We start from the raw sequence: 54,350 nt of genomic DNA, 5'->3' as shown, positions 1-54,350 counted from the left end.
ACCGGTCGCGCGTGGCCCGACGTCGAGTCGTGGCTGCCACGGGTGGTCGGGGCGGTGCCCGACCGGGTGGGGCTCGGCGGGAGCTGAGAGCGCAGCGATCGCACGGGGCCGGACGCGGCGCGCTCGCCGCATCGACGCACGCTCGCCGCATGGACGCACGCTCTCCGCATCGACGCACGCTCGCCGCATCGACGCACGCTCGCCGCATCGACGCACGCTGGCCGCATTGACGCACGCTGGCCGCATTGACGCACGCTCTCCGCATCGACGCACGCTCGCCGCATCGACGCACGCTCGCCGCATCGACGCACGCTGGCCGCATCGACGCACGCTGGCCGCATTGACGCACGCTCTCCGCATCGACGCACGCTCGCCGCATCGACGCACGCTCGCGCGTCAGCACCACCTGCCGTTGGGGTGCCACCGGCCCGGCAACGCCGCCGACGACACCGGGCACTCGCATGAACCAGGGGATCGCCTCCGCATCGGCGAGCGGTCAGGCGGCGTGCGCCGTGGGTGGTCGTTCGTGTTGGTCGGCGAGTCGGGTGGGGGATTTGGTGCTGGGGCGCCAGGTTCCGCCGGGGTCGAGCCATCGGGGTGGTCGGACGTGCGGCACGCCACGGATCATCCGGATGAGCCAGCCCGAGGTGTCGATCGTGCGGTGGTGGAACCAGCAGAGGAGCACGCCGTTGTCAGGATGAGTCGGTCCGCCGTCGGTGTGGGCGGTGACGTGGTGGATCTCGGTCCACGCGGCGGGGATGGTGCAGCCGGGGATGATGCAACCGCCGTCTCGGAGCGTGATCGCCCGGCGTTGGTGGGCGGTGAAGCAGCGTTCGAGTGACCCCAGTTCGATGATCCGGCCGTCGTCGTCGAACGTGATCGTCTGGGTGCCGCCGGTGCAGATCATGTGCCGGGCCGCGCGCAGCGAGATCGGAGTGTCGATGCCGTCGGCGTGCGCGACTCCACGATCGGCGGCGAGGTCGGACGCGCGGACGCTGACCAGCACCGTCGGTGCGGCGCCGCCGATGGTGGGGTGTTCGCCGGAGCGGGCTGCGGTGTCGATGATCGCGGCGAGCACGTCGTGGCGTTGCTGGTCGGGGGTGCGGTCCTCCCCGGATTCCGCCGCCAGCGCTCGGTCTTCGTCAGTCTGGAACCCGCCGCCGACGCGAGGTGAAAGGTGCGCGTCGAAGAGCCGGGTGAGCTTCGCGGCGACTTCTGGCATGAGTTCACCGGTGACCGGGATCAGCCCGTCCCGTGCGGAGCGGCCGATCCGGAACCCGCGCCGGCGCATCGCGCGCTCGTCGTTGGGTTCGACGCCGTCGGGGTCGAGGAAGGTCGCCCACGCCTGCGCCTGGATCCGCAGTTCGTCGGCGGTGCACCGCACCGGCGCCAAATCACCGGATCCCGTCGCCTCATCGACGAGTGCCTGTTCGGCCGCGGCGAGCCGGGCCGGGTCGGCGTAGGGGCGGGTCCGGTCGAGTTCGCGGATGATCGCGGCCGCGGCATCCGCCCCGACGTCACCCGAGGCCAGCGCGGCAGCGGTTGCCGGAAAGCGAGCCTCACCCGGTTCGCCCGCGAACTCGTCGCGCACCCGCGTCGCAGCCCCGAGGGTGATGCGTCGTCGTGCTTCGAACCCGGACACCTGGGTGACCCGCTCGAGCAGTTCGACGGCGGACCGGCATCCCTTCCGCGTCGAGAGGCGTTGGTCGCCGAGCTCGATCCGGGAACGCTCCGCGATCTCGCCCGCTACCGCGACCCGGTGCGCGTCGACGACCCGGCCCAGCGCCTCGAGCGCACCCGCGTTCGCGAGGAGCTCGTCGTCGGCCCAACCGGTCGGCGCGTCGAACGAGAGTGCGTCGAGCAGCCGCGATCGCACCTCGTGGAGGGTGTCGCGGATTCCGGTCATGAAACCATCATGCACGCACCCACCGACATTCAGATCCGTTGAAAAGCCCAGATCAGCTGTGAATAACCAATGCTGGCATCGACCTGTGGAGGGCAAGTGGGAAGGTCGGCGGGAACCCAGTGGAGGAATCGAAGCGACGCGCGTTGGGTGCAGGGAGACGCGGTGCGCACGGAAGAGACGTCGGGCGCGAGAAGACGCGGTGGGCGGAGGGGAGAAGGTGGACGCAGGCGAGAAGGGGAGCGCGGCAGGGGAGAGGGTGGACGCAGGCGAGAAGGGGAGCGCGGCAAGGGGGGAAGGTGGACGCAGGCGAGAAGGGGAGCGCGGCAGGGGAGAGGGTGGACGCAGGCGAGAAGGGCGCAGGGGAGAAGCGGAGCGCGGGAGGGGAGCGGATGGGGTCGCGAACGGGTGGGCGCCGACACGCGGATGCCGCGAGCCCGGCCGGCCCGCGGCATCCGTCGCCTCAGCAGGGCGAGAACACGCCCCCTACGAGTGCACCCGCAGGTCCACCCACACGAGCCGGTGGTCGCTCGACGGGAACGGGAATGCACCCGTGAGCCGGTACAGCGGGTCCGTCGTCAGCGGCCAGAACACCTGCGCGTCGAGCACACGCAGGTCGCGCGACGGCAGCACGTAGTCGGCGCGCAGGTTTCCGGGCGCGGGGTTGTCATTGAAGTCGGCCGTGTCGAAGGCCGGATCGCCCTCGTGCGTGAGGTTCGCGCCGCCCTGGAGCGTCGCCGCCTCGACGGCGCCCTCCGAGGTCGGCAGCGGATCCGTGATACGCGGGTGGGCGAGCAGCTGGTCGATCGCGGCATCCACCGAGTCGCCGTCGAGCGGATCGGCGTTCTGGTCGCCGAGGATCACGAACGACGAGCCGGGCTTCAGGCCGCCGGTGCCGCCGGCGTCGTCGTAGATGTAGCGGGACGCGGTGCCCGGCGTGACGTAGTCGGCCCAGAAGCGGATCTCGTCGTGGTTGCGGAGGCCGTTGCGGTCCTCCGCGCCGTCGAAGGTCGGCGGGGTCGGGTGCGACGCGAGCACGTGCACGGTGCGCCCGTTCACGTCGACCGGGATGTCCCAGTGCGACTTGCTCGAGAGGCGGAACACGTTGAGCTCTGCGGACGAGTACCAGTCGGCCGGGGCCGCGGTGTTCGGGTCGTCGGGCAGCAGCGCTCCGGGCATGTCCTTCCAGAGGAACTTCTGGAACGTGCGCACCGCATCGGTGTCGATCGGGTACTTCGAGAGCACGGCCATGCCGAACTGGCCCGGGAACGCGCCGAAGCCGAACGCGTCGTCGCCGTAGCCCGCGGCGAGCGGCGTGGTGACCGTCTGGCCGTTGTTGTTGAGGTCGAAGCCGCTCGCGATGCCCGTGTTCGACTCCGCCACGAACGCGTACGGGTACTCGACCGGGTCGGCGCCGCCCTGCGACAGCTCGAGGTAGTTGTCGCGGAACAGGTTCACGGCCTGATTGTCGGGCACGTAATCGAACTCGTTCAGCAGCACGATGTCGGGGTTCGCGCGCTGGATGACCTCCGCGACCGTCTTCGCCTGCGCGTTCGTGGTGGTCGAGAGGTCGGCGACGAGCTGCCCGGGTGCGTTGCGGTTCAGCGAGAGGTTGTAGGTCGCCACGCGCAGCTCGGTGGGTCCGCGCCCGTCGGGCGGGGCCGCAGCGGCCGGACCGGCCAGCGCCGTGACGGCGACGGCTCCGATCAGGGTGGCGGTGGCGGTCAGTGCGGCGGTGGTGCGGCGTCTCGTGGACATGCCCTCTCCTTCGGCATCTTCGGCGGTTCGCGACTGATCCCCTCACGCTAGGCCGATGCGGTGACGTCCGGTAGAACGAGCGGTGACCGGATGTCCCGGACTCGGAGCCCGATCGGTGCCATCCGTCAGCCCGGGGTGCTTGCAGCCCCCGCCAGCACCGCGTCGACCTCCGCGATCCACGCGTCCTTCTCGCCGGGCTCGGCGAAGCTCGCCGCGAACGAGTTGCGCGCCAGGGTCGCGAGCGCGGCGGCATCCAGTGGAAGGGCCGAGGCGATGGCACGGTAGTTGTCGTCGATGTAGCCGCCGAAGTAGGCCGGGTCGTCGCTGTTGACGGTCACGACGAGTCCCGCGGTCAGCATCGCGGGCAGCGGATGCCGCGACAGGTCGCGCGGCGCCGTGCCGAGCGCGACGTTCGACAGCGGGCAGACGGTGAGCGGCATCCGCAGCTCGGCGAGCCGTCGCACGAGCTCCGGATCCTCCATCGACCGGTTGCCGTGGTCGACCCGCTCGACATGCAACACGTCGACCGCTTCGCGCACGTAGGCCGGCGGACCCTCCTCGCCGGCGTGCGCGACCAGGTGCAGCCCCTCGGACGCGGCTCGTGCATAGACGTCGGCGAACAGCGCGGGCGGGTATCCGACCTCGGTCGACACCATGCCCATGCCGACGACGTGCTCGCGGAACGGGAGGATCACGTCGAGCATGTCCATCGCGGCATCCGCCCCGCGCTCGCGCAGGAAGCAGGGGATGAGCGTGACCGACATGCCGAGCTCGCGCCGTGCCTCGTCGAGCGCCGACGCGAGGCCGCCGATCACGGCCTCGAACGGCAGGCCGTTGCCGAGGTGGGTCTGCGGGTCGAAGAACATCTCGGCCCGGCGCACGCTCGCCCGGTGCGCACGCCGGAGGTAGGCGCTCGCGAGGTCGTGGAAGTCCTGCTCGGTGCGCAGCACCCGCAGGTTCGCGTACAGGCGATCGAGGAACGCCTGCAGGTCGGCGAACGCGTACGACTCGCGCAGCACGTCGGGGTCGTGCGTGGGCAGGGCGACGCCGTTGCGGAGCGCGAGCTCGACGAGCAGCTCGACCTCCATCGTGCCCTCGAGGTGCACGTGCAGCTCGGCGGTCGGCCAGTCGGTCGTCCCGGTCGTGGTCGTGGTGGTCTCGGTCACGGATGCTCCTTCCGCTCCTCCTACGCCCCCGGAGCCCCCTCGGCGTGCCGCTTCAGTGCCGCGAGCATCCGCTCGCTCTCGCGCGTGTACCGCCCGACGACGACCGATCGCAGGAATCCGATGCGCCGCGGGATCCCGAGCTCGACCGTGCGGGTCACGCGCGCACCCTTCGCGGTCGCCGACACGGACATCGTCACGGTGCTGTCGATCGTGCCCGTCAGGCGCGGTCGCAGCGTCATCGGCTGCCGGAATGCGATGACGTCGGGCCGCGCGACGGCGATGACCATGCCGTGGCGCACGCCCCGGCGACTGTGCTCCACGTAGGTGGTGCCGACGGCGACGGGCGGCGGCGAGATCTCGCTCGTGCCCTCGTAATCGCCCGACGACGCGAGCCAACGTCCGTAGCCGTGCAGGTCCGCGACGAGTTCGAACACCGCCACGGGGGAGGCGGCGATGTCGACGTGCCGTTCGATGGTCGTCGTCATGTCTCCAGCCTCCCACCGTCGGCGGCCCGCGTGTAGCGTTCCGCGTAGGTGCGCAGCAGCGGCGCGAGCTCGGGCGGCGACTCGACGGTGAAGTCCATGTTCAGCATGCCGATGTACGCCGCGATGGTGTCGAGCGAGTCGGCACCGGTGACGAGCACCGACTCGTCGTCGGACACCGCCTCCACGACGCCCACGGTCGGATTGATGCGCGCGATCACGGCTTCGGCGGATGCCGCGACGCGGAAGCGAGCGTGCACGTTCCATCCGCTCATCGCGATCGAGCGCATCACGAACGCGGTGTAGTCGCCGCCCGGCAACGGGCTGGGGGAGAAGCGGCGGCGGGTCGGCATCCGCGGCTCGATCCAATCGGCGCGGTAGACGCCCCATTCGCCCGACCGTGGGTCGCGAGCGACCAGGTACCAGCGCCGCTGCCAGCTCAGCAACCGATACGGCTCGACCAGCCGGGGCGTGCCGCGGTCGTCGAAGCGCAGCCATTCCACGTCGCGGATGGCGGCGGCGACCGCGGCGAGGACGGCGTGGTCGACCTCGGGGTCGGGGGCATCCGTGCCGATGTTCTCGGGCGCGCGGTCGACCACCGCGCCGATCGCGGCCACCGTGGGACGCAGGTGCGACGGCAGCACCTGCTCGAGCTTCGCGAGGGCGCGGGCGCTCGACTCCTCGATGCCCGCGATCCCGGTGGCCTCGCGCAGCCCGATCGCCACGGCGACCGCCTCCTCGTCGTCGAGCAGGAGCGGCGGGAGCTTGCCGCCCGCTCCCAACCGGTAGCCGCCGGCCGCGCCGCGCCTCGCGTCGACGGGGTATCCGAGCTCGCGCAGGCGGTCGATGTCGGTGCGGACGGTGCGCGTCGAGACCCCGAGCCGCTCGGCCAGCTCGGTGCCCGTCCAGTCGGGTCGGGCCTGCAGCAGCGACAGCATCGCGAGCAGTCGCGCGGCCGTGTCGGACATGCGGTCAATTCTGCCCGCCGGCTCGCTGCATCCGTTCGAGAACCATGGACGCCGCGCGAATCCCGCTGTATATTCAACGACAGTGAATTATAGAAATCGCGCCAGGACCGGCACGGTTTCCGTGGCACTCGATCGAAGGAGATCAGCCATGTCCGAGCAGAGCCTCTACGAACGCCTCGGCGGCGTGTTCGCGATCGCCGCCGTGGTCGACCACTTCAGCGATGCGGTCGTCCGCAATCCGATCGTCGGCCAGCAGTCGAACAACCCCGCCCTCAGGGAATGGCACACGCAGAACCTGGGCCGGCTCCCCGGCCTGAAGTTCATGCGCACCCTCTGGGTGTGCAACGTCGCGGGCGGTCCGTTCGAGTACACCGCGACCGTTCCGGGGAGCACGGTGCTCGGCCTCGAGGAGGCGCATCGCCGGCTCCACATCTCGCCCGACGAGTTCGACGAGGTGGCCGCAGAGCTGGGCCGCACGCTCGATGCCGTCGGCGTGCCCGAGCAGGAGAAGGGCGAGGTCCTCGCGGCATTCGCGGCGCACAAGGACGAGGTCACCCAGGGATACCGGGGCTGAGCGCGGCAGTCGCGCCCCGCGGCGCGGTGGTGGGAGCAATTCGCGCGATTAGGAACCGAACGTTCCTCATTCGCTCGTAGCGTCGGAGACATGACGAACACCACGAACACCGCAACCACCGACATCCGCCCGTTCGCGATCGAGATCGACCAGGCCGACCTCGACGACCTCATGGACCGCCTCGCGCGCACGCGCCTGCCGCAGCCGGCGCCCGGCGACGACTGGACCTACGGCACCCCGAACTCCTACCTCCGCGACGCGGTCGAGCAGTGGCGCACGACGTACGACTGGCGCGCCGAGGAGGCGCGCATCAACGCCGTGCCGCACTTCATGACCGAGATCGACGGGCAGCCCATCCACTTCATCCACGTGCGCTCGCCGCACGAGGGCGCGACGCCGCTGATCCTGGCGCACACCTACCCGGGGTCGTCGGTCGACTACCTCGACATGATCGGACCGCTCGTCGACCCGGTCGCGCACGGCGGGCGAGCCGAGGACGCCTTCGACGTCGTGGTCCCGGATGCCCCGGGCTACGGCTTCTCGAACCCCGTCTCCGAGGCGGGCTGGACGATGGCCCGAGTCGCCCGCGCCTACGACGAGCTCATGCACCGCCTCGGCTACACCGAGTACGGCATCCACGGCTCCGACAACGGCGCGCTCGTCGCGCGTGAGCTCGGCCTGCTGAACCCCGACGGCTTCCTCGGCCTGCACGTGCTGCAGCTGTTCTCGTTCCCGTCGGGCGACCCGACGGAGTTCGAGCGGCTCGAGCCGCAGGACTACGCGGCGCTCGAGTTCCTGCAGTGGTTCCAGACCGTCGGCGGCTACAACACCATGAACGCGAGCCGGCCGCAGACCGTCGCGGTCGGGCTCAGCGACTCGCCCGTGGCGCTGCTCGCGTACAGCGAGCTGTTCAACTCGTTCGGCAACGGCACCGCACTCGTGCCCCTCGACCGGATCCTCACCGAGGTGACCGTGAACTGGTTCGCGAACGCCGCCGCGGGCATGAGCCGCAGCTACCTCGAGAACGCCCGCGTCGAGGCCGAGCCGCAGGTGAACGCCGCGCCGACCGGCGTGGCGATCTTCAAGGACGACTTCCAGACGATCCGGGTCTTCGCCGAGCGCGACAACTCGAACATCATGCACTGGAGCCGCTTCGACAAGGGCGGACACTACGCCGCGATCGAGGTGCCCGACGTCGTCGTCGGCGACATCCGGGCGTACTTCGCGACGCTGCGGGGCTGAGCGGAGCGACCGACGAGATCGAGATCAGCGGATGCCGCGGGCGGGGGCTCGCGGCATCCGTCACGCCCGCGACGGCGACGCGGGCTCGCGGCATCCGCTCGCGTCGCTCAGTCGTTGGGCGGCAGCGCGCGTGCCCGGATGCGGAGCACGATGAACTCGGCGCGCCTGATCGGCGCGAACCCGACGTGCACGGTGAACCCTCCGGCGTCGAGGTCGCCCTGCGTGACGGTGTCGCGGTCGCACCGGACGAAGTACGCGCGCGAGGGCGTGTCGCCGTGGAACGCCCCCGAACGGAACAGGCCGTGCAGGAAGGCGCCGACCGACTTCCGGACCGCCGCCCACAGCTCTTCGCCGTTCGGCTCGAACCGCGTCCACTGCAGGCCGCGCTCGATGCTCTCCTCGAGGAACAGCGCCATGCGACGCACCGGCACGTACTTCCACTCGCTCGCCGCGACGTCGGCGCCCGCGAGCGTGCGAGCACCCCAGACGACCGGCCCCCGCCCCGGGAACGTGCGCAGGGTGCTGATGCCGAGCTCGTTCAGCGCCTCGGCATCGCGCGAGCCGAGGTCGAATTCGAGGCCGTCCGCGCCGCGGAGGTCGGCGTCGGTCCCGGCGGGCGCCGACCAGACGCCCTGCTCGAGGTCGGTGCGGGCGATCACGCCGGCGACGGCCGCGGCGGGCGCGAACTCCCCGGGAGCGCCGTGCATCGGATCCGAGCGCCGAAGGCGCGGCAGGTAGAGCGCGGCGTTCGGGCTGGCCGTGCCGATCGCGGCCTCGGCGCCTGCGGCCATGGCCGTCCGCACCGTCGCGGCATCCGTCCACGACGTCGGCGGATCGACGAGCAGCATCGCGCGCCGGCGTTCGCAGAACGCCGCGGCCTCGGCGACGATCGCGCGGGCGTCGTCCAGATCCGCCGACTCGGCGGGCAGCACGAGCAGGTTGACGAGGTCGACCCGGTCGAGCGCCTCGAGCCCCGAGGTCACGCCCCCGAGACCGGCGTCCTCGACGCGGATGCCGATCGCCGAACGGCCGCCGTTCTCGAAGAAGCTCCGCAGCGCCGGCCGGAGCGATCCGGCCTGAATGGCGCCCCAGATCGCGTCCTCGTCGGTGCCCCAACCGTCGACGTCGATGCCGAGGGGGTCGTCGATCGGGCCCTCGGGAGCGAGCCCGACGAACGCCGCAACGGCCGTGCCGACGCCCTCGATCGGTCGCTCCTCCATCGGCCCCACCTCCTCGTGAGCGATGCGCTCCGGGATGCCTCGGTGCGAGCCTCCTCCCGGCCCGCACCGCTGTCAAGGCGCGCGGGTGCTGCGCCCGCGCCGCCGTCGACACGCGACGGCGCGGAGCCGGAGCTCCGCGCCGTCAGCGCGTCGACGATCGGATCAGGCCGCCGGAGTCGCCGCGGCGGGCTGGGCCACGGCGTGCTCGAGCGCCCACGAGAGCGCGTAGTCGGCCACTTCCTCCCAGCCGTCCTGGCTGACGATGCGGTGCGTGCGGCCGGCGAACTCCCGGTAGTCCACGGTGGCTGGGCTGCCGGTGGAGCGGTACTTCTTCACGATCGCCTTGCCGATGGCCGGCGGCACGACGTGGTCGATCTCACCGGTGATGACGAGCAGCGGCGCACGGTCGGCGCGGGCGTAGTCGACGTGGCTCACGCCGCCCCGCTCGTTGAGCGTCGACGCGACGCCCTCGAAGAAGACCCGGTTGTAGGAGTTCACGGCCTGCTCCGCCCAGATGCGGTCGGACTCGGCGCGAGAGAGGTCGTTGCCGAAGGTGAAGTGGAAGTGCGACTTCGACAGCGGCTTGGCGCCGTTGCGGTCGAACGGGTTCGACAGGATCGGCGTGCCGGTCCACAGCGTCGAGAGTGGAAGGGTCGTGATGCCGGCGGCCTGCCCGGGCTCGACGCCGACGTAGGCGACGCCGAGGCCGCGGTCGGCGAGCATCTGGGTGATCACGCCGCCGAAGCTGTGGCCCATGATGATCGGCGTGCGGGGCAGGGCGCGGATGATGCGCTCGTAGTGGTCGGCGATCTGCTTCAGGCCGACGCCCTTGAGGGCGGCCGGGTTCGAGCGGATGTCCTCGACGCTGCGGTCGTCGATGCCGGGCCAGCCCGGGACGATGACCTCGTGGCCCTGGGCGCGGAAGCGCTCGGCCCAGGTGTCCCAGCTCTTCGGGGTCATCCAGAGGCCGTGGACGAGGACGATGGTGGCCTTGGTGGTGTCGGTGGCGGTCATGGTTCCTGCTCCTTCGAGGTGACGCGAATCCCTGTGGGATGGCGGCGGTGGGCTCTGCGTTGGTCGAACCTGAAGTAGAACGACCGTTCTGTCTTGTTGGCAGCGAACATACCCGGCCGCGCCGACGGATGTCAAGCAAAAAGAGAAAGATCGTTCTATCATTTTTCATATGACCACTCGAACGACCCCAGCCGGCACCTCCGCCGCCCGCGAACGACTCCTGCGCACGGCGTCGGAGCTCTTCTACCGCGAGGGCATCCACTCGGTCGGCGTCGACCGGATCATCGCCGAGGCCGGCGTGACCCGCGCCACGTTCTACCGGCACTTCCCGAGCAAGGAGGACCTCGTCGAGGCGTACCTCGGCGTCGAGGATGCGAACATCCGCGGCGCGTTCGAGGCCGCCGAGGCATCCGGGGCCGAGCCGAAGGCGCTCGTCGGCCTCGTCATCGAGGCCCTCGCCGACGACGTCGCCCTGCACCACACGCGCGGATGCCCCTTCATCAACGCCGCGGCCGAGTATCCCGATGCCGACAGCGGCGTGCGCGTGGCCGTGGCCGAGCACCGCGCCTGGTTCCGGTCGACGCTCGAGCAGCTCCTCACCGCGGCCGAGGCGCCCGATCCCGAGGGCGCAGCAGCCGAGCTCGTGCTCGCGCGCGACGCCGCGATGGTCGGCGGCTACCTCGACGGGTGGGACCGCGTGCGGCCCGCGTTCGTGGCATCCGCCAACCGCATCGCGGGCGTCGGGGCCTGAGCGCCGACGTCGCGCCGCGATCCGACGTCGCGGCAATCCGCCGGGCGCGCGGCCCCGAACTCCCTGCAGGCGGCGCTGACGCCGCCCACGAGGATGGGAGGAACCCATGCATGTCCGCACTCTCGCCATCGCCGGGGCGCTGGCCCTGACGGCCACGTTCGCCACCGCCGCCCCCGCGGTCGCCGCGCCCGCGGACGGCACGAACTGCTGGGGCGTGGTCTCGTCGCAGGCCGCCCGCTCGGACGGCGGGCTCGGGGCGCACAGCAGTGCGCAGGACGAGCCGCGTCTCGGCCTCGGCAACGTCGCGCGACTGTTCGGCGTCGACGGCCTCGGCGGCCTCGGGTCGCTGCTCGCGTCGATCGACGGGAACGACGCGACCCACTGCTGACCGGCGTCGAGGCGACAGGGCGCGCTCCGCCGGGGCGCGCCCTGTTCCCATTCGAGCGGCTCGCTCGGCGTTCAGGGGGTCGCGGATGCCGCGGCCGCGCCAGGCGCCGCCGGACGTCGCGTGCGCCAGAGCACCACGACGAGCAGGTACAGCACGCCGAGGGCGCCGGTGATCGCCGCGAGCAGCATCCAGTCGACCGGACTCGTGCCGCCCGCGAACGACAGGCCCACGACGACGGTCGAGCCGATGCATCCGAGCGACCGCGCGGTCTGGAACAGGCCGGCCGCCTGGCCCTCCTGGTCGGGCGGCGCCGCGACGTAGAGCGACTGCGTGATCGAGATGAGCACCAGCACGTACGGGATGCCGATGATCGCGGTGACGGCGAGGATGACGAGCGGCGCGGTCGAGATCCCGAGCACGAGCAGCGACAGCGTCGAGATCGCGAGCGCGACGGCGCCGATGACGGATGCCGCGCGCAGGCCTCGCCGATCGATGAGCTTCTCGGCCCACGGCGTCACCAGCGCGTTGAACGCGGCGAGCGGCAGGAGCAGCAGCCCGATCACGTCGGTGCGGTAGCTGGCGTGATCCTCGAGGTACTGCGGGATGCCGAACAGCGCGCTGTAGAACACGAGGTTCGCGAGGATGAACACGACGTAGACGCGGATGAGCGCCCCGTTTTCGGCGAGCAGGCGCAGGTCGATGAACGGCGTCGACGCCCGAAGCTCGCGCCAGGCGAACAGCGCGCCGGCTGCGAGCACCACCGGCACCAGCAGCCAGTTCGGGTCGGCCGTGAGGTCGAGCAGGAACACCAGCAGCGCCACGATCGTGACGACGAACAGGAGGATGCCCGGCACGTCGGCGTCGCGCAGCACCGTCCGCAGCGGCGTGCGCGGGCGCGGCGCGTCGCGCGGCACGAGCAGGTGCGTCCAGACCAGGGCGATCGCCGCGAGCGGGATGTTGATCCAGAAGATCGCCTGCCAGCCGCCGAAGACGATCAGCACGCCGCCGACGACGGGACCCACGGCGGCCGCGCTGGTGTCGATGAGCTGGATGCGGCCGATCATCTTCGGGGCGGAGCCGCCCGAGCGTGCGGCGATGGCGCGCAGCATGGCGGCCGCGGCCGGGAACGTCGTGGCGGTGCCGATCCCGAGCAGGATCCGCACCGCCAACAGCCACCCGAACGTCGCGGCGAACGGGCCGAGGGCGCCCGCGAGGATCGTGATCGCCATTCCGGCCGCGAACACGCGACGAGCTCCGTACTCGTCGGCGAGCCGTCCCATGAGCGGCTGCAGCACCGCCGAGGTGAGGTAGAAGACCGAGATCACCCACGTCACGGTCGCGACGTCGACGGCGAACTCCTGCCGCAGCGTGCTGAGCGACACGGCGATCATGCCCGAGTTCAGGGCGCTGAGCGCGGTGCCGGTGCAGAGCGCGGCGATGACCCAGCCCGAGCGCGGCGGCCTCCGCGCGCGTCGTGTCGCGGCCGTGGCCGTGCTCACCGCAGGCCCGCCAGTTCGGCGAGCCGGGCGATGCCCGAGCCCAGGTGCGCCCGCATGCGGCCGAGCGCGTCGTCGAGCGGGACTGAGCGCTCGCCCGGCGGAGTGCGCACGGGGTTCAGGGCGACGCCGTCGGCCCAGGCCGTGATATCGGGCTCCGCGCCGAACGAGCTCGAGGCCCGGGCGCCCATCACGGTCATCCGGGCCCAGTCGCCGAGCGAGTTGCCGTAGGGCGTCGGCGGGCACAGCCGGTTCTTCTCCGCATCGTCGTCGCGGGTCGCCTCGACGTAGCCGACGAGGGCCGCGCCGAAGCACGGGAACCCCGCCCGGATCGGCTGGAGCGTGATCGCCTCCGGCGCCCACACCGGCACGAGCGGCGCCTGCCGCAGGCCGTCGCCGGCGCAGTGCACGAGGAGGGCGTCGTCGGGGACCGCGATCGACGCCTCCGCGAACGTGATGCGTCCTCGCTCCGCGGCCGTGATGTGCCCGTGGCGCACGACGTCGTCGATCGTACGCAGCAGGTCGAGCTCCCACGTCGCGAGCGTCGGCGCCTTCGCCATGGTGGGCGTCACCGAGGGGTCGATCCGCAGCATCACGCCCGCATCCTCCAATCGGAAGAACAGGTCGTCGAGGGATGCCGCGTCCGTCGCGGCCCGCATCAGGTCGGCGACCATGCCGACGAAGATCGCCGGGTCGGGCTGGATCACCGCGCGGTTCAGCATCCACGGGTCGCGCGGGCGGATCCAGCAGATCGCGCCGGGATCGACGCCGCGCGCCAGCAGCCAGACGCAGGCGTCGGTCGCGGTCTTGCCCGACCCCACGACGACATACCGGCTCGGCGCCTCGTCGAGGTGCGCCAGCTCGTTGACGGGCACGACCCGCACGCCGTCGGCGACCGCGAACGGCGGCGGCTCCTCGGCCGGGATCATCGGTGCGAGGTGGTGCGCGTCGACGATGCGGCAGCGCGCCGGCACCTCGTAGCGCTCGCCCGAGACGCGCGACACGAACGTCCGGTCGCCGAGGTACTCGCACCCCGCGAAGAACTCGACCCGATCCGACTCGAGCAGGCGGTCGGCCAGCACGCGCTCGTAGTAGGCGCAGATCTCGGCCCTCGTCGCACGCTCCTGCAGTCCGGCCTCGGGCCCGCGCTGCTGCAGGCGGCCGCCGCCGAGGAGGGTCGACGCGACGCCGTAGAAGGCCGACGCCTGGTGCAGTCGCACGAACGGGTAGGCCTCGAGCCAGTGCCCGCCGACGCCGTGCCGTCGGTCGACGATCGCGACGCGAGCGCCGGGCGCATGGTCGATCAGGGCGTCGGTGAACGCCATCCCGGTGGCGCCGGCCCCCACCACGAGGTAGTCCGCGTGGACCGCGTGGGTCACGGGACCACTGAAGCACTCCGCGCACCGGGTGTCCACAAGCTCCCGGTGCGTCGCGGTGTTGCGGCCGGCTTCGCCGCTCCCGGCCGCCGACGCTAGGGTCGAGGCATCCGTTGTCGACGACCGCGGCGCCGACGTGCCGTCGAGCCGCGACCGACCGTGCCGGCCGTCGCCGGAGAAGGAACCGCCCCGGAGATGACCGTGACCTCGTCGAAGCCGAGCCGCGCGAGTGCCGCCGCCACGTGGTGGAGGGCCCAGCGCAAGCGGGTGATCTGGTGGACGGTGATCGCGCTCGTCGCGCTCGTGGTCGTGGTGCTCGTCGCGCGCTGGCTGCGCACGTTCCCCGCGATCGAGCAGTTCATCGAGACGTACCCGGGCATCGTCCCGCCGCCAGAGGGGACACCCGTCGGCATTCCGGCGTGGCTCGGCTGGCAGCACTTCCTCAACTCGTTCTTCCTGCTGCTGCTCGTGCGCACCGGGTTCCAGCTGCGCTCCAAACAGCGACCGCCTGGCTTCTGGACACGCGACAACAGCCGCTGGCCGCGCACGAAGCGGAACCCCCGCCGCATGGGCATCTTCCTGTGGTTCCACCTCTGGCTCGACGCGTTCTGGGTGCTGAACGGCGTGGTCTACGTCGTGCTCCTGTTCGCGACCGGGCAGTGGCTGCGCATCGTGCCGACCGATTGGGCCGTCGTGCCGAACTCGCTCTCGGCGGCGCTGCAGTACGCCTCGCTCGAGTGGCCGACCGAGAACTCGTGGGTCGTCTACAACGCGCTGCAGCAGCTCGCGTACTTCGCGATCGTGTTCATCGCGTCGCCGCTCGCGATCCTCACGGGCCTGCGGCTCTCGTCGATCTGGCCGCTCGAGGGGCCGCTCGTGCGCGCCTTCCCCGAGAAGCTCGCGAAGGCCGTGCACTACCCCGTGATGCTGTTCTTCCTCGCGTTCACGTTCGTCCACGTCGTGCTCGTGTTCACGACGGGCGCGCTCGCGAAGCTCAACCAGATGTACGCCGCGCGCGACACCGACGACTGGGTCGGATTCGTGGTGTTCGCGGCATCCGTCGTCGTCATGGTCGTCGCCTGGGTGCTCGCGAAGCCGCCGCTGCTGAAGCGCATCGCCGCGTCGTCGGGTCGCGTGCAGGGCTGACGGCGCGGCGCTGGGGCCGTCGACGGATGCCGCGGGGCTGACGCGCGGGCTCCGGCGCGGTAGCGTGCCGGAGTGGCCACGCCGCTGATCGACGACGACGAGCTCGACGGCCTCGAGCGCGAGTTCGTGGCGCGCGTGCGCGGCCGGGTGCTCGAGATCGGCGCCGGCGACGGCGAGAACTTCGGGGCGTTCGACCCGAGCGTCGATTGGCAGGGCCTGGAGCCCGACGCCAAGCGTCGCGAGGAGCTCGCCACCCGCGCGAAGGAGTGGCGGCACGAGGCGGTGCCGCTCGATGCGAAGGCCGAGTCGATCCCGCTGCCCGACCACTCCGTCGACGCGGTCGTCGGCACCTACGTGCTGTGCTCGGTGACCGACCAGGCAGCCGCGCTCGCCGAGGTGCGCCGCGTGCTCGTCCCAGGAGGACGCGTCGTGTTCGTCGACCACGTGCAGGCACCGCGGCGCACGCTCAAGCGGTTCGTGCAGGCGGTGGCCACGCCGATCGCGAAGCGTGTGTGCCACGGATGCCACTGGAACCGCGACACCGAGCGCGCCCTCGTCGAGGCGGGCTTCACGGGCGTCGACGTGCGCCGGCTCCGGGTGCGGTCGATGCCGTTCGGCCCCGTGCCGATGCTGCTCTTCGACGGGCGCGCGCCCGAGGCGTGAGGCGCGGCATCCGTCGCCCGCCCTCGTCGGCCCCTGTCCGCATCGAACGCAGGAACTTCTGTGCGACACGCCGTGCGGTCGCGGCATCCGCTCGGCGCGTCGGCCGGAAGTTCCTGCAGTTCGGCACACACGACGGGCGGATGCCGCGGCGTCGAGCCGGGGTCGAGCCGGCGTCGAGCCGGGGTCAGCGGGGGACCGGGGCAGCCGGCGGCAGGGGCTGTGCGGGCGGCGTCGCCGCCGCGGCGGTGGCTGCGTCGAGGGCGGAGCGGGCGAGGAACGTCGACCCCGCGACCGCTGCGGGCATCGCGACGATCGCGCCGAGCGGCACCATGAAGCACAGCTGCGTCGCGATGCCGAATCCGAAGAGCTGGGCCCGGTGCCCGCGCAGGATCGCGCGGCGCTGGGGCCCGTCCATGCCGCGAGCCTCGAACGGCCGCGACGTGAGCTCCATGGCGAGCAGACGTCCCGAGAGCACGACGCCCAGCACGGGCGCGAGCACCGCTCCCACCACCGGGATGAACCCGACCAGGCCCACGCCGATCGCCGTGACGAGCGCGAGGCCGATGAGCCCGAGCCCGTCCCGCACGGTGCGCCAGAAGCCGGTGCCCTGCTCGGGCACCGGACCGCCGACCGAGCCCTCGACGGCGCGCCAGATCCGCTCGTAGAACGGGTCGCCCACGATGAGCGTGAGCGCCGTGAACGTCAGCGCCGCGAACACCACCGCCCCACCGAACAGCACGGCGCCGACGAGCACCTGCACGACCATGGGCCACGGGTCGACCCAGCCGTCGGCGAACGGCGTCATCCAGTCGGTGATGCCGGCGAGGTTCACGGCCAGCGTGGAGAGCCCGACGACGATGAGCACGAACACGATCGCGGCGGGGATCACCCCGAGCATCATCACGCCCGGGCGGCGGCCCCAGAAGCCGAACCCGCGCAGGAGCATCCCGACACCCGAGAAGAACCGGCCCACCACGTGCACCACTCTAGGATGGGCCCGCCGCAGGGTCGCCGGGCTCGACGGCGGCGGCGACGGCGTGGTATCCGAGCGGTCAGGTGTGGCGTCGAAGCAAGTCGGTACGGTCCGCCGCAGCCTCCGACCGCAGCCGGACTACGCGAGCGAGTCGAGCACTCCGACCAGGTCGCGGTGCAGGTCGTCGAGGTGCTCGAGCCCGACCGAGAGCCGCACGAGCCCCTCGGGGATCGTCGGCTGCTCGAGCGGCCAACGCCGGCGACGCTCGAGCGTCGACTCGACGCCGCCGAGGCTCGTCGCGTGCACCCACAGGCTCGTGCGCTCGGCGAGGGCCTCGGCGGGCTCGGCGCCGCCGCGCACGACGATCGACACGATCGCGCCGAAGCCGGGGTAGCGCACCTCCTCGAGCGCCGGATGCCCCGTGAGCCGGCGCACGAGCTCCTGCGCGTTCGCCTGTGCGCGCTCGAGTCGCACGGGCAGGGTGCGCAGGCCGCGCAGCGCGAGGAACGTCTCGAGCGGCGCCGGGATCCCGCCGGTGAGCGAGCGTCGGTGCACGACGGCGTCGGCGTGCGCGTCGGATGCTGCGACGACCGCGCCCATGAGGACGTCGCTGTGGCCCGAGATGTACTTCGTCGCCGAGTGCACCACGAGGTCGGCGCCGAGGGCGAGGGGCTGCTGCAGCAGCGGGGTCGCGAACGTGTTGTCGACCACGACGAGCGCGCCGTGCTCGTGCGCCGCCGCGGCGATGGCGGAGATCTCGGCCACCTCGAGCGCGGGGTTCGTCGGCGACTCGAACCAGACCATCGCCGCGTCGCGGCACGCGGCGGCGACCGCCGCGGTGTCGGTGATGTCGACGTAGGCGGCACGCAGGCGACCCTTCGCCTGGAGCTCGTCGAGCAGGGCGACCGTGCCCGTGTACGAGTGACGCGGCGCGACGACGACGCCGCCCGGCTCCACGAGGTCGAGCACCGCCGCGATCGCGGCCATTCCCGAGGCGAACGCCACGCACCGGCCGCCCTCGAGCGCGCCGAGCGCGTCCTCGAACGCCGTCCAGGTGGGGTTGCCGTACCGGCCGTACACGTGATCGCCGCCCGCCACGTACGTCGACGTGAGGTGCACGGGCACGCTCATCGGGGCGTCGGGCTCGTGCGGCGGACGCCCGGCGATGATCGCGACGGTGTCGGGGTGGAGGGCCGGTGCGCCGGCCTCGGTCGTCTCGTGCACTGCGGTGCCTCCCGGTGGTCCTGAGGGGAGCGGATGCCGCGGCGGCGGCAGGCGCACGGGCCAGCGTATCCCGGGGATGGCGGTCGTGACGCGGCATCCGTTACCATATGTGAAAGCACCATTCATATATGAAAGTCAGGTCATGCCGATGTCGGAGCTCCTCGAACGCGGTGCCGCGCGCACCCGCTGGATCAGGTCGCGGATGCCGCTCCTCGCCGCGGTGCGCGACGAGTTCGCCGAGCGCCGGCCGTTCGACGGCCGCCGCGTCGGGATGTCACTGCACGTCGAGCCGAAGACGGCCGTGCTGCTCGAGGTGCTCGCCGCCGGTGGCGCCGAGATCGTCGCGACCGGCAACCACGGCTCCACGCAGGACGACGTCGTCGCGTTCCTGCGCGGCCAGGGCATGACCGTGTTCGGCGCGCGCGACGACACGCTCGCCCAGCACGAGGCGAACGTGGCCTCCGTCGTCGAGGCGCGCCCCCACATCCTGCTCGACAACGGCGCCGACCTCGCCGCGGGCGTCGTGGCGGCCGGCCTCGCCGACGGCGTGGTGGGCGGCACCGAGGAGACGACGAGCGGCGGCATCCGGCTGCGGTCGGAGCTCGCTGGCCGCATCCCGTTCCCGACCATCGTCATCAACGACAGCGCACTGAAGGCGATCGGCGAGAACCGGCACGGCGTCGGGCAGTCGGTCGTCGAGAGCCTCATGCGCATCACGAACCTGATGATCCCGGGGCGTCGGTTCGTCGTCGCGGGCTACGGGTGGTGCGGCCGCGGCATCGCGCAGTACCTCCGCGCGTTCGGCGGCCGGGTCGCCGTCGCCGAGATCGACGAGCTCAAGGCGTTCGAGGCCGCGCTCGACGGCTACCGCGTCGCCGACCTCGGCGAGCTCGCCGAGTGGGGCGAGTTCTTCATCACCGCGACGGGGCATCCGGGCATCATCACCGACGAGATCGTCGACCGCATGCCCGACGGCGCGGTGCTCGCGAACGCGGGTCACTTCCCGTGGGAGATCGACGTGGCGTCGCTGTACGCCCGCGCGAGCGAGGTCACCGAGCTCGACGCCGCGATCGAGCGCATCGACCTGCCCGACGGTCGGCACGTGATCCTGCTCGCCGGCGGACGCATGGTGAACCTCGCCGGCCGCGAGCCCAAGGGCAACTCGCTCGAGGCCATGGACCTCGGCTTCCTGTTGCAGTCGCTCTCGCTCGAGCGGGTCGCGACGGCCGCGTCCACGCTCGTGCCCGGGGCGCAGCCCGTGCCCGACGACCTGGAGCGCGAGATCGCCCGCCGGTTCGTGCGCGCGCTCGGCGCCGACCGCTGACGGCCGCGACGGGGCATCCGATGGCCGAGCGCAGCGCCTCACGCACCGAACGCACCGTGCGGGCCGACCGCGGCACCGACTACGCCGCCCCGGCCCTCGACAAGGCGCTCGACATCCTCGAGCTCCTCGCGGGCGAAGCGGGCGGACTCACGCAGACCGAGATCGCCGAGCGCGTCGGCCGCAACGTGAGCCAGATCTACCGCGTGCTCGCCACCCTCGAGCGGCGCGGCTACCTCACGCGCGACGACCGGTCGGGCCGGTACGTGCTCTCGATGGCGCTGTTCGACCTCGCGCACCGGCACCCTCCGCTGCGCGGGCTCGTACAGCTCGCCTCGGGGCCGATGCGCGCGCTCGCCGACGCGGTGCGCCAGTCCTGCAACCTCGGCATCGACGACGCCGGCGCCGTGCGCATCGTCGCGCAGGCGGAGTCGCCTGCCGACTTCGGCTACCAGGTGCGGGTCGGGGCGCGCTTCCCGATCGAGTCGACCGCGACCGGTGCGGTGCTCGCCGCGGGCACGGATGCCGCGGCGGCCACTCCGCTCGGACCGGGCGAGGCCGCGCAGCTCGCCGACGGCTGGCTCGCCCGGCCCGACCGGCTGCAGGCGGGCGTGACGGATGTCGCGGTCGCGATCACCGACCGGCGCGGGCACACGGTCGCCGCCCTCACGGTGCCGTACGTCGCGACGTCGTACAGCTCGGTCGGCCTCGACGAGGTGGTGGCCGCCGCTCGCGCGACGGCGGCGGAGATCTCAGCACGACTCGGCGGGATTCCAGCCGCGGCGGACTAGCCTCGAAGGGTGAGCCGCACCGTCTGGACCGTCCTCGGCGTGATCGTCGCCGTCATCGTCGCGTGGTTCCTCGTGGACCTGCTGTTCAGCCTGCTCTGGTTCATCGGCAAGCTCGCGATCGTGGCGGTCGTCGCGGTGATCGTGTTCTTCGTGCTGCGGGCGCTCGTGCGTCCGTCCGACGACCGGCGCGAGATCGAGCGCTGAGCGCGGCCCAGCTCGGCGCGGCATCCGCTCAGTTCGCCACTTCGGCGCCGGAATCGGGGAGATCCAACGATCCCGGAAACGCGGGAACTCGGGAACTCGGGAACTCGGGAACTCGGGAACTCGGGAACTTGGGAACCGACTTGTCTGGCGGCAACGGATCCGGAACGTCGAAGTCCCCGGATCCTTCGGAACTTCGGAACTTCGGAACTTCGGAACCGAGATTCGAGTACGAGAGTGGCACTTCGGCACTTCGGCACTTCGGAACTTCGGAACTTCGGAACCGAGCTCCGAGTACGAGAGTGGCACTTCGGCACTTCGGCACTTCGGCACTTCGGCACTTCGGAACCGAGATTCGAGTACGAGAGTGGCACTTCGGCCCTTCGGCACTTCGGCACTTCGGCACCGCCGACGCGAAGCGCTAACCCGCTCGGCGCGTGCGACCCCAGGGCTTGAACACCGAGAGGGTCATCGCCACGATGAGCGCCGTCGACGAGACGATGGGCGGAAAGACCAGCGTCGCGGGCATCGTCGGCGCGCTGCCATCGGCGAGTGCCGAACGCCCCGCCTCGCCCACTGCCGTGACGCCGGGCCAGAGCACGAGCACGACGAGGGTCACGAGCACGACGTTCACGACGAGCTTCACGAGCACCCACCAATAGCGCACGAGCCCGTACTTCGTGCCGAGGCCGAGCAGCACGCCGGTCGCGAGCGTGAGCCCGCCGACCACCACGAGCGGCCACGTCGCGACGGCGGCCATGGTCGCTGCGGCCGCGCCGGCGCCGGTCGGGTCGCCGAGCAGGGCGGTCCCGACGAGGATCCCGAGCACGAGGTCGAGGCCGAGCCACACCCCGGCGGATGCGATGTGCACGAGCAGCAGGAGCTTCCGCAGCCGTGTGGACAGCGGCATCCGGATGACGCGGGCACCCGTCGCCGGACGTGGTGCGGCCGAGGTCAGCCGAGCGGCTCGGGACGCCGCCGAGGCGTTTCGGGTCGGCGTCGAGCGCGCCGGGGCGGTTCGTGCCGGCGCCGGGCCGGGCGAGGTCGTGCGCGTGGCGGTGGACATGCCTCCACGATGCCTGCGGCGCGGCGGCGGGGCATCCGCTCGACGGAGTCACCTGCGGTACGCCCGTCGTCGTACGCCCGGCGAGTCGACGGATGCGACGCGGGGGATCGGCGCGGTTCAATGGACCATGCGATTCGTCGTGCTCACGGGTGCCGGCATCTCCGCGGAGAGCGGCGTGCCGACGTTCCGCGATGCCGGCGGCCTCTGGGAGGGGCACCGCGTCGAGGACGTCGCGACGCCCGAGGCGTTCGAGCGCGACCCCGACACGGTGCAGCGGTTCTACGACCTGCGCCGCCACGCGGTCGCGCAGGCGGAGCCGAATCCGGCGCACGATGCGCTCGCCCGGCTCGAGCGCGCCCTCGGCGACGACCTGCTCGTCGTCACGCAGAACATCGACGACCTCCACGAGCGGGCGGGCTCGAAGCGCGTGGTGCACATGCACGGCGACCTGCTCACCGCGCTGTGCGCGAACTGCGGCGCGCGAACGCCCGTCACGGCCGAGCTCGTCGAACGGCCGCCGTGCCCGGTCTGCGGCCGGCGGATGCTGCGACCCGACGTCGTCTGGTTCGGCGAGATGCCGTACGAGCTCGATGCGATCGACGAGGCGCTGCTCGCCTGCGACGTGTTCGCCGCGATCGGCACGTCGGGCGCCGTCTACCCGGCGGCCGGGTTCGTGATGACGGCCGCGGAGCAGGGCGCGCGCACGGTCGAGCTCAACCTCGCGGCGAGCGAGATCACGCCGCTGTTCGACGAGGTGCGCCACGGCCCCGCGAGCTTCGAGGTGCCGGCCTGGGTCGACGAGGTGGTGGCGGCGCGGGGCTGAGCGACGGACGTCCGTCCGAGACTCGGCGCAGGTCGTGGGCGAGGGCGGGCGGCGCGTCAGCCCGTGGCATCCGATCGGGGCTCGCGCTCGGGCTCGGGGGCCGGGCGGCTCGCCTCGAGTGCGCGGATGAGCGTCCTCGAATCCCACGGCCCCATGTGCCGCTTGCCGCCGATGAAGAACGTCGGCGTCGAGTGCAGGTCCATCATCTCGGCGTCGAGCTGGTCGTCCTCGACGCGCCGGATCACCGCGGGGGAGCGCAGGTCGGCCGCGAATCTCTCCATGTCGAGGTCGAGCTGCCGCGCGTACTCGAAGAGGTCGTCGGTCGTGAGGTCGTCCTGGTTCGCGAAGAGCGTGCGCGCCATCTCGAGGAACTTGCCCTGCAGCGCCGCCGCCTCGTAGGCCTGCGCCGCCTCCTTCGCGTGCGAGTGCACGGTCTCGAGCGGCAGGTGCCGCCATACCCAGCGCACGTCGTCGCCGAAGTGGTCGATGACCGCGTCGATCGACCCGGTCGCGCGGCTGCAGAACGGGCACTCGAAGTCACCGTACTCGGTGATCTGGAAGGGGGCGTCGGGTCGGCCTCGATAGTGGTCGCGCTCGGGGTCGAACGGTCGCACGAGCACCTTGCCGATGGGCACCGGCGGGCGGAGCCGGTCGCCGACGACGAAGATCGCCCAGCCCAGCGCGAACGAGATGACGGATGCCGCGAGCACGCCCACGCGCGCGAGGTCCTGCGTCTCCTCGTCCTCGATCGCGAGTCCGACGATGAAGAGCGCGATCGTGAACCCGATGCCCGACAGCGCCGCGCCGCCCGCGATGCGGGGCATCGTGAGCCCCGGCGCCAGGCGGCCGATCCGCAGCATCCGCACGAGCGCCGTCGCGCCCGTGATGCCCACGAACTTGCCGACGACGAGACCGGCGACGATGCCCCACGTGATCGGCGACGACACCGCCGCGCCGAGGGTCTCGGGGTCGAGCCGCACGCCGGCGTTCGCGAGCGCGAAGATCGGCAGCACGATGAAGTCGATGTAGGGCGCCCACGCCGACTGGAGGCGCTCGTTGATCGAGATCGAATCGCGCAGGCTGCGGGTGGCGGCGCGCGCATACGCGGTGTTCGGCGACTCGCGGAAGGCGCGCGTGAGCTCGGCCGCACGCTCGACCTCGGTGCGGCGCGGCGGGAACACCGGGATCAGCAGGGCGACCGCCACGCCCGCGAGCGTGGGGTGCACGCCCGCGGCGGCGACCGCGAGCCACAGCGCGAAGCCGAGCACCGTGTAGGCCGGACCGCGGCCCGCAGGCAGGAACCGCACGAGGGCGAGGAGCACGAGCAGCACCGCGACGATCGCGAGCGGCACGACCTGCAGGCCGTTGTTGTAGAAGACCGCGATGACGACGAGTGCGCCGATGTCGTCGACGACGGCGAGGGTCAGCAGGAACGTGCGCAGGCGCGCGGGGAACTTCGGGCCGATGATGGCCAGCGCGCCGAGCAGGAACGCGGTGTCGGTCGAGATCACGACGCCCCACGCATCGGCCTGGCCGGTGTTCGCGTTGAGCAGGAGGAAGATGAGGGCCGGCAGGATGAGCCCGGCGATCGCCGCGATCACCGGCACGGCCGCGCGCGAGCGGTCGGTGAGCTCGCCGATCGTGAACTCGCGCTTCACCTCGAGGCCGACGATGAAGAAGAAGAACGCCATGAGCCCGTCGTTGACGAGCTGGTGCAGCGTGAGGTGCGCCGAGAACGTGCCGATCGTGATCTCGACCTCGGTCTCCCAGAACGCCTCGTAGCTCGAGCCCCACGGCGAGTTCGCCCACGCGATCGCGATCACGGTGCCGAGCAGCAGCAGCATCGCGGCGCTGCGGTCGGTGGTGCCGCCCTTCTTCAGGGCGCGACGCACCGACGCGACGGTGGTCGCACTGACGCCGGGGGTCGTCATGCGGTGGGGGCCCTGACTACCGTGGCGCGCGGATGAGCGACCAGAGGGCCGCGAGGAGCAGGACGCCGCCCACGGCGCCGATGAGGCCGAGGATCGACCAGAGCACGGTTTCCACATCCATGGCGCACCTCCGGGAGTGTCCCGCCCATTCTGGCAAGAGGAGTCCCGCCGGGACCAGTGCCTGGGCCCAGATGACCCGGCGAGTCGACGGCGTCAAGCCGTTGACGGGGTCGGCGGCCGCGCCCGACGCTGGGGGCATCGATGGAGGAGGGTGCACCATGACGAACCCGCGCGAGCACGACCCCGAACGCCCCGAGCGCGACCCCGCCCGCGACGCCGGAGCAGACGACGCGCAGCCCGGTCCCGACGCCGATCAGCTCGACGCCGACAACGCCGTCGAGGCGGACTCCGTCGAGACGCTGGACCCCGACAACCCGCCCGCCTGAGCCCCGCTGCTCCTTGGATAGGTGAGGCATACCTAACCAAGAAATCCACCCTGATCTGCGAAAAAGACCGCCGGGGGTACTGCGCGCGACGGTCCTCCAGGGCTAGCATCGCCCGTAACGCACGGTCGCGAACCCCCTCAGGAGGTCACCATGAGCATGACGCTCGACGATCTGCCCGCCGTTGCCGAGTGTTCGGTGAGCGGCTGCTCCTACAACGACCACTCGCACTGCCATGCCGCCGCGGTCACCATCGGGGGAGCGGTCGGCGACGCCGAGTGCGCCACCTTCATCCCCCTCGGCACCAAGGGCGGCCTCGACAAGGTGGTCACCCACGTCGGCGCGTGCCAGCGCGCCGAGTGCATCCACAACGACTCGCTCGAGTGCAACGCGGCATCCGTGCGCATCGGGCCCGGCGCCGACGACGCCGACTGCCTGACCTACCAGCCCGCCTGACCCGCAGTGCGTTCCGCGGGGCAGGGCTCCGCGAACGGCCATGATCGGATGCAACGCGCCCGCCAGTGGCTGACGGGCGCGTTGCTCATGCTCGCGTGTTCGCAAGTACGGCGTCGGGGGCTCCCGGCCACCCGGGCCCCGTCTGCCCGGACTACGCCGCGCGGGCGAGCTCGGCGCGCGACTCGCGCACGCCCTTGAGCGCCGCGGCCCACGGCACGAGCTGGTCGAGCTGGGTCGCGAGCATGCCCTGGTGATAGGCGGCGGGCGTGAAGTTCACGTACTGCTCGAAGTCGGTCATGAGCGAGAACGACACCTGCTGGCGCACGTCGGCGACCTGCAGCTCGCCGAGGATGAGGCGCAGGTGCTCGGCGGCGCGCGTGCCGCCCGCGGCGCCATAGCTGACGAGCCCGGCGGCCTTGTCGTTCCACTCGCCGTAGACGAAGTCGAGCGCGTTCTTGAGGGCGCCCGAGGTCGAGTGGTTGTACTCGGGGGTCACGAAGATGTAGCCGTCGAAGGAGTCCACCTTCTCGGCCCAGGCCTTCGTGTGCGCCTGCGCGTACTGGCCCATGCTCGGCGGCACGGCCTCGTCGAGGTGCGGCAGCGCGAAGTCGGCGAGGTCGACGAGCTCAAACTCGGCGTCGCTTCGGGTCGCGGCGTGCTCGAGCACCCACTTGGCGACCTGGTCGCCGACGCGACCCGGTCGCGTGCTGCCGATGATGATGCCGATCCTGACTGCGGTCATGGGTGGTCCTTCCGAGAAGTAGTTGACGTGTCATCACAATGGTTGACGCGTCATCATAACCCAGAAAGATGACATGTCAACCAAATCTCGGGTAGGCTGGCGTCATGTCCGTGGTGTCCGAGATCGACGAGGCCGACTGGGCGCTCTGGCGCGGCTTCCTCACGATGCACCGCGACCTCATGCGCGAGCTCGACGGCCGCCTGCAGCGCGATGCCGGCATCTCGCAGGCCGACTACTCGGTGCTGCTCACGCTGTTCGACGCGACCGACCGGCGACTCCGCCCGGGCGCGCTCGGCGAGGCGCTCGGCTGGGAGAAGAGCCGGCTCTCGCACCAGCTCACGCGCATGGCCGCGCGCGGCCTGGTCGAGCGCGCCGAGTGCACGACCGACGGGCGCGGCTCGTGGGTCGTGCTCACCCGCGACGGGCGGCGCACCCTGCTGCACGCGCTGCGCGACCACGCCGCCTCGATCCGGAGCCTGTTCCTCGACGCGCTCGGGCCCGACGAGAAGCGCGCGATGGCGCGGGCGTCCGAGCGGGTGCTCGAGCGGCTCGACGAGGCGGCGGGGCGCGAGGCGACCGAGCGCGCGGCGAGCTGAGCGACGGATGCCGCAGCGCGAGCACGGCGAGCTGAGCGACGGATGCCGCAGCGCGGGCGCGCGGCATCCGATTCTGCTCTGAGCGGATCGGCCTGACGCCGACCGGCACTCGCGATTAGCCTCGGCACATGGGCAAGGTCGTCGAGTTCTCGCGGGCGACCGGTCCGCGCGCATCGAAGCCGCTCTGGCGGCACGTGCTCGGCGAGGTGCTCCGCGAGGAGCGCCTCGACCAGGAGCGCATCCTCACCGAGGTGGCCGCCGCCGCGGGCGTGTCGCCGCAGTACCTCTCCGAGATCGAGCGGGGCCGCAAGGAGCCGTCGTCCGAGATCCTCGGCTCGGTCGCCGACGCGCTCGGGCTCGAGCTGTTCGACGTCGTGCACCGCGTCGGCGACCGGCTCGGCGCGCGCCTCGACGACGAGCGTCGCGAGGCCGAGCGCCGCGAGCGCCTGCTCGTCGAGGCGTCGTTCGCGTTCCGCGTCGACGTCGAGCCGGTGCATCCGCTCGATCTCACCGGCTCGGATGCACCGGGCACGATCGGGCTCGGCGCTGCGACGCTCGCCGAGCCTGCCGATGTGTTCCTGCTCGCCGCCTAGTCGAGCGGCTCACATCGGACGTCAGCCGATGAGGTCGGTGGCGATCTCGCAGAAGTCGGTGTCGATGGCCGGGTGCGGACCGAAGACCCCGGTGATCTCCTCTTCGAGCACGATTCCGCCGGGCTGGCCGTCACCGAGTGTGTCGAACAGGACGCGCAACGTCACCCGACCCCGTTCTCGCAGCACCACGTTGCCGTCGCTGTCCTCGACGACGAATGTCCGACCCGTGTCCTGCGCCGTGAACTCCCAGATGTCTCCGTCGACGTGGACGGCGGTCGTCTCCTTGAACAGGCCCTTGCCCCACACCACGAAGAACGCGCCCGTCTCCACGTTCGTCAGGATCTGACGGTAGCTGTAGTTGTCGTGTCCGAAAAACGCCTGCCCGTCCGAGCCGGGGACCTCCTTGATCAGCGAGTTGCCGTGCCCTGAGGCGTCGACCTGATCTCGAAGCCGCAGTCGTCGAACGTCCCGGTGTCGGAGAACTCATAGTGCTCGTGCTCCACCGGTGGTGCGGCGTGGGCGGCGGTCGGGACCGCGACCGCGACCGCGCCGAATCCGATGATCATCGCGAGCGTCGTCGTCGAACGAAGCATGGTGGACCTCCCTCGAGCCCCCACTCGCGCACGCTACCCCGACGCCGTGCCCGCTCCCAGCCCCACAACGAGTGTCGAGGATGGCTCGACTTCAAGCGAGGATGCTGCCACCGCGCCTAGAACAGCGTGAAGCCGCCGTCGACCTTGACGATCGAGCCGGTCATGAAGCTCGAGGCGTCGCTGGCGAGGAAGATCGCCACGGGCCCGAGCTCGTGGGGGAGTCCATAGCGCTTCATCGGCGCCGGATCGACGACGTGGGGCGTGAACTCGGGCTGGTCGACGGGCGACATCTCCGTCAGGAAGTAGCCGGGCGCGATCGCGTTGACGCGGATGCCGTATGGCGCCCACTCGGCCGCGAGCCCCTCGGTGAGGTGGTGCACGGCGGCCTTCGAGGTGAGGTACGAGACCTGCCACCTCGTCTGGTTGACGATCTGCGCGGACATCGACCCGATGTTCACGATCGCGCCGCCGCCGCGCTCGGCCATGCGCCTGGCCACGGCGCGGCTGCAGTACCAGACGCCGTCGACGTTGACCGCCATGACGTCGCGCCACACCTCGTCGGGCGCGTCGAACGCCGCGCCGCCGATGCCGATCCCCGCGTTGTTCACCAGCACGTCGATCGGGCCGAACTCGTCCTCCACCTCGGCGACGGCGCGCTCGACGTCGTCGACGTCGGAGACCTCGAGGCGCACGCCGTACGCCCGGATCCCGGCGTCGGCGAGCTCTCGGGCGGCGCGCTGCGCGGCCTCCGCGGTCGTCGCGCTGACCGCGACGGCGGCACCGGCTTCGCCGAGCGCCTGCGCCATGGCCCGGCCGAGCCCCCGGCTGCCCCCGGTGACGAGCGCGGTCCTGCCGCGCAGGGAGAACGTGTCGAGTGCGTTCATTGGGACTCCTCTGGTCGGGACCGGGCCTTCGGCTTCAGTCGACGAGCGGGACGCGCGCATCCGTCGCGAGCGACGTGCGCGCGGCGAGCGCGACGCGGAGGGCCGCGATCGCGTCCTCCGTCGGGCATCGGCGAGGGTCGGCGCTCGACTCGACGCACTCCAGGAAGTACCGGGCCTGCGAGAGGAACGGGTCGTCGGGCGGGTCGGCGGAGTCGACCGAGGCGATCGCGTCGGTTCCGGTCGTTCCCACGATCTCGAGTGCGGTGCGGAACTCGGAATCGGCGGGCAGGTCGGCGACGCTCAAGACCTGGGCGACACCGCCGCCGGCGTACTCCACGGTCGTCGCGACCGGTGCGCCGAAGCCGCCGGCGCTCTCGCCGACACGGACGCTGCGCACCGCGACCGGGGTGCCGAGCAGCAGGTTCGCCTGGTCGAAGTCGTGGATGGCGAAGTCGACCAGGACCCCGCCCGAACTCCGTTCATCGTCGAACCACGACCCGCTGGGCGGGCCCGACGAGAGTCGGGCGGCGCGGACCGCGCGCGCCCTGCCGACCGATCCGTCGGCGACCCGGTCGACGAGTTCCGCGTACCGGTGCATGAACCGGACGACCTGCGCGACCATCAGCACACCCGTACTGCGACGGGCGGCCTCCGCGACCGCCTCGGCGTCGGCCACGGTCAGCGCGATGGGCTTCTCGAGCAGCACGTTCCGTCCATGGCGGAGCGCCTCGATCGCGATCTCGGCATGGGACGGGGTGGGCGTGCACACCGAGAGGATGTCGACCGCCTCGTCGGCGAGCACGTCGTCGAGGTGGGTGACCCAGCGGGCGAGCGGCGCCGCCTCGAGCTGCGGTCGGGTGCGGGGGGACACGACGTAGGCGATCGCGTCGCCGAGCCCGGCCCGGCGCCATGCGCCGGCGTGCGCCGTCGCCATGCGCCCGGCGCCGACGATGGCGATGCGGTGCGCCGTCATCGTGCCGCTTCGAGCTCGTGCACGTCGAAGATCCGGTCGAGCACGAGACCTCCGGCGCCGAGGATGCCGGCGTGCTCCTTCGCCTGGCTCACGACGATGTCGAGCTCGTCGGTGATCATCGGGAGGCATTCGAGGTAGATCGCCGACCGCACGCCCGCGACGAACGCCTCGGCCTCGCCGAGGATGCCGCCGAGGACGAGGCGCTGCGGGTTGAAGAAGTTCATGATCGTCGCGAGGACGCGCCCGACCCGGGTGCCGGCCTCGCGGAGCATCCGGGTCGCGAGTGGATGCGCGTCCCTCGCGAGCGCGAGGACGTCGTCGACGCTCTCGACCTGGACCCCGGCGTCGCGGAGCTCGCGGACGATCGCCCGGCCCCCGGCGACGGCGTCGAGGCATCCGGTGCGCCCGCATGAGCACAGCACCGGCGGCGCGTCGGGGACGGTGACGTGGCTGATGTCGCCCGCCATGCCGTGGTGGCCGTGGTGCAGCGAGCCCGACGCGATGACGCCGCATCCGATGCTCGACCCGACCTTCACGAAGACGAGGTCGTCGATGCTCCGATCGAGCCCGTGCTCGCCGAGCGCCATGAGGTTCGCGTCGTTGTCGACGACGGTGGGGAGCTCGGTGAGGTCGGACACCGCGGCGGCGACGTCGACGCCGTTCCAGCCCGGCATGCGCGAGGGCGACACCAGCGTCCCGGTGCGGGAGTCGACCGGCCCCGGCACCCCGATGCCGTATCCGCGAAGGCGCTGCCCCGGTTCGGCGTGCTCGGCGACGAGGGCGTCGGCGACGCCGACCATCCAGGTGAGGATGGGCTCGACGCCGTCGGCGATGTCGATGCGCTCGCGACGCGTGGCGATGAGCCGGCCCGAGAGGTCGAGGAGCCCGAAGGTCGCGTGCTGCGAGCCGAGGTCGACGGCGCACACGACGCCGGTCGTCGGGTCGACCTCGAGCGCGCGGGGACGGCGACCGCCCTGCGAGACGCCCATGCCCGCCTCGCGCACGTAGCCCGCGTCGATGAGCACGTCGATGCGCTGCGCCACCGTCGTGGGCGACAGTCCGGTGACGCGCGCGATCTCGGCGCGCGAACGCGCCTGCCCGCTGCGGATGAGACCGAGCATGGCGCCGGCCGAGGCCTGATGCCGAAGCAGGTCGTTCGAGCCGTTCATCGCCCCCGGATCCCTTCCTCCACGTTGACGCGAGATCTCGACGCTGAGTGGTGCGTCCGAGACTACTGTACGTCCATTCGTCCAAAACTGGATGAAGAAAATGCATACTTGCACCTTTGGAGTGATGTTAGTACGCTCGCCGCAACAACCCGACGACGATGCGAGGAAAGATGCCAGCAACGGAGCCCCGGCCCATGGTCAGCCTGCGGGGTGTCGACAAGTACTTCGGTGAGCTGCACGTGCTCAGGCACATCGACCTGACCGTCCGCGCGAGCGAGGTCGTCGTCGTGGTCGGCCCGTCGGGCTCCGGCAAGTCGACACTGTGCCGCTCCATCAATCGGCTCGAGTCCGTCGACGCGGGCGAGATCCGGGTCGACGGCGAGCTCCTTCCCGTCGAGGGACCGGCCCTCGCGGCGTTGCGCGCCGACGTCGGCATGGTGTTCCAGTCGTTCAACCTGTTCGCGCACCGCACCGTGCTCGAGAACGTGACGCTCGCGCCCGTCAACGTGCGACGCGTGCCCAAGGCCGAGGCGCGTCGGGAGGCGATGGAACTGCTCGACCGCGTCGGCATCGCCGACAAGGCCGGGCACCTGCCCGCCCAGCTCTCGGGCGGACAGCAGCAGCGTGTCGCGATCGCGCGCGCGCTCGCGATGCGTCCCAAGGTCATGCTGTTCGACGAGCCGACGTCGGCGCTCGACCCCGAGATGGTCGGCGAGGTGCTCGACGTGATGACCTCGCTCGCCGCGGAGGGGATGACGATGATCGTCGTCACCCACGAGATGGGCTTCGCGCGCCGGGCCGCGGACCGGGTCGTCTTCATGGACCAGGGGCAGATCGTCGAGGAGGCCGCCCCCGATCGGTTCTTCGATGCGCCCGACTCCGAGCGCGCCCGTTCGTTCCTGGCCTCCGTGCTGTCGCACTGAGCCCCCTGTCGACCGGCCTCGCGCGGTCGCCTGAGACCTTCACCACCCCAACCACCCCAGAGGAAGGACGCACCACCCATGATCCGGATCACACGACGGAAGGCTGTCGCCGGCGCCGCACTGGCCGCCGCAGCCCTCGCCCTCGCCGCGTGCTCGAGCACCACGAGCCTGCCGGGCGACGAGAACGACGCGGATGCCGCGGCCGAGACGAGCTCCGTGTTCGCCGACGCGCCGGTCGCCGCGGATGACCTGATCCTGCCCGGCTCGACGATGGAGCGGATCAGGGAGCGCGGCACGCTCGTCGTGGCCGAGGCGCTCGACGCGCCGCTCCTGTCCCAGCAGAACCCGACCGACCCCGACAGCGTCGAGGGCTTCGACGCCGACCTCGCGAAGCTCCTCGCGATCTACATCCTGGGCGAGCCGAACGTCGAGATCGTCCCGCCGGCCACCGAGACGCGCGAGGCGATGCTCCAGAACGACACGGTCGACGTCGTGTTCAACACGTACACGATCACGCCCGAGCGCGCCGAGCAGGTCTCGTTCGCGGGCCCGTACTTCGAGTCAGGCCTGGCCGTCGCGGTCAAGAGCGACAACGACGAGATCAAGGGCATCGAGGACCTCGACGGCAAGGAGGTCATCGTCGGTGCGAACACGCCCGCCGTCACCGCCGTGCCCGAGCAGGCGCCCACGGCCAACGTCACCGCGTTCGCGACGGACCCGGCCGCCGTGCAGGCACTCCTCCAGGGCCGCGGCGACGCGTACGTGCAGGACTACACGCTGCTCGCGAGCAATGCGGCCAACGACTCCGCGCTGAAGGTCGTCGGCACGCCCTTCACGAAGGAGCCCTACGGCATCGGCCTCAAGCACGGCGACGACGAGTTCAAGTCGTTCATCAACGACTGGCTGCTCGAGATCCAGGAGAGCGGCCACTGGGCCGAGGCCTGGAAGACCACCCTCGGCACCGTCACCGACTCCGACGTGCCCACCGCACCCGAGATCGGCTCCGTCCCCGGTTCCTGATCGACGCGGGTGCGGCGAGCCGCCCGGCCCGCCGCACCCGCTCCGACCGGCGCACCGCGCCAGTGAGTGCTCATGAATCCCCTCATCGACAACCTCGGCCTCGTGCTCGAGGCGCTCGGCACGACCCTCATGATGGCGGTCATCGCGGGCGTCGGCTCCATCCTGCTGGGCGTGCTCGTCACCGTGGCCCGGGTGAGCCCCATCCGCGCCCTCCGGGTCGCCGCCTTCGGGTACGTGCAGTTCTTCGTCAACGTGCCGCTGCTCGCCCTCCTGCTGCTCGCGGTGTTCGCACTGCCCGACGCCGGGCTCATGCTGCCGCTCACGCCGACCGCGATCATCGTGCTCATCGTCTACGAGGCCGCCTACGTCTCGGAGGCCGTGCGCAGCGGCGTGAACACGGTCGCCGTCGGGCAGCTCGAGGCGTCCCGGGCACTCGGACTCACGCTCGCGCAATCGCTGCGCCTCGTGGTGCTTCCCCAGGCGCTCCGCGCGGTCGTGCAGCCGATCGGCAATGTCATGATCGCGCTCGCCATGAACACGGCCCTCGCCGCCGCGGTCGGCGTGGTCGAACTGACCGCCGCCGTGAACAAGATCAACCTCGTGGCCGCCCAGCCCATCCTCATCTTCTCGAGCGCCGGCATCATCTACATGGGCATCGCGCTCGCCATCGGGCTCGCCGCCGGCAGGGTCGAACGAAAGGTGGCGATCGTCCGATGACCGCCCAGCTCATCCCCGACCGCCCGACGGCCGTCCGCCGCCAGGACCGGGCACCCCGGTACGCCGCCGCCTTCCTCTACGACGAGCCCGGGCCGCGTGCGAAGCGCCGTCACCTCATCGGCTCCATCGTGAGCTGCGCCGTGTTCGCGGTCGTCGTCGGCCTCGGGCTGTGGCAGTTCGCCTCCCACGGGCAGCTCGACGCCGAGAAATGGGTCCCCTTCACCGATCCCGCCGTCTGGCAGTACCTGCTGGTCGGTCTCATGGGCACGCTCGAGGCCACCGTGGTGGTCGCGGTGCTCGGGTCGGCCCTCGGCGTCGTGCTCGCGTTCGGTCGCATGAGCCACCGCCCATGGATCCGCGGCCTGAGCGGCGCGTACATCGAGATCGCCCGCACCGTGCCCGTGCTGCTCGTGATCTACCTCATGCTGTTCGGACTTCCGCAGATCGGCATCAACGTGCCCACGCTGTGGAAGCTCGCCATCCCGCTCACGATCGCGAACTCCGCCGTGTTCGCCGAGATCATCAGGGCGGGCGTCCTGAGCCTGCCGCGCGGACAGCGGGAGGCGGCGCTCAGCCTCGGGCTGCGCTCCGCGCAGGCCACGCGACTCGTCGTGCTGCCCCAGGCCGTGCGCAACGTGACGCCGTCGCTCGTGACCCAGCTCGTGAGCCTCATGAAGGACACGTCGCTCGGGTTCATCGTGGCCTTCACCGAACTGCTCTACCGCGGCCAGGTCCTCGCGACGTACCTCCACCTGCTCATCCCGACCTACCTCGTGGTGACGCTCATCTACCTCGTCGTCAACGGAAGCCTCTCCGCGCTCGCGGCGCACCTGCAGCACCGCCTGCATCGCACGGGCTCGCCGCTGCCACGACTCCCTCGTCTCCCCGCCCTCTCGGGCGCCGCCAGGAAGGCCTCGTGATGCCCCACCCGTCCACCGCGCACCCGACCGATCCCGCGCTCGCCGAGCTCGCGGTCGTCGAACGCTCTGGCATGATCGAGAGCCGTCACTTCGGCTCGATCGTCGCGATCGGACCCGACGGCGAGACGCTGCTCGAACTCGGAGCTCCCGACGCGCGCATCCTTCCGCGCTCGACGGTGAAGCCGCTGCAGGCGCTCGCGTGCCTGACCGAGGGCGCCGAGCTCCGCGGCCCCGAGCTCGCGATCGCCGCGGGCAGCCACACGGGCGAGGACGAGCACGTGCGCGTGGTCGCCGACCTCCTCGACCGCGCCGGCCTCGACGAATCCGCGCTCGGTTGCCCGGCCGATCGTCCGGAGGACGAGCCGACCTTCGAGCGGCTCCTCCGCGCCGGTGCGGCGAGGACGCCCATCCGCATGAACTGCTCGGGCAAGCATGCCGCGATGCTCCTCGCGTGCGCCGCGAACGGCTGGTCGACGCACGACTACCTCGACCACGGCCATCCCGTCCAGCAGGCCGTGCGCCGCACGATGGCGCAGGTCACCGGCGTCCCCGTCGCCCGCGACGCCGTCGACGGGTGCGGGGCGCCGCTCTTCGACACGACGGTCCGAGGACTGGCGCAGGCGTTCCGTGCGCTCGTCCTCGCCGGCCCGGCGACGCCGGCGGGCCAGGTCGCAGCCGCCATGCGCGCGCACCCGTTCCACGTCGGCGGCACGGGCCACCAGAACACCCGGCTCATGGAGACGGTGCCAGGCGCGCTGGCCAAGGGCGGCGCCGAGGGCGTGATCGGCGTCGCGGCGCCCGACGGCACCGCCGTCGCGATGAAGGTCGTCGACGGCAGTCCGCGGGCCACGACGCTGCTGGCCCTCGCCGTGCTCGGCGCGCTCGGCGTCGACGTCTCCGGCGCGGGCGAGCTCGCCCGGGTTCCGGTGCTCGGCGGCGGCCGTCCCGTCGGCGCGATCGGCGTCGGCGCCGACCTCGACGCGGCGCTGCGCGTGCGCGTGGCCGCACGATGACGCTGCTCGAGGTCTGCCTCGACGACGTCGACGGCGCTCCGGTCGCAGAGGCCGCCGGAGCCGACCGCCTCGAGCTGTGCGCCGCGCTCGGCGACGGCGGCATCACCCCGAGCGCCGGCACGGTGGCCGCCGTATTCGACCGCGTGCACCGCGTCGGCGTGCAGGTGCTCGTGCGCCAGCGCCCGGGTGACTTCGTCTACAGCAGCGCCGAGCTCGAGGCGATGGCCGCCGACATCCGGATGATCCGTGCCCTGCCCCGCCCCGCCGCGGTGCGGCTCGGGTTCGTGGTCGGCGCCCTCATGCCCGATGGGACCATCGATCGCGCGGCCACCGAGCGCCTCGTGGCGGTCGCTCGCGACGTGCCGGTGACCTTCCACAAGGCGTTCGACCAGACTCCCGACCAGTTCGCAGCCCTCGACCAGCTCGTCGACCTCGGCGTCGAGCGGGTGCTCACCTCGGGTGGGGCCGCTTCCGCGAGCGAGGGCTCCGCGCGGCTCGCAGCGCTCGTCTCGCACGCCTCGGGTCGCATCGCGGTGCTCGCGGGTGGCGGGGTGCGTCCCGACAACGTGGAAGCGCTCGTGCGGACGACCGGCGTCCGCGAGGTGCACCTCCGCCCCGGCGCGGCGGTGCCCAGTGCGGCGATCGCCAGCACGATCGACGCCTCGCCCACCGCGCGGAGCTACGATTCCGGCCACCGCATCGCGACCTCGGGCGTGCTCGTCGCCCGCATGCGCGCCGTCCTCGACCACACGATGGCGTGCGCATGACCGCCCCGAACCGTCCCCGGGCCGTCCTCGCGGTCGACCTCGGCGGCACCACGATGAAGGGCGCGGTCGTCGACGAGTTCGGGCGAACCCTCGCGCAGCGGACCCTCCTGACCCCGTCGCACGACGTCGAGCTCGCGCTGGTCGAGCTGTTCACCGAACTGCGCGACCTCGCCGTGGCCGCGGCGACGATCCCGGTGGGCGCGGCGGTCGTGACGCCGGGGTCGGTCGACGAGTCGCGCGGCGTGGTGCGGTACGCGTCGAACCTCGGCTGGCAGGACATGCCGCTGCTCGACGTGCTCGCTTCAGCTCTCTCGTTGCCGGTGGCCGTGGGTCACGACGTGCGGTCGGCGGGTCTCGCCGAGCAGCGATTCGGCGCGGCGCGGGGCCGCGAGGACTTCGTGCTCATCCCGATCGGCACCGGGGTGGCCGCCGCGGTGGTGACCGGCGGGGGCACGGTGACCGGGGCGACGGGCGCCGCCGGCGAATTCGGCCACATCCCGGTGATCGCCGGCGGTGAGCCGTGCGCCTGCGGCCAGCGCGGATGCCTCGAGGTCTACGTCTCGGGCGCCGGCCTCGCCAGGCGGTACGCGGCGGCCGGCGGCGGCGAACGCAGCTCCCGCGAGATCGCCGACCGCCTCGGATCGGATGCCATCGCCGATCGCGTCTGGTCGGAGGCGGTCGACGTGCTGGCCCAGGGCCTCAACATCCTCACCCTGCTGCTCGACCCCGGCGTCATCGTGCTCGGCGGCGGGTTCTCGCGCGCGGGCGACGCGCTGCTCGAGCCGCTCGCCGAGCGGATGACCGCGGGCCTGGCGTGGCGCGAGCGTCCCGAGGTGCTCACGAGCGAGCTCGCCGACGAGGCGGGCCGCATCGGCGCCGCGATCCTCGCGTTCGGGGCGGCCGGGCTCGGCGACGTCATCGACACCTGGTCCGCGGCATCCGTCATCGGACCCTCGCAGGCGACGACCCGGCGTTCACCGGCACCGGTGCCGTGAGCACGTGGTCGGCGAGCCCGTAGGCCACCGCGTCGGCCGCCGGCAGGATCAGGTCGCGATCGGTGTCGTGCCGTAGCGTCAGCACGTCGCGCCCGGTGTCGGCCGCGAGCGCCGCCTCGAGGTCGGCGCGCACGCGCAGCACCTCGTCGGCGTGCAGGATGAGGTCGGGCACGGTGCCGCGTCCCTGCGTCGAGGGCTGGTGCAGCGTGACCGTGCCGTGGGGGAGGATCGCCCGCTGCCCCTTCGCGCCGCCCGCGAGCAGCACCGCGGCCGGGCCGCCCGCCTGGCCGACGCACGTCGTCGCGACATCCGGCCGGATGTGCTGCATCGTGTCGTAGACCGCGAGCGCCGCGCCGGGCGAGCCGCCGGGGGAGTTGAGGTAGAGGCTGATCGGCACGTCGCCCGACTCGGATGCGAGGTGCAGGAACTGCGCGATGAGCACGTTCGCGACGCCGTCGTCGATCTCGGTGCCGAGGTAGACGATGCGCTCGGAGAGCAGGCGGCTGTACACGTCCATCGTGCGCTCGGCGTTGCCGCGCTTCTCGACGACGTAGGGGATGGTGTACGAGCTCATGCCGGCACCCGCAGTCCGGCCACGGGTCGTGCGCTGCCCCCGAAGAGCTCCTCCGAGCCGTGCACGACGCGGTCGATGAAGCCGTAGTCGACCGCCTGCTCGGCGGTGTACCAGCGGTCGCGCAGCGAGTCCTGCGTGATGCGGTCGAGCGGCTGGCCGGTCAGTTCGGCGGTGATGCCGAGCACGACGTCGCGCGTGTACCGCAGGTCGTCGGCCTGCAGCTCGACGTCGACCGCGGTGCCGCCGATCCCCGCCGACCCCTGGTGCATGAGGATGCGCGCGTGCGGCAGCGCGAACCGCTTGCCCGGCGTGCCCGCGGTGAGGAGGAACTGCCCCGCGCTCGCCGCCCACCCGACGGCGATCGTCGTCACGTCGTTCGGGATGGCCCGCATCACATCCATGATCGCGAGCATCGCGGGCACCGAGCCGCCCGGCGAGTTGATCCAGAAGCGGATGTCGCGGCGCGGGTCGTCGGCCGCGAGGGTGAGCAATTGCGCGATGAGCCGGTTGCCGCCGGCCTGGTCGAGCTCCTCGCCGAGCACGATGATGCGCTCGTGGAAGAGGCGCCGGGTGAGCTCGGCGTCGATGGGCTGGACGGGTGGTGGGGTCTCGTGTTCGCTCATGTCCCCAGCCTGCGACGCGAGCGGATGCCGCGGGCCCGATGCTGCCCAGGGCAGCACTGCCCTCGGCAGTGCGCTCAGCGCGCTCAGCCCGCCCGCCCGCCAGCCTGGATGCTCGAGACTGCTCGGAATGCCGGAATCGAGCGTGGATACCGACCGTTCGTGCACTCTCGAGGCACTCCGCTCACTAGGATCGACGCGGTATCGAACGAGAGCGGGTGGTGGATGTCCGTCGGACAGGACGACGAGGTCGTCATCATGGAGCACGAGTTCACCGCCGACGCCACGACGTCCGATCGACTCGCCGCGGGTTCCATCCGGTACGTCTACACCCGCCCGCCGGTGATCGCGACGGGCGTCGTGATCTGCCTGGCGGTGGCACTCACGGCTGTGCTCGGCATCAGTTCGTGGCCCGGTGCTGGGGTCGGGCTCGCGCTCATTGCCGGGATCGTCTGGATCCTCATCTCTGCGAGTCGTCGTCGGCTGGCTCGACAGCTGCGCAGCATCACGGCCGGCGGGCAGCGGACCGCCGTTCGCGTCGGTCCCGATTCGCTGCATGTGACGACCGCGCTGTCCGACGGTGCGATCGATTACCGCGCATTCGAGTCGGCGGCGGTCAGCGGGTCTGCGGTCCTCCTCAAGACGAGGAACGGGAGCACCTACACCGTGCTGCCCGTCGAGCTGTTCCCACCGACGACGCTCGGATTCGTGCGCGCGCGCATCGCTGCCGCCTGAGCGGGGTCCAGTCCGGGAGTGCTCGTCAGCCCATGCGGGCGGCGGCCGGACCCTCGCTGAACTGGCACGAGGTGGCCGTGAGGCGCTCGTCGGGGTCGAGCCGGGTGAGCACGGCGCCCGCGATCTGGTAGAGCTGCTCGAGCTGCTCGGGCGAGAGCGCGTCGAGCACGTTCGCGCGCACGGTGTCGACGTGACCCGGCGCTGCCGAGGCGAGCAGGTCGAGACCCGCCCTCGTGATGGTCGCGTTGGTCGCGCGGCGATCCTCGGGGCACGGAAAGCGCTCGATGAGTCCTCGCTCCTCGAGGCGGCGGGCGACGTGCGAGAGGCGGGGGAGCGTCGCGTTGGTGCGAGAGGCGAGCTCGGTCATGCGCATCGTGCGGTTCGGGGCATCCGCCAGCGACATGAGCGCCACGTACTCGAAGTGCGTGAGCCCGGCGTCGCGCAGGAGCTGGGCGTCGAGCGCACCGGGCAGCAGTTCGGCGAGCGCGATGAGGCGCACCCAAGCGGCCGATTCCTCGGTGTTGAGCCATCTCGTGTCGGTCGCCATGACTCCATCCTACCGCATTGGTTGACGCGACAACTGATTAGCCCTATGATGTTGGTTGTACCTACAAGTAATTGCGCCCAACCGGCGCAGGGAGGACGACATGACCACCGTCAGCATCATCGGCAACGGCAACATGGGCACCGCCATCGGCGGCATCGTGGCGGCCGGCGGCAACGCCGTCGAGTTCGTCGGACGCGACGCGAGCGAGCCCATCACGGGCGACCTCGTCGTGCTCGCCGTGCCGCACACCTCGCTCGACGAGATCGTGGCCGCCCGCGGCGCCGAGCTCGCGGGCAAGGTCGTGGTCGACATCACGAACCCGCTGGACTTCGAGACCTTCGACTCCCTCGTCGTGCCGGCCGACGGCTCGCGCGCGAGCGAGCTCGCCAAGGCGCTCCCCGAGTCGCGCGTGCTCAAGGCGTTCAACACGAACTTCGCCGCGACGCTCGCCACCAAGACCGTCGGCGACGCGCAGCCCACCACCGTGCTGGTCGCCGGCGACGACGACCTCGCCAAGCAGGCGCTCATCGACATCGTGCGCGCCGGCGGCGTGAACGCGGTCGACGCGGGCTCGCTCGCCCGCGCTCGCGAGCTCGAGTCGGTCGGCTTCCTCCAGCTCACGCTCGCCGTGCAGGAGAAGGTCGGCTGGAACGCGGGCGTCGCGCTCGTCGCGTAGTCGCGAGCCGCGCAGGCGCGAGCCTGCATCGAACGAACGGATGCCGCGGTGCTACGCCCGCCCGCGGAGGTACACGAGCTGCGCTCGAACGGATGCCTCCGCGGCGGGTCGCACCGCGGCATCCGTGTCGCTGTAGACGAGGTCGGTCACCTGGGCGACCGACGCCTCGGCACCGAGCTTGAGCAGCGCGTCGCGGATCTGGTCGAGCCGCTCGGCGCGGTGCGCGAGGTAGTCGTCGGCGATCGAGGCGAGGTCGCGCCGCACGGGCCCGTGTCCGGGCAGCACCGCGACCGGCCCGCCCGCGCGCTGGCCGATCGTGCGCAGCCGTCGGAGCGACTCGAGGTAGGGGCCGAGTGCGCCATCGGGGTCGGAGATGATCGTCGTGCCGTGGCCCAGGATCGTGTCGCCCGTGAGCACGGAGCCCCAGTCCCCGTCGGCGGGCAGGAGGAAGCTCACGGAGTCGGCCGTGTGCCCGGGGGTGGCGATCACCTCGAGCTCGATGCCCGCGACCTGCAGCCGCTCGCCGTCGGTGATCGGCTCGGCGTCGAGGCAGTACTTCGCGTCGATCGCGCGCGCCGGGGCGCCGACCAGGCGCGCGAACTCGTGGAGCGACTCGCTGTGGTCAGGGTGGTGGTGCGTGAGCAGCACGAGCTCGACCGTGCCGAAGCTCGCGAGGTGCTCGAGGTGCTCGGCGATCGACGGGCCGGGGTCGACGACCACCACGCCGGCCGATTCGGGGCGGCGCAGCACGTAGGAGTTCGTGCCGTCGAGGGTCATCGGCCCCGGGTTCGGCGCTCGCACGAGGGTCGCGAGCGGCGACACCGCCTCGCTGTCGGGACCGCGCAGTCGTGGCAGGTGCATGTCGGCAGTGTATCGAGCGCGGCCGCGGACACGCCCGGGCGCGTGCGGCTCGGCGCTTCCCGGCGACCGACCTGCCCCGACTCGGGCGCATGCACCCGGGTGACCGGCGTGCGACCGGTGCGCCGCCGGGCGGTCCGTCCTAGTCTGGGGTCATGGACAGCGACCTTGAATCCCTGACGAACGACGAGGTTCCGGGGGCCGCGGCAACCGTCGTGCTGCTGCGCGACGGCGAGCGGGGCCTCGAGGTGCTCCTGGCGGAACGTCCTCGCGACCGGGGCTCGTTCGCTGGAGCCTGGGTGTTCCCGGGAGGCGCCGTCGACGATGCCGACGCCCTCGGGGGCTCGGTCGACACCGAGGACGCCGCCCGCCGCGCAGCCGTGCGCGAGACGCGCGAGGAGATCGGCCTCGAGCTCGACCGCTGGGATCTCGTGCCGTTCTCGCACTGGACCCCGCCGAAGGGCTCGCCGAAGCAGCTGCGCACCACGTTCTTCGCCGTGCGCGTGCCCGAGGGGGAGATCCGGCCCGCGCCCGACGAGGTCATGTCCGTCGAGTGGCTCCGGCCCGTCGATGCGCTCGACCGGCACGCGGCCGGCTCGATGACGTTGTGGCCGCCGACCTGGGTGACCCTGCACGGGCTGCAGCGCGCGGCATCCGTCGACGCGGCGCTCGCCGAGCTGCGCTCGGGCGAGATCACGCCCTACGTCAGCCGGTTCAGCGAGGACGGCCGCACCATCATCTGGCAGGAGGACGACGAGTACGCCGACGAGCGTCGCCTCCAGGAGGACGACCCGGCGGTACCCGACGAGGGCCCAGACGCGGAGGGCACCCAGCACCGGCTCGTGATGGACCGCCTGCCGTGGATCTACACGAACACCATGGGAGCCGGGTTCTGAACTCGTGACCGACGTCGTCGACGTCACGGTCGTCGGCAGCGGGCCCAACGGGCTCGTCGCCGCGGTGGTCGCCGCGCGGGCCGGGCTGTCGGTCCGCGTCTTCGAGGCGGCATCGTCGGTGGGCGGCGGCGTGCGGTCGGCGGGGCTCACGCTGCCCGGGTTCCTGCACGACGTGTGCTCGGCGGTGCATCCGGCGGCCCTCGCGTCGCCCGTGTTCCGACGGCTCGGGCTGCTCGACCGGATCGAGTGGATCGTGCCCGAGGCCTCCTACGCGCATCCGCTCGACGGCGGGCGCGCGGGCGTCGCCTGGCGCGACCTCGACCGCACGGTCGACGGGCTCGGCGCCGACGGGCGGGCGTGGCGGCGGCTCATCGCGCCGCTCCTCGCCCGGCAGCGCGGGGTGGTGTCGTTCACCGGATCCCAGCTGCTGCAGCTGCCGCGCGACCCGATCGCGGCCCTGCGGTTCGGCCTGCGTGCGCTCGAGCAGGGCACGCGTCGCTGGGACGCCCGCTTCTCGCGCGACGTCGCGCCCGCCATGTTCACCGGCGTGGTGGCGCATGCCGCCGGCGGCATGCCCTCGCTCGCCTCCGCGGGCGCCGGGCTGCTGCTCGCCATGCACGCCCACGGGGTGGGCTGGGGATTCCCCAAGGGCGGCTCGCAGCAGATCGCCGACACGCTCGCAAACGAGCTCATCTCGCTCGGGGGCCGCATCATCACGGATGCCCCGGTGAGCTCGCTCGACCAGGTGCGGGGCAGTCGCGCGGTGCTGCTCGACACCGCACCCGAGCTGCTGCTCGGTGCTGAGCTCCCCGGTCGGTACCGGCGGGCGCTGCGGAGGTACCGGTACGGCTCCGGCGTGGCGAAGGTGGACTTCGCGCTCGAGGGCCCGGTGCCGTGGGCGAACGCCGAGGTGGGGCTCGCGCCCACGGTGCACCTCGGCGGCAGCCGCGAGGAGATCGCGGCGGCCGAGAACGCGGTGCGGGCCGGGCTCCAACCCGGCGTCGACGACGCCGCGCCGCGGCATCCGTACGTGCTCGCGACGCAGCCGACCGTGGTCGACCCGAGCCGGGCGCCGGCCGGCAAGCACGTGCTGTGGGCGTACACGCACGTGCCGGCCGGGTCGACGCTCGACGCCACAGAGCTCGTCACGCGCGAGGTCGAGCGGTTCGCGCCCGGATTCCGCGACCTCGTGCTCGCGTCGGCCTCGCGCACCGCCGTCGAGATCGGCGCGCAGAACGCCAACTACGTCGGCGGCGACATCTACGCCGGCGAGCTCTCGATGCGGCAGTTCGTGAAGCGACCGGTCGTGTCGACGAAGCCGTGGCGCACGCCGCTCGAGGGCGTCTACCTCTGCTCGAGCGCGACGCCGCCCGGGCCGGCCGTGCATGGCATGAACGGGTGGTGGGCGGCGAAGCTCGCGCTCAAGGAGCGGTTCGGGATCGAGTGAGGCCTGTGCCGGTGGTGGGACCCGGGCGTAGCGTGAGCACGTGGACTGGCTCGACTGGTTCGACGCGCACGACTACGAGATCGCCCGCCAGGTGCTCCAGCGCGGGGTGGCCGCGCTCGCATTCGTCGCGTTCCTCTCGACGCTGAACCAGTTCCGTCCGCTGCTCGGCGAGGGCGGGCTCCTTCCCGTCCCCGAGCTGCTGCGCATCGCCAGGCGGCTGCGCGGGCCGACGCTGTTCCGGTGGGGCTACACCGACCGCCGCCTCGTCGCGGTCGCGGTGACGGGCATGGTGCTCGCGGCATCCGTCGTGCTGGGGCTGCCGCAGCTCGCCCCGCCGTTCGTGCCGATGCTCGTGTTCCTCGCGCTGTGGATCCTCTACCTCTCGATCGTGAACGTCGGCCAGACGTTCTACGGCTTCGGCTGGGAGATGCTGCTCTGCGAGGCGCTGTTCACCATCGCGTTCCTGGGGTCGAACGACCAGCCGCCGCCCATCACGATCATCGTGCTCGTGTGGTGGCTCGTGTTCCGGCTCGAGTTCGGCGCGGGCATGATCAAGATCCGCGGCGGGCGCGAATGGCGTGACCTCACTGCGCTCATGTACCACCATGAGACGCAGCCGATGCCCAACCCCGTGAGCCGGCAGGCGCACCTGCTGCCGAAGTGGTTCCACCGCGGCGAGGTGGTCGGCAACCACTTCGCGCAGCTCGTCGTGCCGTTCCTGCTGTTCGTCCCGGGGCCGGTCGGCTCGATCGCGGCGACGATCGTCATCCTCACCCAGCTCTGGCTCATCGTCACGGGCAACTTCGCCTGGCTCAACTGGATCACGGTCGTGCTCGCGGCATCCGCCGTCACCGACTCGGCCTGGCACTGGCTCATCCCGGCCATCCCCGCCGACCTGGGCACGGATGCCGCGACGACGCCGGTCTGGTGGTTCGCCATCGTCGCCGCGGTGACGGTGCTCCTCCTCGTGCTGAGTTGGTGGCCGATCAGGAACCTGCTCTCGCGGCGGCAGTTGATGAACGCGAGCTTCAACCGCTGGATGCTCGTGAACGCGTACGGCGCGTTCGGCACCGTGACGAAGCGCCGCATCGAGATCGTGGTCGAGGGCACGCTCGACGAGTACCCCGACGACGACTCGGAGTGGCGCGAGTACGGCTTCAAGGGCAAGCCCGGCGACCTGCGGCGCATCCCGCGGCAGTTCGCGCCGTACCACCTGCGGCTCGACTGGCTCATGTGGTTCCTGCCGCTCGGGCGCATGTGGGAGCCGTGGTTCGAGGTGTTCCTGCTGCGGCTGCTGCAGGCGGATGCCGCGACGCTGCGCCTGCTGCGCCACGACCCGTTCGACGGCGAGCCGCCGACGTGGGTGCGGGCGCACGCGTACCTGTACCGGTTCTCGACGCACGCCGAGTACCGCGCGACGGGGCAGCGCTGGATGCGCACCTTCGAGCACGAGGTGATCGGGCCGGCGGGGCTGCCGTGACGCGGGGTGGGCCGGTCGGCGCTACTCGACGACCGGGGCCGCTTCCGCCTCCGCCGGGCGGTGCTCGATGTCGTCGACGTGGGCGCGTGGCATCGCGACGGCGCCGGCGATCGTCGCCACCGCCGCGATCGCCACGCCGATGAACACCGCGGCCGAGGCCCCCTGGATCGCGGCTGCGGAGTGCGCGCCGAGCCCCGAGGCGTCGATCATCGCGTTGGCGACGGCCCCGAAGATCGCGACGCCCACGGCGCTGCCCATCGAGCGCAGGAACATGTTCGCGCCCGTGACGACGCCGCGCTCCGACCACGGCACCGACGACTGCGCGGCGATGAGCGTCGGCGAGGCCACGAGCCCCAGCCCGAGGCCGACGACGAAGCAGGCGATCGCGGCGGTGACCGGGTTCGGGACGAACGTCGCCGCGACGAGTCCGGTGGTGCCGAGCACGGCGATGCCGAGCCCGACGAACGCGGTGTTGCGGAAGCCGATCCGCAGGAACAGGCGCCCCGACTGCGACGCCGAGATCGGCCAGCCGAGCGTGAGGGCGGCGACCGCCAGGCCCGAGACGATCGGCGTGGCACCGGCTGACACCTCGAGGAACGTCGGCACGTACGAGGTCAGGCCGATGAGCACGGCGCCGACGCCGAACGACATCAGGGAGGTCGTGACGATGAGCCGCCGGGAGAACACCCAGAGCGGCAGCACCGGCTCTGCGGCCCGCCGCTCGATGAGCACGAACGCGACGAGCAGCAGCGCCGCGACGGCGAACGCGCCGATGCTCTGCCACGAGTTCCACGCCCAGGCCTGGCCGCCCTCGAGCACCGCGAGGATCAGCAGCGTGAGCCCGACGGTGAGCACGGCCGCGCCCGCGATGTCGATGCGGTGCTTCTTGCGCTCGACGGTCTCGTGGTAGTTCCTGATGAGCATCCACGCCGCGAGGATGCTCAGCGGGATGTTGACGAAGAAGATCCAGCGCCACGAGAGGAACTCGGCGAAGATCCCGCCGAGCGAGGGCCCGATGACGGATGACGCGGCCCACACGCTCGCGATGTAGCCCTGGACCCGGGCCCGCTCGCGCACGGTGTAGATGTCGCCGGTGATGGTGATCGACACCGGGAGCACGGCACCGGCGCCGAGGCCTTGGATCGCGCGGAACACGATGAGCGAGGTCATGTCCCAGGCGAAGCCCGCGAGGATCGAGCCGACGAGGAACGTGCCGATGCCGACCAGGATGATGGGCTTGCGGCCGACCGTGTCGGCGAGCTTGGCGTAGACCGGCACCGAGACGGCCTGGGCCAGCAGGTAGATCGAGAACAGCCACGGGAACTGCGCGAAGCCGCCGATGTCGGCCACGATCGACGGCACCGCCGTCGCGAGGATCGTCGCCTCGATCGCCACGAGCCCGGTGCACAGCATCAGGGCGATGAGCACCGGTCCGCGCTCGGAGCGGAATCCCACGGCGGTCTGCTCGGTCACGTTCCTCCTCGTCGCCGTGGTCGCCTTGCGCGGGCGCGGCGAAGCACCCTGCACCACAGGTGCAACGCGTCGGATCGGGATCCATTCCCGCTTTCGCGGCATCCGATGCGCAGGAATGCATGCACGTCATGGCCCCCGTGTCAATGGGATCCGCTCGAGGCCCGGTTCGGACAGACTGGCTGGTACGCATGGATGACCAGTGTGGTGCGCCACCCGATACGACGTACGACCAGGAGCCGACCATGATCGACCCGCAACCCGCCGACCCGGCGACCGCCTCCCCATCGCGGCTCCGCTACGACTTCCTCGAGCACCTGGGCTCGGGCGGCATGGCCGACGTGTACCGCGCGCGCGACACCGAGCTCGGTCGCGATGTCGCGATCAAGGTGTTCCGCGACGACGAGGACACGATCGCCGACCAGCAGCGGCGGGAGCGCGAGATCCACCTGCTCGGCACGCTGAACCATCCGGGGCTCGTCGGCGTGTTCGACGCCGGGACGCTCCTGCACGACGGGCACCCGCGTCGCTACCTCGTGATGGAGCTCGTCGAGGGCCGTTCGCTCGCGCATCGCCTGGCCAAGGCGCCCATGAAGCCGCGGCAGGTGGCCGACATCGGCTCGCAGCTGGCCGATGCGCTGAGCTACGTGCACGCGCGGTCGATCGTGCACCGCGACGTCAAGCCCGAGAACGTGCTGCTCGACGAGACGCCCGCACTCGGCTACACCCTGCTCGCGAAGCTCGCGGACTTCGGCGTCGCGCAGTTCGTCGACGGATCCCGCCTCACGAGCGACGGCGCCATCATGGGCACTGCCGCCTACATCTCGCCCGAGCAGGCGCGCGGGGACGAGGTCGGCACCCCGAGCGACGTCTACTCGCTCGGGCTCGTGCTCCTCGAGGCGCTGCGGGGCGAACGCGAGTACACCGGCACCGCGATCGAGGCCGCGCTCGCCCGGCTGCACCGGCCGCCGGCGATCCCCGACGAGGTGCCGGAGGACTGGCGCGAACTGCTGCGGGCCATGACCCACGACGACCCGGCGAAGCGGCCCACGGCGCACGACGTCGCGGCGACCCTGCGCGACATCATCCGTTCGATGATCATCGAGGGGCGCGGCAAGCACGAGCGCGGGCGTCGAGTCGTCGGTGCGGGCCGCTCGACCGCGGCGCGCACCGCGGTGCTCGCGAGCTCGGTCGTCGGCGGGGCCGTGGTGCTCGTCGTCGCGGTCGTCGGAGCCGTGCTCGGTGCCGGCGCGCTCTGAGCCCGCCACACCGGCGCGGCGCCAGCCGCCCGCGGCCCGAGCGCGTAGCGTCACTCGCATGTGGAGACGCAGGCAGGCACCGGTCGTCGATCCGCCGCCCGTGGCCGAGATCACGTCGGATGCCGAGACGCACGCGCCCGAGGTGAAGATCCACGCGTTCCGCATCGGCTTCGTCGGCGCGATCGGCGTGCTGCTCGCGCTCCTGCTCGGCGGCATCGTCGGCCAGCTCGGCACCGTCATCCTCTACGTCGCGCTGGCGCTGTTCCTGGCCCTCGGCCTCGACCCGGTCGTGAGCTGGCTGCAGCGGCACGACGTGCCGCGCTGGCTCGCGATCCTCCTCGTGTTCGTCGTCGTGATCGGCGTCTTCGTCGCCCTCATCGCCACCATCGTGCCGATCGTCGTCGAGCAGACCACGAGGATCATCGACGACTGGGACTCGATCGTCGAGGGCGTGCAGAACAGCGACTTCGTCGCCTGGATCGCGTCCATCGGCGGCGAGGGCCTGAGCCTCGACGCGGCGATCGACTCGGCGGTGGACTGGCTCGGCGACCCCGCCAACCTCGGTGCGCTGACCGGCGGCATCCTCGCGGTCGGAGCGGGCATCGCCGGCGGCCTCACCGGCGCGGTGATCGTGCTGATCCTCATGCTCTACTTCCTCGCCTCGCTCGAGGCCATGAAGCGCTACGCAGCCCGGTTCGTGCCCGCGAGCCACCGCACGCAGTTCCGGTCGGTGGCCGAGGAGGTCACGGGCTCGGTCGGCCGCTACGTCATCGGCCAGGTGAGCCTCGCCTCGATCAACGGCATCCTGAGCCTCGTGTTCCTGTCGATCATCGGCGCGCCCTTCCCGATCCTGCTCGCGTTCATCGCCTTCCTCGCCTCCCTCGTGCCGCTCGTCGGCACGCTGACGGGCGCGATCATCATCACGCTCGTCTGCCTCACGGCGTCGCCGGCGACCGCGATCGCCGCGGGCATCTACTACCTGATCTACATGCAGGTCGAGGCCTACGTGCTGAGCCCGCGCATCATGAACCGCGCGGTGGCCGTGCCGGGCGCCCTGGTCGTGATCGCCGCGGTGGCGGGCGGCACGCTCGGCGGCGTGCTCGGCGCGCTTGTCGCGATCCCGGTGGCGGCGTCGCTCATCATCATCGTCGAGAAGGTGATCTTCCCGCGTCAGGACGCGATCTAGCGGGCACGAAGCGCGTTCACGGTCACCCGGTTGCGATCGAGGGCACTCCGAACACGACGGATGCCGCGACGCGGCGTCGCGGCATCCGTCGAGCTCGACCGGGGTGAACCGGTCAGGTCCGGAGGACCGAGCCGCCCGCGCGGACGCGGCTGATGGCGTCGACGGTGGCGGCGAGGATGAGGACGCTGCCGGTGACGACGAGGTTGACGCCGGCCGGCAGGTTCAGCAGGCCGAGGCCGTTCGTGATCACGGCGATCACGAGGGCGCCGATGGCGGCGTGCAGGAGCCGGCCGCGTCCGCCGAAGAGGCTGACGCCGCCGACGACCGCGGCGGCGACGCCGGACAGGACGATCTCGCGTCCGGCGGCGGCGTCGACGGACCCGACCTTGCTGATCGAGAACAGGCCCGACACGACCGCGAGGGTGGAGCAGCAGATGAACGCCGTCCAGCGGATCAGCATGACCTTCACGCCCGAGCGGCGAGCCGCCTCGGCGTTGCCGCCGATCGCGTAGAGGTAGCGGCCGTACTTGGTGCGGTCGAGCACGAACGTGCCGATCCAGAGGATGACGAGCACGATCGGGACGACGATCGGGACGCCCTCGACCACGCCGACCGACTGGCCGCGGTTGCGGCTGAGGATCGCGATCGCAGCTCCGCCGACGACGGCGATGACGCCGAGCTTGATCCACACGAGCGCGATCGTGCGGTTCGCCACCCCCGCGCGCCGACGTCGCGCGCGGTCCCAGAACGAGGTCGCGGCGGACACGGCGAGGATCACGCCGAGCATGGCCCAGCCGGCCCAGACCGGCATGTTCGAGTTCTGGATCGCGGTGATCTCGGGGATCTGCACGCGGTAGAGACCGCCCGCTCCGATGATCCAGAGCGTGATGCCCTGGTAGCCGAGGAACAGGCCGAGTGTCACTACGAAGGACGGAATGCCGACCCTCGCGACGAAGAACCCGATGAACGTGCCGGTGAGGATGCCCACCGCGAACGCGACGAGCAGGGCGAGGATCCACGGCACGCCGTTCACGTTCACGAGCACGATGAACAGCGCCATGGTCATGCCCGAGGTGACGCCGGCGGACAGGTCGATCTCGCCGAGCAGGAGCACGAACACGAGCGCCATGCCGAGCATGACGAGCGTCGCGGCCTGGGTGAGCAGGTTCGCGAAGTTCCGCTCGGTGAGGAAGAACGGGCTGAGGAAGCTGAACAGGATGGTCAGCACCACGAACCCGCCGACGGCGGGCAGCGCGCCCATGTCGCCCGAGCGCAGGCGCTGGAAGTACGCGCGGACCTGGTCGCCCAGCGACCCCTCCTGGCCCGAGCCGATCAGGTCGGCCGGAATCGTGGTCACCGACGGGTCGACAGCCGGCGACGTCTTCTGCGTGCTCATGCGCTCGCTCCCTGCGGCGTCTTCGCGCCCGTGATGTAGCCGACGACGTCGTCGCGGGTGGTCTGGTCGGCGTCGAGGGATGCGACCATCTGCCCGAGGTACAGGACGCTGATGTAGTCGGCCACCTCGAACACGTCGGCGAGGTTGTGGCTGATGATGATGACCGCGACGCCCTGCTCGGCGAGGCGCTGCACGAGGTGCAGGACCTGCTCGGTCTGCGCGACGCCCAGGGCCGCGGTCGGCTCGTCGAGGATCACGAGCCGCGCCTTCTTCAGCACGGCGCGGGCGATCGCGACGGTCTGCCGCTGCCCGCCCGAGAGGCTCGACACCTTCTGCCGCACCGACTTCACGGTGCGCACCGAGAGCGAGCGGAGGGTGTCGGAGGCGTCCCGCTCCATGCGGCCCTCGTCGAACGTGCCGAACTCGGTCTCCTCGCGGCCGAGGAACATGTTCTGCACGATGTCGAGGTTGTCGCACAGCGCGAGGTCCTGGTACACGACCTCGATGCCGAGGCGGGACGCGTCACGCGGGGTGTGCAGGTTCACCGGCTCGCCGTCGAACCGCACCACGCCGTCGTCGTACGGCTGCACGCCCGCCAACCCCTTGATCAGGGTCGACTTGCCCGCGCCGTTGTCACCCACCAGTGCGGTGACCTTGCCCGGGTAGGCCTTCAGGTCCACGCCCTTCAACACGCTCACGGGACCGAAGCTCTTGACGACCCCTTCGAGCTCGATGATCGGCGTTCCGGCGCCGTCCCTGCTCGCATCCATGCCGCATCCTTTCGACGACGCTGTCCAGCTTTCAGTGTGGCACTCGGGGGCCGAGGCCGGGAGGGGGAGATCGGGCCCCGGACTCGGCGGTCGCCCGCCGAGGCCCGGGGCCCGATCAGAGGTCAGGTACTACTGGATTCCGTACTCGCCGCACTTGGCCTGGACCTCGCCCTGGCAGAGCTCGGCCGGGTCGGCGTCGCCGGCGTCGACCACGTCGACGACCTGCTCGGGGCCGACGAGCTGCGGGGTGACCGCCACGTACGGCGTGCCGTCCTCGAGCTCCTGGTCGGCCGTGGGCGACTCGCCCTCCAGCAGCGCCACCGCGAGTTCGACCGCGGCGTCGGCCTCGAGCTTGACCGGCTTGTAGACCGTGGCGGTCTGCTTGCCGAGCAGCACGTTCTGCAGGCCCGCGATCGACGCGTCCTGACCGGAGACCGGAACGACCAGGCCGTTCTTGTCGAGGATCGTGATCACGCCCGCCGCGTTGGTGTCGTTGGCGACCCACACCGCGTCGACCTTGCCGCCGAGCGAGGTCAGCGCCTGCTCGAAGTTGGTCGCGGACTTCTCGCCGTCCCACACGCCCGGGGGCTCGGCGGCCGGGCTGATCCCAGCGGCCTCCATGACCTCGACCGCACCGTCGTGGAACATCTTCGCGTTGCCGTCGGACGGGTCGCCGCCCATGTAGACGACCACCGCGCTCGCCGGGTCCTTGCCCGCCGTCGCCAGGCCGTCGACGATCGACTGCCCCTCGAGGCGCCCGACCTCGACGTTGTCGAACGAGACGTAGTAGTCGACGCCCTCGATCGGGCGGTCGTAGGCGATGACCGGGATGCCCTCGGCCTTGGCCTTCTCGGCCACGGCGGCGCCGGCGCCGTTGTAGTCGACGAGCAGCATCACGCCGCAGCCCTGGCTGAGCTGCTGGTCCGCGATGGTGGCGTACTTGTTCACGTCGCCCTGCGCGTTCTGGATGTCGGACTCGAAGCCGGCCGCGTCGAGGCCCTCCTCGAGGTACTTGCGGTCGAAGTTCTCCCACCGCGGCGACGACGCAGCGTCGGGCAGGATCACGCAGGCACGCGTGGCCGCCTCACCACCGCCGCCGTCGGTCTCACCACCGGAACCACCGCTCGAACACGCCGCCAGCAGCAGCGCCGAAACCCCGGCGACCGCAGCGACAGAGACCAGTGAAGACGTCTTCATGGCTCTCCCCTTCTTCAAGGTTGAGGTCGACCCCTCCGGGTACCCCCGTCGTCCTCGGCGGCGGCACTGTCATCATGCGCCCAAATGTCGCGCTGCCGAACAAAAGGTTGATAACACTTCCGTAACTTACTGACGAGACAGTAAGTGAGGGTGCGTGGGAATCCGGGCGCGACGGGGGAGCGCTCTCACGCACGCCCCCCGGACTGGGGTGGCGGCGGTACGGGCGGGAATCCGCTTACCGGCGGCCGCGCGCCGGAACCGCTCGGCGGTTCCGGCGACGCCGCGGTTCAGAACCAGATGCTGAGGTGCGGCGTGCGCTCGGACGCGAACATGCGGTCGGCGAGCACGAGCGTGCGCGGCGCCGTCTCCGTGATGCGCGCGGCGCGGGCGAGCAGCGACGGCCGCACGCCGCCGAGGTAGATCGCCCCGAGCTCCTGGATGCCGAGGCGCAGGCCGGGACCCGCGGCATCCGTGCCCTCGACCGGCTCGACCTCGGCCCGGCCGCGATCGTCGACCGTGAGCCGGAACCGTCCACGGGCGTGGCCCAGCACGTCGGAGACGTCGAGCACGAGCGTGCCGCTCGTGCCGTAGCGGCGTGCGCGCAGCGCCTCGATCGGGTCGAGGATGCGCACCCAGAGGTGGTCGTCGACGTCGGTGACGCTGACGGCGCGCGGGTCCTCGAGGAGCCAGGGCAGCGGTTCGTCGACCGAGCGGAGCCGGGCGCGGACGCCGGTCACGAAGTCCTGCTCGATGAGGAAGCGCCAGAGCGCGCGCTCGGCGTCGTCGGTCGCGGCGACGAGGAAGTCGAACTCGAGGAACCCGGGCTGGTTCGGCTCGCGAGTGATGCGGTAGGCGGCGAATCCCTGGGCCTGCCCGTGCTCGTCGTCGTAGCGCACGGCGCGGATCGACCGGGCGCCGTCGCCGTCGGGGTCGACGAGGCCGAGCGCGCGATCGAGGATCCCCGGCCAGCGGTCGATCTCGCCGGGCGTGCGGGCGACGGCGCGGCGCGCGATGGCGGGCGCCGCCTCGCGCAGGTCGGATGCCGCGACGAAGTGCACCCGCCCCGGGGCATCCGGCCCGACCCAGTGCGTGCGACGGCGGTCGACCGTGATCGTGGCGGCCTTGGCCGCCGGGGCGAAGCCGAACCGGCCGTAGATGGTGGCCTCGGTCGCCGTGAGCATGGCCACGGCGGCGCCGGCCGCGCGCGCGTTGGCGAGCTCGCCCTCCATGAGGGCGCGGGCGATGCCGCGACGACGATGCGTGGGGGAGACGGTCACGGCGCTCACGGCCCACGCGTCGACGCTGCGCCCGCCCGGCACGCTGAGGCCGGTCGGCCAGGCGTCGACCGTGGCGACGGGGGTCTCGGGCTGCGCCGCGGTCGGGTCGTAGACGCCGTGCACCCGCCGCTCGGAGGCCACGGACAGGTCGTAGTCGCGGTCGACGTCACGGGGCCTTCCGTGGTGGAAGCCGCGGTTCTCCGCCTCGATCCAGGCGAGCATCCCGGCGTGGTCGTCTGGGTCGAGCAGGCGGTACTCCAAGCCGTGTCGTGCGAGTGCGGCGGATGCCACGGGGTCGACCGGGATGCTGCGGGGATCGAACGGCATCCCGCCAGCGTAGCGAGCCAGCCTGATCGACGGCACAATGGAGGAATGATCGGGCAAACGCTTTCCCAGATCGAGCACGCGATCGACGGGCGGCATCCGCTGCGCTCCGTGCTGCGCCTGCTCGACCTGCACCGCGGCCGCGTGCTCGCCGCGGTGGGCTTCTTCGCGCTGAAGGACACGCCGCTCTGGCTGCTGCCCGTCGTCACGGCGGGGGTCATCGACGTCGTCGTCGCGGGAGGGCCGCTCTCGACGCTCGCCATCTGGGCGGGCGTCGCCCTCGTGGCGCTGCTGCAGAACTACCCGAACCACGTCACCTACACGCGGCTCTTCATGGGCGCCGTGCGCTCGATCGGC

Annotated in this window: 58 protein-coding genes (2 of these 58 running past the window's edge); 30 read left to right on the top strand and 28 right to left on the bottom strand. The window is 71.7% G+C overall.

What is annotated here, in order from left to right; genetic code table 11:
* On the top strand, positions 1 to 87 hold the final stretch of the coding sequence (locus FYC51_RS03355) for a hypothetical protein (protein WP_148732254.1). It extends 447 nt beyond the left edge of the window; only the last 87 of its 534 coding nucleotides appear in the window; the start codon falls outside the window, past its left edge; it ends in the stop codon at positions 85 to 87.
* A gap of 409 nt (positions 88 to 496) precedes the next feature.
* Here FYC51_RS03355 and FYC51_RS03350 read toward each other — a convergent pair whose 3' ends face one another.
* The 5 genes from FYC51_RS03350 to FYC51_RS03330 all read right to left on the bottom strand — a co-directional run bounded on the left by FYC51_RS03350 (position 497) and on the right by FYC51_RS03330 (position 6,277).
* Positions 497 to 2,002: an HNH endonuclease signature motif containing protein gene (locus tag FYC51_RS03350; protein WP_148732253.1), complete on the bottom strand. Its 1,506-nt coding sequence runs from the start codon at positions 2,000 to 2,002 to the stop codon at positions 497 to 499.
* 387 nt (positions 2,003 to 2,389) lie between these two features.
* Positions 2,390 to 3,661: an endonuclease/exonuclease/phosphatase family protein gene (locus FYC51_RS03345; protein ID WP_148732252.1), complete on the bottom strand. Its 1,272-nt coding sequence runs from the start codon at positions 3,659 to 3,661 to the stop codon at positions 2,390 to 2,392.
* A 125-nt stretch (positions 3,662 to 3,786) separates the two neighbouring features.
* The gene (locus FYC51_RS03340; RefSeq protein ID WP_238476190.1) at positions 3,787 to 4,827 is read right to left on the bottom strand and encodes an adenosine deaminase; all 1,041 of its coding nucleotides are present in this window, start codon (positions 4,825 to 4,827) and stop codon (positions 3,787 to 3,789) included.
* Positions 4,828 to 4,847: 20 nt separating this feature from the next.
* Positions 4,848 to 5,312, bottom strand: a complete 465-nt coding sequence (locus FYC51_RS03335; RefSeq protein ID WP_148732251.1) for an SRPBCC family protein — start codon at positions 5,310 to 5,312, stop codon at positions 4,848 to 4,850.
* Positions 5,309 to 6,277: a helix-turn-helix transcriptional regulator gene (locus tag FYC51_RS03330; RefSeq protein WP_148732250.1), complete on the bottom strand. Its 969-nt coding sequence runs from the start codon at positions 6,275 to 6,277 to the stop codon at positions 5,309 to 5,311. The genes FYC51_RS03335 and FYC51_RS03330 overlap by 4 nt, the downstream gene beginning before the upstream one ends.
* Before the next feature lie 148 nt (positions 6,278 to 6,425).
* Between FYC51_RS03330 and FYC51_RS03325 the strand changes: the two genes are divergently transcribed.
* A complete protein-coding gene (locus tag FYC51_RS03325; RefSeq protein ID WP_148732249.1) occupies positions 6,426 to 6,851 on the top strand; it encodes a group I truncated hemoglobin in 426 nt (141 codons plus the stop codon).
* Positions 6,852 to 6,941: 90 nt separating this feature from the next.
* On the top strand, positions 6,942 to 8,093 hold the full coding sequence (locus FYC51_RS03320) for an epoxide hydrolase family protein (protein WP_148732248.1): 1,152 nt from the start codon (positions 6,942 to 6,944) through the stop codon (positions 8,091 to 8,093).
* Positions 8,094 to 8,200: 107 nt separating this feature from the next.
* On the opposite strand, the gene FYC51_RS03315 is transcribed toward FYC51_RS03320, so the two are convergent.
* Positions 8,201 to 9,313 (bottom strand): phage tail sheath family protein, encoded by a 1,113-nt coding sequence (locus FYC51_RS03315; protein ID WP_148732247.1) that lies wholly within the window; start codon positions 9,311 to 9,313, stop codon positions 8,201 to 8,203.
* A 162-nt stretch (positions 9,314 to 9,475) separates the two neighbouring features.
* Entirely contained in the window at positions 9,476 to 10,327 is an 852-nt protein-coding gene (locus FYC51_RS03310; RefSeq protein WP_148732246.1) for an alpha/beta hydrolase, read from the bottom strand.
* Positions 10,328 to 10,496: 169 nt separating this feature from the next.
* Here FYC51_RS03310 and FYC51_RS03305 point away from each other — a divergent pair, with 169 nt between their 5' ends.
* Positions 10,497 to 11,078 (top strand): TetR/AcrR family transcriptional regulator, encoded by a 582-nt coding sequence (locus tag FYC51_RS03305; protein WP_148732245.1) that lies wholly within the window; start codon positions 10,497 to 10,499, stop codon positions 11,076 to 11,078.
* 106 nt (positions 11,079 to 11,184) lie between these two features.
* Positions 11,185 to 11,466 (top strand): hypothetical protein, encoded by a 282-nt coding sequence (locus tag FYC51_RS03300; protein WP_148732244.1) that lies wholly within the window; start codon positions 11,185 to 11,187, stop codon positions 11,464 to 11,466.
* Between the two features lie 71 nt (positions 11,467 to 11,537).
* On the opposite strand, the gene FYC51_RS03295 is transcribed toward FYC51_RS03300, so the two are convergent.
* A complete protein-coding gene (locus FYC51_RS03295; RefSeq protein WP_238476189.1) occupies positions 11,538 to 12,965 on the bottom strand; it encodes an MFS transporter in 1,428 nt (475 codons plus the stop codon).
* Positions 12,962 to 14,341, bottom strand: a complete 1,380-nt coding sequence (locus FYC51_RS03290) for an NAD(P)-binding protein (RefSeq protein ID WP_148732243.1) — start codon at positions 14,339 to 14,341, stop codon at positions 12,962 to 12,964. Before FYC51_RS03290 ends, FYC51_RS03295 begins: the two co-directional genes overlap by 4 nt.
* 192 nt (positions 14,342 to 14,533) lie before the next feature.
* Between FYC51_RS03290 and FYC51_RS03285 the strand changes: the two genes are divergently transcribed.
* Both FYC51_RS03285 and FYC51_RS03280 read left to right on the top strand, forming a co-directional pair.
* Complete coding sequence (locus FYC51_RS03285; RefSeq protein WP_148732242.1) at positions 14,534 to 15,484, top strand: cytochrome b/b6 domain-containing protein; 951 nt, start codon at positions 14,534 to 14,536, stop codon at positions 15,482 to 15,484.
* A gap of 72 nt (positions 15,485 to 15,556) precedes the next feature.
* Positions 15,557 to 16,147, top strand: a complete 591-nt coding sequence (locus FYC51_RS03280) for a class I SAM-dependent methyltransferase (RefSeq protein ID WP_148732241.1) — start codon at positions 15,557 to 15,559, stop codon at positions 16,145 to 16,147.
* Positions 16,148 to 16,331: 184 nt separating this feature from the next.
* Here FYC51_RS03280 and FYC51_RS03275 read toward each other — a convergent pair whose 3' ends face one another.
* Both FYC51_RS03275 and FYC51_RS03270 read right to left on the bottom strand, forming a co-directional pair.
* Positions 16,332 to 17,123 (bottom strand): EI24 domain-containing protein, encoded by a 792-nt coding sequence (locus FYC51_RS03275; RefSeq protein ID WP_238476188.1) that lies wholly within the window; start codon positions 17,121 to 17,123, stop codon positions 16,332 to 16,334.
* A 135-nt stretch (positions 17,124 to 17,258) separates the two neighbouring features.
* Complete coding sequence (locus tag FYC51_RS03270) at positions 17,259 to 18,344, bottom strand: trans-sulfuration enzyme family protein (RefSeq protein WP_238476187.1); 1,086 nt, start codon at positions 18,342 to 18,344, stop codon at positions 17,259 to 17,261.
* 142 nt (positions 18,345 to 18,486) lie between these two features.
* On the opposite strand from FYC51_RS03270, the gene FYC51_RS03265 reads away from it, so the two are divergent.
* The 3 genes from FYC51_RS03265 to FYC51_RS03255 are packed head-to-tail and all read left to right on the top strand — an operon-like array spanning position 18,487 to position 20,660.
* Positions 18,487 to 19,668, top strand: a complete 1,182-nt coding sequence (locus tag FYC51_RS03265; RefSeq protein ID WP_238476186.1) for an adenosylhomocysteinase — start codon at positions 18,487 to 18,489, stop codon at positions 19,666 to 19,668.
* A gap of 20 nt (positions 19,669 to 19,688) precedes the next feature.
* Complete coding sequence (locus FYC51_RS03260) at positions 19,689 to 20,456, top strand: IclR family transcriptional regulator (protein WP_148732239.1); 768 nt, start codon at positions 19,689 to 19,691, stop codon at positions 20,454 to 20,456.
* 9 nt (positions 20,457 to 20,465) lie between these two features.
* Entirely contained in the window at positions 20,466 to 20,660 is a 195-nt protein-coding gene (locus tag FYC51_RS03255; RefSeq protein WP_148732238.1) for a hypothetical protein, read from the top strand.
* 418 nt (positions 20,661 to 21,078) lie between these two features.
* On the opposite strand, the gene FYC51_RS03245 is transcribed toward FYC51_RS03255, so the two are convergent.
* Positions 21,079 to 21,567 carry a hypothetical protein gene (locus FYC51_RS03245; protein ID WP_148732237.1) on the bottom strand — a complete coding sequence of 163 codons (489 nt, stop codon included), beginning with the start codon at positions 21,565 to 21,567 and terminating at the stop codon, positions 21,079 to 21,081.
* A 4-nt stretch (positions 21,568 to 21,571) separates the two neighbouring features.
* On the opposite strand from FYC51_RS03245, the gene FYC51_RS03240 reads away from it, so the two are divergent.
* The gene (locus tag FYC51_RS03240; protein ID WP_238476185.1) at positions 21,572 to 22,546 is read left to right on the top strand and encodes an NAD-dependent deacylase; all 975 of its coding nucleotides are present in this window, start codon (positions 21,572 to 21,574) and stop codon (positions 22,544 to 22,546) included.
* A 56-nt stretch (positions 22,547 to 22,602) separates the two neighbouring features.
* On the opposite strand, the gene nhaA is transcribed toward FYC51_RS03240, so the two are convergent.
* A complete protein-coding gene (gene nhaA / locus FYC51_RS03235) occupies positions 22,603 to 24,477 on the bottom strand; it encodes a Na+/H+ antiporter NhaA (protein WP_148732236.1) in 1,875 nt (624 codons plus the stop codon).
* 278 nt (positions 24,478 to 24,755) lie between these two features.
* On the opposite strand from nhaA, the gene FYC51_RS19100 reads away from it, so the two are divergent.
* Both FYC51_RS19100 and FYC51_RS03230 read left to right on the top strand, forming a co-directional pair.
* Positions 24,756 to 24,923, top strand: a complete 168-nt coding sequence (locus FYC51_RS19100; protein ID WP_187432468.1) for a hypothetical protein — start codon at positions 24,756 to 24,758, stop codon at positions 24,921 to 24,923.
* Between the two features lie 150 nt (positions 24,924 to 25,073).
* On the top strand, positions 25,074 to 25,376 hold the full coding sequence (locus FYC51_RS03230; protein ID WP_148732235.1) for a DUF1540 domain-containing protein: 303 nt from the start codon (positions 25,074 to 25,076) through the stop codon (positions 25,374 to 25,376).
* Positions 25,377 to 25,527: 151 nt separating this feature from the next.
* Here FYC51_RS03230 and FYC51_RS03225 read toward each other — a convergent pair whose 3' ends face one another.
* On the bottom strand, positions 25,528 to 26,118 hold the full coding sequence (locus tag FYC51_RS03225) for an NADPH-dependent FMN reductase (RefSeq protein WP_148732234.1): 591 nt from the start codon (positions 26,116 to 26,118) through the stop codon (positions 25,528 to 25,530).
* Between the two features lie 104 nt (positions 26,119 to 26,222).
* Here FYC51_RS03225 and FYC51_RS03220 point away from each other — a divergent pair, with 104 nt between their 5' ends.
* Both FYC51_RS03220 and FYC51_RS03215 read left to right on the top strand, forming a co-directional pair.
* Positions 26,223 to 26,714, top strand: a complete 492-nt coding sequence (locus tag FYC51_RS03220; protein WP_148732233.1) for a MarR family winged helix-turn-helix transcriptional regulator — start codon at positions 26,223 to 26,225, stop codon at positions 26,712 to 26,714.
* Between the two features lie 128 nt (positions 26,715 to 26,842).
* Positions 26,843 to 27,307 (top strand): helix-turn-helix domain-containing protein, encoded by a 465-nt coding sequence (locus FYC51_RS03215; protein WP_148732232.1) that lies wholly within the window; start codon positions 26,843 to 26,845, stop codon positions 27,305 to 27,307.
* A 21-nt stretch (positions 27,308 to 27,328) separates the two neighbouring features.
* Here FYC51_RS03215 and FYC51_RS03210 read toward each other — a convergent pair whose 3' ends face one another.
* The 5 genes from FYC51_RS03210 to FYC51_RS03190 all read right to left on the bottom strand — a co-directional run bounded on the left by FYC51_RS03210 (position 27,329) and on the right by FYC51_RS03190 (position 30,926).
* Complete coding sequence (locus tag FYC51_RS03210; RefSeq protein ID WP_148732231.1) at positions 27,329 to 27,637, bottom strand: hypothetical protein; 309 nt, start codon at positions 27,635 to 27,637, stop codon at positions 27,329 to 27,331.
* Positions 27,638 to 27,714: 77 nt separating this feature from the next.
* Positions 27,715 to 27,900: a hypothetical protein gene (locus FYC51_RS03205; protein ID WP_148732230.1), complete on the bottom strand. Its 186-nt coding sequence runs from the start codon at positions 27,898 to 27,900 to the stop codon at positions 27,715 to 27,717.
* 116 nt (positions 27,901 to 28,016) lie between these two features.
* Positions 28,017 to 28,784, bottom strand: coding sequence for an SDR family NAD(P)-dependent oxidoreductase (locus FYC51_RS03200; protein WP_148732229.1), 768 nt, complete (start codon positions 28,782 to 28,784; stop codon positions 28,017 to 28,019).
* A gap of 34 nt (positions 28,785 to 28,818) precedes the next feature.
* Positions 28,819 to 29,757: a Gfo/Idh/MocA family protein gene (locus FYC51_RS03195; protein WP_148732228.1), complete on the bottom strand. Its 939-nt coding sequence runs from the start codon at positions 29,755 to 29,757 to the stop codon at positions 28,819 to 28,821.
* Entirely contained in the window at positions 29,754 to 30,926 is a 1,173-nt protein-coding gene (locus tag FYC51_RS03190) for an ROK family transcriptional regulator (protein ID WP_148732227.1), read from the bottom strand. The genes FYC51_RS03195 and FYC51_RS03190 overlap by 4 nt, the downstream gene beginning before the upstream one ends.
* A 170-nt stretch (positions 30,927 to 31,096) precedes the next feature.
* On the opposite strand from FYC51_RS03190, the gene FYC51_RS03185 reads away from it, so the two are divergent.
* From FYC51_RS03185 to FYC51_RS03155, 7 genes are all read left to right on the top strand, one after another.
* Positions 31,097 to 31,849, top strand: coding sequence for an amino acid ABC transporter ATP-binding protein (locus FYC51_RS03185; protein ID WP_148732226.1), 753 nt, complete (start codon positions 31,097 to 31,099; stop codon positions 31,847 to 31,849).
* Between the two features lie 78 nt (positions 31,850 to 31,927).
* Positions 31,928 to 32,869 carry a glutamate ABC transporter substrate-binding protein gene (locus FYC51_RS03180; RefSeq protein WP_148732225.1) on the top strand — a complete coding sequence of 314 codons (942 nt, stop codon included), beginning with the start codon at positions 31,928 to 31,930 and terminating at the stop codon, positions 32,867 to 32,869.
* Positions 32,870 to 32,941: 72 nt separating this feature from the next.
* Positions 32,942 to 33,586 (top strand): amino acid ABC transporter permease, encoded by a 645-nt coding sequence (locus FYC51_RS03175; protein ID WP_148732224.1) that lies wholly within the window; start codon positions 32,942 to 32,944, stop codon positions 33,584 to 33,586.
* Complete coding sequence (locus tag FYC51_RS03170; protein ID WP_148732223.1) at positions 33,583 to 34,506, top strand: amino acid ABC transporter permease; 924 nt, start codon at positions 33,583 to 33,585, stop codon at positions 34,504 to 34,506. The genes FYC51_RS03175 and FYC51_RS03170 overlap by 4 nt, the downstream gene beginning before the upstream one ends.
* Entirely contained in the window at positions 34,506 to 35,519 is a 1,014-nt protein-coding gene (locus tag FYC51_RS03165) for an asparaginase (protein WP_148732222.1), read from the top strand. The genes FYC51_RS03170 and FYC51_RS03165 overlap by 1 nt, the downstream gene beginning before the upstream one ends.
* Complete coding sequence (locus FYC51_RS03160; protein ID WP_148732221.1) at positions 35,516 to 36,286, top strand: copper homeostasis protein CutC; 771 nt, start codon at positions 35,516 to 35,518, stop codon at positions 36,284 to 36,286. Before FYC51_RS03165 ends, FYC51_RS03160 begins: the two co-directional genes overlap by 4 nt.
* Entirely contained in the window at positions 36,283 to 37,281 is a 999-nt protein-coding gene (locus tag FYC51_RS03155) for an ROK family protein (RefSeq protein ID WP_148732220.1), read from the top strand. The genes FYC51_RS03160 and FYC51_RS03155 overlap by 4 nt, the downstream gene beginning before the upstream one ends.
* On the opposite strand, the gene FYC51_RS03150 is transcribed toward FYC51_RS03155, so the two are convergent.
* Together FYC51_RS03150 and FYC51_RS03145 are read right to left on the bottom strand one after the other, a co-directional pair.
* The gene (locus FYC51_RS03150; RefSeq protein WP_148732219.1) at positions 37,229 to 37,855 is read right to left on the bottom strand and encodes a ClpP family protease; all 627 of its coding nucleotides are present in this window, start codon (positions 37,853 to 37,855) and stop codon (positions 37,229 to 37,231) included. The two genes, FYC51_RS03155 and FYC51_RS03150, sit on opposite strands and share 53 nt — an antisense overlap.
* Positions 37,852 to 38,478, bottom strand: coding sequence for a ClpP family protease (locus FYC51_RS03145; RefSeq protein WP_148732218.1), 627 nt, complete (start codon positions 38,476 to 38,478; stop codon positions 37,852 to 37,854). The genes FYC51_RS03150 and FYC51_RS03145 overlap by 4 nt, the downstream gene beginning before the upstream one ends.
* A gap of 222 nt (positions 38,479 to 38,700) precedes the next feature.
* On the opposite strand from FYC51_RS03145, the gene FYC51_RS03140 reads away from it, so the two are divergent.
* Positions 38,701 to 39,210, top strand: coding sequence for a hypothetical protein (locus tag FYC51_RS03140; protein ID WP_148732217.1), 510 nt, complete (start codon positions 38,701 to 38,703; stop codon positions 39,208 to 39,210).
* A 25-nt stretch (positions 39,211 to 39,235) separates the two neighbouring features.
* Here the strand turns inward: FYC51_RS03140 and FYC51_RS03135 are convergent, their stop codons facing one another.
* Positions 39,236 to 39,757 (bottom strand): MarR family winged helix-turn-helix transcriptional regulator, encoded by a 522-nt coding sequence (locus FYC51_RS03135; RefSeq protein ID WP_148732216.1) that lies wholly within the window; start codon positions 39,755 to 39,757, stop codon positions 39,236 to 39,238.
* Between the two features lie 100 nt (positions 39,758 to 39,857).
* Between FYC51_RS03135 and FYC51_RS03130 the strand changes: the two genes are divergently transcribed.
* Positions 39,858 to 40,433: an NADPH-dependent F420 reductase gene (locus FYC51_RS03130; protein WP_148732215.1), complete on the top strand. Its 576-nt coding sequence runs from the start codon at positions 39,858 to 39,860 to the stop codon at positions 40,431 to 40,433.
* 51 nt (positions 40,434 to 40,484) lie between these two features.
* Here the strand turns inward: FYC51_RS03130 and FYC51_RS03125 are convergent, their stop codons facing one another.
* Positions 40,485 to 41,294: an MBL fold metallo-hydrolase gene (locus FYC51_RS03125; protein WP_148732214.1), complete on the bottom strand. Its 810-nt coding sequence runs from the start codon at positions 41,292 to 41,294 to the stop codon at positions 40,485 to 40,487.
* Positions 41,295 to 41,446: 152 nt separating this feature from the next.
* On the opposite strand from FYC51_RS03125, the gene FYC51_RS03120 reads away from it, so the two are divergent.
* Genes FYC51_RS03120 through FYC51_RS03110 form a run of 3 tightly spaced genes read left to right on the top strand, consistent with a single transcriptional unit; the run spans position 41,447 to position 45,114 of the window.
* On the top strand, positions 41,447 to 42,187 hold the full coding sequence (locus FYC51_RS03120; RefSeq protein ID WP_148732213.1) for an NUDIX hydrolase: 741 nt from the start codon (positions 41,447 to 41,449) through the stop codon (positions 42,185 to 42,187).
* Positions 42,188 to 42,191: 4 nt separating this feature from the next.
* Positions 42,192 to 43,634: a phytoene desaturase family protein gene (locus FYC51_RS03115; protein WP_148732212.1), complete on the top strand. Its 1,443-nt coding sequence runs from the start codon at positions 42,192 to 42,194 to the stop codon at positions 43,632 to 43,634.
* A gap of 40 nt (positions 43,635 to 43,674) precedes the next feature.
* A complete protein-coding gene (locus FYC51_RS03110; protein ID WP_148732211.1) occupies positions 43,675 to 45,114 on the top strand; it encodes a lipase maturation factor family protein in 1,440 nt (479 codons plus the stop codon).
* Between the two features lie 21 nt (positions 45,115 to 45,135).
* Here the strand turns inward: FYC51_RS03110 and FYC51_RS03105 are convergent, their stop codons facing one another.
* Positions 45,136 to 46,527, bottom strand: coding sequence for an MFS transporter (locus FYC51_RS03105; protein ID WP_238476338.1), 1,392 nt, complete (start codon positions 46,525 to 46,527; stop codon positions 45,136 to 45,138).
* Positions 46,528 to 46,829: 302 nt separating this feature from the next.
* Between FYC51_RS03105 and FYC51_RS03100 the strand changes: the two genes are divergently transcribed.
* Both FYC51_RS03100 and FYC51_RS03095 read left to right on the top strand, forming a co-directional pair.
* Positions 46,830 to 47,843: a serine/threonine-protein kinase gene (locus tag FYC51_RS03100; protein ID WP_187432467.1), complete on the top strand. Its 1,014-nt coding sequence runs from the start codon at positions 46,830 to 46,832 to the stop codon at positions 47,841 to 47,843.
* Between the two features lie 58 nt (positions 47,844 to 47,901).
* Positions 47,902 to 49,029, top strand: coding sequence for an AI-2E family transporter (locus FYC51_RS03095; protein ID WP_187432466.1), 1,128 nt, complete (start codon positions 47,902 to 47,904; stop codon positions 49,027 to 49,029).
* A 112-nt stretch (positions 49,030 to 49,141) separates the two neighbouring features.
* Here FYC51_RS03095 and FYC51_RS03090 read toward each other — a convergent pair whose 3' ends face one another.
* The 4 genes from FYC51_RS03090 to FYC51_RS03075 all read right to left on the bottom strand — a co-directional run bounded on the left by FYC51_RS03090 (position 49,142) and on the right by FYC51_RS03075 (position 53,996).
* Positions 49,142 to 50,425 carry a sugar ABC transporter permease gene (locus FYC51_RS03090; protein ID WP_148732208.1) on the bottom strand — a complete coding sequence of 428 codons (1,284 nt, stop codon included), beginning with the start codon at positions 50,423 to 50,425 and terminating at the stop codon, positions 49,142 to 49,144.
* On the bottom strand, positions 50,422 to 51,195 hold the full coding sequence (locus tag FYC51_RS03085; RefSeq protein WP_148732207.1) for an ATP-binding cassette domain-containing protein: 774 nt from the start codon (positions 51,193 to 51,195) through the stop codon (positions 50,422 to 50,424). Before FYC51_RS03085 ends, FYC51_RS03090 begins: the two co-directional genes overlap by 4 nt.
* A gap of 129 nt (positions 51,196 to 51,324) precedes the next feature.
* Positions 51,325 to 52,392 (bottom strand): sugar ABC transporter substrate-binding protein, encoded by a 1,068-nt coding sequence (locus FYC51_RS03080; RefSeq protein ID WP_148732206.1) that lies wholly within the window; start codon positions 52,390 to 52,392, stop codon positions 51,325 to 51,327.
* Positions 52,393 to 52,679: 287 nt separating this feature from the next.
* Positions 52,680 to 53,996: a GNAT family N-acetyltransferase gene (locus FYC51_RS03075; RefSeq protein ID WP_187432465.1), complete on the bottom strand. Its 1,317-nt coding sequence runs from the start codon at positions 53,994 to 53,996 to the stop codon at positions 52,680 to 52,682.
* Between the two features lie 45 nt (positions 53,997 to 54,041).
* Here FYC51_RS03075 and FYC51_RS03070 point away from each other — a divergent pair, with 45 nt between their 5' ends.
* Positions 54,042 to 54,350 carry the 5' end (the start) of an ABC transporter ATP-binding protein gene (locus FYC51_RS03070; RefSeq protein WP_148732204.1) on the top strand. It continues 1,461 nt past the right edge of the window, so the window shows 309 of its 1,770 coding nt (coding positions 1-309); the start codon lies at positions 54,042 to 54,044; the stop codon falls past the right edge of the window.

It is taken from the genome of Agromyces mariniharenae, from assembly GCF_008122505.1.
Taxonomy (GTDB): Bacteria; Actinomycetota; Actinomycetes; order Actinomycetales; family Microbacteriaceae; genus Agromyces; species Agromyces mariniharenae.
Note: the sequence above shows the minus strand (reverse complement) of the source record. Positions and strands in the feature narration are given on the sequence as shown.

Coding starts and splice junctions, on each gene's coding strand:
- FYC51_RS03195 (WP_148732228.1), bottom strand. CDS start 29,757: ATGACGGCGCACCGCATCGCCATCGTCGGCGCCGGGCGCATGGCGACG.
- FYC51_RS03090 (WP_148732208.1), bottom strand. CDS start 50,425: ATGAGCACGCAGAAGACGTCGCCGGCTGTCGACCCGTCGGTGACCACG.
- FYC51_RS03140 (WP_148732217.1), top strand. CDS start 38,701: ATGTCCGTCGGACAGGACGACGAGGTCGTCATCATGGAGCACGAGTTC.
- FYC51_RS03335 (WP_148732251.1), bottom strand. CDS start 5,312: ATGACGACGACCATCGAACGGCACGTCGACATCGCCGCCTCCCCCGTG.
- FYC51_RS03125 (WP_148732214.1), bottom strand. CDS start 41,294: ATGCACCTGCCACGACTGCGCGGTCCCGACAGCGAGGCGGTGTCGCCG.
- FYC51_RS03265 (WP_238476186.1), top strand. CDS start 18,487: ATGCCGATGTCGGAGCTCCTCGAACGCGGTGCCGCGCGCACCCGCTGG.
- FYC51_RS19100 (WP_187432468.1), top strand. CDS start 24,756: ATGACGAACCCGCGCGAGCACGACCCCGAACGCCCCGAGCGCGACCCC.
- FYC51_RS03310 (WP_148732246.1), bottom strand. CDS start 10,327: ATGACCGCCACCGACACCACCAAGGCCACCATCGTCCTCGTCCACGGC.
- FYC51_RS03075 (WP_187432465.1), bottom strand. CDS start 53,996: ATGCCGTTCGATCCCCGCAGCATCCCGGTCGACCCCGTGGCATCCGCC.
- FYC51_RS03155 (WP_148732220.1), top strand. CDS start 36,283: ATGACCGCCCCGAACCGTCCCCGGGCCGTCCTCGCGGTCGACCTCGGC.
- FYC51_RS03165 (WP_148732222.1), top strand. CDS start 34,506: ATGCCCCACCCGTCCACCGCGCACCCGACCGATCCCGCGCTCGCCGAG.
- FYC51_RS03170 (WP_148732223.1), top strand. CDS start 33,583: ATGACCGCCCAGCTCATCCCCGACCGCCCGACGGCCGTCCGCCGCCAG.
- FYC51_RS03305 (WP_148732245.1), top strand. CDS start 10,497: ATGACCACTCGAACGACCCCAGCCGGCACCTCCGCCGCCCGCGAACGA.
- FYC51_RS03285 (WP_148732242.1), top strand. CDS start 14,534: ATGACCGTGACCTCGTCGAAGCCGAGCCGCGCGAGTGCCGCCGCCACG.
- FYC51_RS03315 (WP_148732247.1), bottom strand. CDS start 9,313: ATGGAGGAGCGACCGATCGAGGGCGTCGGCACGGCCGTTGCGGCGTTC.
- FYC51_RS03190 (WP_148732227.1), bottom strand. CDS start 30,926: ATGAACGGCTCGAACGACCTGCTTCGGCATCAGGCCTCGGCCGGCGCC.
- FYC51_RS03230 (WP_148732235.1), top strand. CDS start 25,074: ATGAGCATGACGCTCGACGATCTGCCCGCCGTTGCCGAGTGTTCGGTG.
- FYC51_RS03105 (WP_238476338.1), bottom strand. CDS start 46,527: ATGCTGTGCACCGGGCTCGTGGCGATCGAGGCGACGATCCTCGCGACG.
- FYC51_RS03245 (WP_148732237.1), bottom strand. CDS start 21,567: ATGCCGCTGTCCACACGGCTGCGGAAGCTCCTGCTGCTCGTGCACATC.
- nhaA (WP_148732236.1), bottom strand. CDS start 24,477: ATGACGACCCCCGGCGTCAGTGCGACCACCGTCGCGTCGGTGCGTCGC.
- FYC51_RS03330 (WP_148732250.1), bottom strand. CDS start 6,277: ATGTCCGACACGGCCGCGCGACTGCTCGCGATGCTGTCGCTGCTGCAG.
- FYC51_RS03095 (WP_187432466.1), top strand. CDS start 47,902: ATGTGGAGACGCAGGCAGGCACCGGTCGTCGATCCGCCGCCCGTGGCC.
- FYC51_RS03160 (WP_148732221.1), top strand. CDS start 35,516: ATGACGCTGCTCGAGGTCTGCCTCGACGACGTCGACGGCGCTCCGGTC.
- FYC51_RS03150 (WP_148732219.1), bottom strand. CDS start 37,855: ATGAGCTCGTACACCATCCCCTACGTCGTCGAGAAGCGCGGCAACGCC.
- FYC51_RS03260 (WP_148732239.1), top strand. CDS start 19,689: ATGGCCGAGCGCAGCGCCTCACGCACCGAACGCACCGTGCGGGCCGAC.
- FYC51_RS03215 (WP_148732232.1), top strand. CDS start 26,843: ATGGGCAAGGTCGTCGAGTTCTCGCGGGCGACCGGTCCGCGCGCATCG.
- FYC51_RS03180 (WP_148732225.1), top strand. CDS start 31,928: ATGATCCGGATCACACGACGGAAGGCTGTCGCCGGCGCCGCACTGGCC.
- FYC51_RS03085 (WP_148732207.1), bottom strand. CDS start 51,195: ATGGATGCGAGCAGGGACGGCGCCGGAACGCCGATCATCGAGCTCGAA.
- FYC51_RS03300 (WP_148732244.1), top strand. CDS start 11,185: ATGCATGTCCGCACTCTCGCCATCGCCGGGGCGCTGGCCCTGACGGCC.
- FYC51_RS03130 (WP_148732215.1), top strand. CDS start 39,858: ATGACCACCGTCAGCATCATCGGCAACGGCAACATGGGCACCGCCATC.
- FYC51_RS03100 (WP_187432467.1), top strand. CDS start 46,830: ATGATCGACCCGCAACCCGCCGACCCGGCGACCGCCTCCCCATCGCGG.
- FYC51_RS03185 (WP_148732226.1), top strand. CDS start 31,097: ATGCCAGCAACGGAGCCCCGGCCCATGGTCAGCCTGCGGGGTGTCGAC.
- FYC51_RS03120 (WP_148732213.1), top strand. CDS start 41,447: ATGGACAGCGACCTTGAATCCCTGACGAACGACGAGGTTCCGGGGGCC.
- FYC51_RS03220 (WP_148732233.1), top strand. CDS start 26,223: ATGTCCGTGGTGTCCGAGATCGACGAGGCCGACTGGGCGCTCTGGCGC.
- FYC51_RS03200 (WP_148732229.1), bottom strand. CDS start 28,784: ATGAACGCACTCGACACGTTCTCCCTGCGCGGCAGGACCGCGCTCGTC.
- FYC51_RS03240 (WP_238476185.1), top strand. CDS start 21,572: ATGACGCGGGCACCCGTCGCCGGACGTGGTGCGGCCGAGGTCAGCCGA.
- FYC51_RS03080 (WP_148732206.1), bottom strand. CDS start 52,392: ATGAAGACGTCTTCACTGGTCTCTGTCGCTGCGGTCGCCGGGGTTTCG.
- FYC51_RS03135 (WP_148732216.1), bottom strand. CDS start 39,757: ATGGCGACCGACACGAGATGGCTCAACACCGAGGAATCGGCCGCTTGG.
- FYC51_RS03175 (WP_148732224.1), top strand. CDS start 32,942: ATGAATCCCCTCATCGACAACCTCGGCCTCGTGCTCGAGGCGCTCGGC.
- FYC51_RS03345 (WP_148732252.1), bottom strand. CDS start 3,661: ATGTCCACGAGACGCCGCACCACCGCCGCACTGACCGCCACCGCCACC.
- FYC51_RS03225 (WP_148732234.1), bottom strand. CDS start 26,118: ATGACCGCAGTCAGGATCGGCATCATCATCGGCAGCACGCGACCGGGT.
- FYC51_RS03205 (WP_148732230.1), bottom strand. CDS start 27,900: ATGCTTCGTTCGACGACGACGCTCGCGATGATCATCGGATTCGGCGCG.
- FYC51_RS03320 (WP_148732248.1), top strand. CDS start 6,942: ATGACGAACACCACGAACACCGCAACCACCGACATCCGCCCGTTCGCG.
- FYC51_RS03325 (WP_148732249.1), top strand. CDS start 6,426: ATGTCCGAGCAGAGCCTCTACGAACGCCTCGGCGGCGTGTTCGCGATC.
- FYC51_RS03145 (WP_148732218.1), bottom strand. CDS start 38,478: ATGAGCGAACACGAGACCCCACCACCCGTCCAGCCCATCGACGCCGAG.